49 protein-coding genes and 1 tRNA gene (1 of these 50 cut by a window edge) are annotated in these 57,177 nt (G+C 69.9%); 30 read left to right on the top strand and 20 right to left on the bottom strand.

Annotated features, from left to right (window positions below):
- Positions 1–950, top strand: partial view of a helix-turn-helix domain-containing protein gene (locus ACZ5CR_RS07890; protein ID WP_468854653.1) — the 3' portion only. 262 nt of this gene lie to the left of the window's left edge; the window shows 950 of its 1,212 coding nt (coding positions 263–1,212); its start codon lies off the left edge, out of view; its stop codon occupies positions 948–950.
- A gap of 122 nt (positions 951–1,072) precedes the next feature.
- Entirely contained in the window at positions 1,073–1,435 is a 363-nt protein-coding gene (locus tag ACZ5CR_RS07885; protein WP_468854651.1) for a hypothetical protein, read from the top strand.
- An 848-nt stretch (positions 1,436–2,283) separates the two neighbouring features.
- On the opposite strand, the gene ACZ5CR_RS07880 is transcribed toward ACZ5CR_RS07885, so the two are convergent.
- Positions 2,284–2,355: transfer RNA gene (locus tag ACZ5CR_RS07880), tRNA-Val, on the bottom strand.
- Positions 2,356–2,582: 227 nt separating this feature from the next.
- On the opposite strand from ACZ5CR_RS07880, the gene ACZ5CR_RS07875 reads away from it, so the two are divergent.
- The 4 genes from ACZ5CR_RS07875 to ACZ5CR_RS07860 all read left to right on the top strand — a co-directional run bounded on the left by ACZ5CR_RS07875 (position 2,583) and on the right by ACZ5CR_RS07860 (position 6,602).
- Positions 2,583–4,103, top strand: coding sequence for a hypothetical protein (locus ACZ5CR_RS07875; RefSeq protein WP_468854649.1), 1,521 nt, complete (start codon positions 2,583–2,585; stop codon positions 4,101–4,103).
- Positions 4,104–4,307: 204 nt separating this feature from the next.
- On the top strand, positions 4,308–4,874 hold the full coding sequence (locus tag ACZ5CR_RS07870) for a DUF4383 domain-containing protein (protein WP_468854647.1): 567 nt from the start codon (positions 4,308–4,310) through the stop codon (positions 4,872–4,874).
- A 97-nt stretch (positions 4,875–4,971) separates the two neighbouring features.
- Positions 4,972–5,616 carry a bifunctional 4-hydroxy-2-oxoglutarate aldolase/2-dehydro-3-deoxy-phosphogluconate aldolase gene (locus ACZ5CR_RS07865; protein WP_468854646.1) on the top strand — a complete coding sequence of 215 codons (645 nt, stop codon included), beginning with the start codon at positions 4,972–4,974 and terminating at the stop codon, positions 5,614–5,616.
- Positions 5,613–6,602 (top strand): sugar kinase, encoded by a 990-nt coding sequence (locus ACZ5CR_RS07860; protein WP_468854644.1) that lies wholly within the window; start codon positions 5,613–5,615, stop codon positions 6,600–6,602. Before ACZ5CR_RS07865 ends, ACZ5CR_RS07860 begins: the two co-directional genes overlap by 4 nt.
- Positions 6,603–6,809: 207 nt before the next feature.
- Here the strand turns inward: ACZ5CR_RS07860 and ACZ5CR_RS07855 are convergent, their stop codons facing one another.
- The 4 genes from ACZ5CR_RS07855 to ACZ5CR_RS07840 form a co-directional block, all read right to left on the bottom strand.
- Positions 6,810–7,034 (bottom strand): FmdB family zinc ribbon protein, encoded by a 225-nt coding sequence (locus ACZ5CR_RS07855; protein ID WP_468854641.1) that lies wholly within the window; start codon positions 7,032–7,034, stop codon positions 6,810–6,812.
- 160 nt (positions 7,035–7,194) lie between these two features.
- A complete protein-coding gene (locus ACZ5CR_RS07850) occupies positions 7,195–8,013 on the bottom strand; it encodes an HAD family hydrolase (protein WP_468854638.1) in 819 nt (272 codons plus the stop codon).
- A gap of 68 nt (positions 8,014–8,081) precedes the next feature.
- Complete coding sequence (locus ACZ5CR_RS07845) at positions 8,082–10,628, bottom strand: phosphoribosyltransferase (RefSeq protein WP_468854637.1); 2,547 nt, start codon at positions 10,626–10,628, stop codon at positions 8,082–8,084.
- 81 nt (positions 10,629–10,709) lie between these two features.
- Complete coding sequence (locus ACZ5CR_RS07840; RefSeq protein ID WP_468854636.1) at positions 10,710–11,936, bottom strand: HpcH/HpaI aldolase/citrate lyase family protein; 1,227 nt, start codon at positions 11,934–11,936, stop codon at positions 10,710–10,712.
- A 180-nt stretch (positions 11,937–12,116) separates the two neighbouring features.
- Between ACZ5CR_RS07840 and ACZ5CR_RS07835 the strand changes: the two genes are divergently transcribed.
- Positions 12,117–12,995, top strand: coding sequence for a TerD family protein (locus tag ACZ5CR_RS07835; protein ID WP_468854634.1), 879 nt, complete (start codon positions 12,117–12,119; stop codon positions 12,993–12,995).
- 86 nt (positions 12,996–13,081) lie between these two features.
- On the opposite strand, the gene ACZ5CR_RS07830 is transcribed toward ACZ5CR_RS07835, so the two are convergent.
- The 6 genes from ACZ5CR_RS07830 to ACZ5CR_RS07805 form a co-directional block, all read right to left on the bottom strand.
- Positions 13,082–13,825, bottom strand: a complete 744-nt coding sequence (locus ACZ5CR_RS07830) for a TerD family protein (RefSeq protein ID WP_468854631.1) — start codon at positions 13,823–13,825, stop codon at positions 13,082–13,084.
- 147 nt (positions 13,826–13,972) lie between these two features.
- Positions 13,973–15,121 carry a DUF475 domain-containing protein gene (locus ACZ5CR_RS07825; RefSeq protein ID WP_468854628.1) on the bottom strand — a complete coding sequence of 383 codons (1,149 nt, stop codon included), beginning with the start codon at positions 15,119–15,121 and terminating at the stop codon, positions 13,973–13,975.
- Between the two features lie 64 nt (positions 15,122–15,185).
- Positions 15,186–15,761, bottom strand: coding sequence for a TerD family protein (locus tag ACZ5CR_RS07820; RefSeq protein WP_453526372.1), 576 nt, complete (start codon positions 15,759–15,761; stop codon positions 15,186–15,188).
- Between the two features lie 133 nt (positions 15,762–15,894).
- Entirely contained in the window at positions 15,895–16,470 is a 576-nt protein-coding gene (locus ACZ5CR_RS07815) for a TerD family protein (RefSeq protein WP_361827689.1), read from the bottom strand.
- Between the two features lie 167 nt (positions 16,471–16,637).
- Positions 16,638–17,105: a peroxiredoxin gene (locus tag ACZ5CR_RS07810; protein ID WP_453526368.1), complete on the bottom strand. Its 468-nt coding sequence runs from the start codon at positions 17,103–17,105 to the stop codon at positions 16,638–16,640.
- 220 nt (positions 17,106–17,325) lie between these two features.
- The gene (locus ACZ5CR_RS07805) at positions 17,326–17,763 is read right to left on the bottom strand and encodes a DUF3052 domain-containing protein (protein WP_383271784.1); all 438 of its coding nucleotides are present in this window, start codon (positions 17,761–17,763) and stop codon (positions 17,326–17,328) included.
- Between the two features lie 413 nt (positions 17,764–18,176).
- Between ACZ5CR_RS07805 and aceE the strand changes: the two genes are divergently transcribed.
- Positions 18,177–20,909 (top strand): pyruvate dehydrogenase (acetyl-transferring), homodimeric type, encoded by a 2,733-nt coding sequence (gene aceE, locus ACZ5CR_RS07800; protein WP_468854625.1) that lies wholly within the window; start codon positions 18,177–18,179, stop codon positions 20,907–20,909.
- Between the two features lie 106 nt (positions 20,910–21,015).
- On the opposite strand, the gene ACZ5CR_RS07795 is transcribed toward aceE, so the two are convergent.
- Complete coding sequence (locus tag ACZ5CR_RS07795) at positions 21,016–21,444, bottom strand: peptidase inhibitor family I36 protein (protein WP_468854845.1); 429 nt, start codon at positions 21,442–21,444, stop codon at positions 21,016–21,018.
- A 231-nt stretch (positions 21,445–21,675) separates the two neighbouring features.
- The gene (locus ACZ5CR_RS07790) at positions 21,676–23,286 is read right to left on the bottom strand and encodes an MFS transporter (RefSeq protein WP_468854623.1); all 1,611 of its coding nucleotides are present in this window, start codon (positions 23,284–23,286) and stop codon (positions 21,676–21,678) included.
- A 203-nt stretch (positions 23,287–23,489) separates the two neighbouring features.
- Between ACZ5CR_RS07790 and ACZ5CR_RS07785 the strand changes: the two genes are divergently transcribed.
- The 7 genes from ACZ5CR_RS07785 to ACZ5CR_RS07755 all read left to right on the top strand — a co-directional run bounded on the left by ACZ5CR_RS07785 (position 23,490) and on the right by ACZ5CR_RS07755 (position 31,406).
- Complete coding sequence (locus ACZ5CR_RS07785; protein ID WP_468854843.1) at positions 23,490–24,107, top strand: TetR family transcriptional regulator; 618 nt, start codon at positions 23,490–23,492, stop codon at positions 24,105–24,107.
- A gap of 244 nt (positions 24,108–24,351) precedes the next feature.
- Positions 24,352–25,563: an alpha/beta hydrolase gene (locus tag ACZ5CR_RS07780; RefSeq protein ID WP_468854621.1), complete on the top strand. Its 1,212-nt coding sequence runs from the start codon at positions 24,352–24,354 to the stop codon at positions 25,561–25,563.
- Positions 25,564–25,638: 75 nt separating this feature from the next.
- Complete coding sequence (locus tag ACZ5CR_RS07775; RefSeq protein ID WP_468854619.1) at positions 25,639–26,511, top strand: DUF4429 domain-containing protein; 873 nt, start codon at positions 25,639–25,641, stop codon at positions 26,509–26,511.
- Positions 26,512–26,645: 134 nt separating this feature from the next.
- Positions 26,646–28,010 carry a sensor histidine kinase gene (locus tag ACZ5CR_RS07770; protein ID WP_468854616.1) on the top strand — a complete coding sequence of 455 codons (1,365 nt, stop codon included), beginning with the start codon at positions 26,646–26,648 and terminating at the stop codon, positions 28,008–28,010.
- On the top strand, positions 28,007–28,678 hold the full coding sequence (locus ACZ5CR_RS07765) for a response regulator (protein ID WP_389914204.1): 672 nt from the start codon (positions 28,007–28,009) through the stop codon (positions 28,676–28,678). Before ACZ5CR_RS07770 ends, ACZ5CR_RS07765 begins: the two co-directional genes overlap by 4 nt.
- A gap of 239 nt (positions 28,679–28,917) precedes the next feature.
- Entirely contained in the window at positions 28,918–30,168 is a 1,251-nt protein-coding gene (locus tag ACZ5CR_RS07760) for an alpha/beta hydrolase (protein ID WP_468854615.1), read from the top strand.
- Positions 30,165–31,406: an acyltransferase family protein gene (locus ACZ5CR_RS07755; protein ID WP_468854612.1), complete on the top strand. Its 1,242-nt coding sequence runs from the start codon at positions 30,165–30,167 to the stop codon at positions 31,404–31,406. Before ACZ5CR_RS07760 ends, ACZ5CR_RS07755 begins: the two co-directional genes overlap by 4 nt.
- A 209-nt stretch (positions 31,407–31,615) precedes the next feature.
- Here ACZ5CR_RS07755 and ACZ5CR_RS07750 read toward each other — a convergent pair whose 3' ends face one another.
- Entirely contained in the window at positions 31,616–32,557 is a 942-nt protein-coding gene (locus ACZ5CR_RS07750; RefSeq protein WP_468854840.1) for an aldo/keto reductase, read from the bottom strand.
- 191 nt (positions 32,558–32,748) lie between these two features.
- A complete protein-coding gene (locus ACZ5CR_RS07745) occupies positions 32,749–33,327 on the bottom strand; it encodes a MerR family transcriptional regulator (RefSeq protein WP_468854838.1) in 579 nt (192 codons plus the stop codon).
- A gap of 143 nt (positions 33,328–33,470) precedes the next feature.
- Here ACZ5CR_RS07745 and ACZ5CR_RS07740 point away from each other — a divergent pair, with 143 nt between their 5' ends.
- Both ACZ5CR_RS07740 and ACZ5CR_RS07735 read left to right on the top strand, forming a co-directional pair.
- On the top strand, positions 33,471–33,992 hold the full coding sequence (locus ACZ5CR_RS07740; protein ID WP_468854610.1) for a GNAT family N-acetyltransferase: 522 nt from the start codon (positions 33,471–33,473) through the stop codon (positions 33,990–33,992).
- Positions 33,993–34,011: 19 nt separating this feature from the next.
- Positions 34,012–34,827 (top strand): serine hydrolase domain-containing protein, encoded by an 816-nt coding sequence (locus ACZ5CR_RS07735; protein WP_468854608.1) that lies wholly within the window; start codon positions 34,012–34,014, stop codon positions 34,825–34,827.
- Between the two features lie 271 nt (positions 34,828–35,098).
- Here ACZ5CR_RS07735 and ACZ5CR_RS07730 read toward each other — a convergent pair whose 3' ends face one another.
- Positions 35,099–35,764: a pirin family protein gene (locus ACZ5CR_RS07730; protein WP_468854607.1), complete on the bottom strand. Its 666-nt coding sequence runs from the start codon at positions 35,762–35,764 to the stop codon at positions 35,099–35,101.
- Positions 35,765–35,949: 185 nt separating this feature from the next.
- Here ACZ5CR_RS07730 and fasR point away from each other — a divergent pair, with 185 nt between their 5' ends.
- The 5 genes from fasR (at position 35,950) to fabF (ending at position 40,886) form a co-directional block, all read left to right on the top strand.
- Positions 35,950–37,089 carry a fatty acid biosynthesis transcriptional regulator FasR gene (gene fasR / locus ACZ5CR_RS07725; protein ID WP_389914307.1) on the top strand — a complete coding sequence of 380 codons (1,140 nt, stop codon included), beginning with the start codon at positions 35,950–35,952 and terminating at the stop codon, positions 37,087–37,089.
- Between the two features lie 89 nt (positions 37,090–37,178).
- Entirely contained in the window at positions 37,179–38,126 is a 948-nt protein-coding gene (locus ACZ5CR_RS07720) for an ACP S-malonyltransferase (RefSeq protein ID WP_468854835.1), read from the top strand.
- Positions 38,127–38,143: 17 nt separating this feature from the next.
- Positions 38,144–39,175, top strand: a complete 1,032-nt coding sequence (locus ACZ5CR_RS07715) for a beta-ketoacyl-ACP synthase 3 (RefSeq protein WP_468854604.1) — start codon at positions 38,144–38,146, stop codon at positions 39,173–39,175.
- Between the two features lie 97 nt (positions 39,176–39,272).
- Complete coding sequence (locus ACZ5CR_RS07710; protein ID WP_160504853.1) at positions 39,273–39,521, top strand: acyl carrier protein; 249 nt, start codon at positions 39,273–39,275, stop codon at positions 39,519–39,521.
- A 102-nt stretch (positions 39,522–39,623) separates the two neighbouring features.
- Positions 39,624–40,886 (top strand): beta-ketoacyl-ACP synthase II, encoded by a 1,263-nt coding sequence (fabF, locus tag ACZ5CR_RS07705; protein WP_468854600.1) that lies wholly within the window; start codon positions 39,624–39,626, stop codon positions 40,884–40,886.
- 190 nt (positions 40,887–41,076) lie between these two features.
- Here the strand turns inward: fabF and ACZ5CR_RS07700 are convergent, their stop codons facing one another.
- On the bottom strand, positions 41,077–41,571 hold the full coding sequence (locus tag ACZ5CR_RS07700; protein WP_361189458.1) for a DUF3145 domain-containing protein: 495 nt from the start codon (positions 41,569–41,571) through the stop codon (positions 41,077–41,079).
- A gap of 311 nt (positions 41,572–41,882) precedes the next feature.
- Between ACZ5CR_RS07700 and ACZ5CR_RS07695 the strand changes: the two genes are divergently transcribed.
- A complete protein-coding gene (locus ACZ5CR_RS07695) occupies positions 41,883–42,791 on the top strand; it encodes an SGNH/GDSL hydrolase family protein (protein WP_468854598.1) in 909 nt (302 codons plus the stop codon).
- Positions 42,792–42,872: 81 nt separating this feature from the next.
- Entirely contained in the window at positions 42,873–43,865 is a 993-nt protein-coding gene (locus tag ACZ5CR_RS07690; protein WP_468854596.1) for an aldose epimerase family protein, read from the top strand.
- Between the two features lie 41 nt (positions 43,866–43,906).
- On the opposite strand, the gene ACZ5CR_RS07685 is transcribed toward ACZ5CR_RS07690, so the two are convergent.
- A complete protein-coding gene (locus ACZ5CR_RS07685) occupies positions 43,907–46,381 on the bottom strand; it encodes a beta-glucosidase H (RefSeq protein ID WP_468854594.1) in 2,475 nt (824 codons plus the stop codon).
- Positions 46,382–46,600: 219 nt separating this feature from the next.
- Here ACZ5CR_RS07685 and ACZ5CR_RS07680 point away from each other — a divergent pair, with 219 nt between their 5' ends.
- A complete protein-coding gene (locus ACZ5CR_RS07680) occupies positions 46,601–47,227 on the top strand; it encodes a TetR/AcrR family transcriptional regulator (protein ID WP_468854593.1) in 627 nt (208 codons plus the stop codon).
- Between the two features lie 169 nt (positions 47,228–47,396).
- Here ACZ5CR_RS07680 and ACZ5CR_RS07675 read toward each other — a convergent pair whose 3' ends face one another.
- Entirely contained in the window at positions 47,397–48,221 is an 825-nt protein-coding gene (locus ACZ5CR_RS07675; protein ID WP_468854590.1) for an NAD(P)-dependent oxidoreductase, read from the bottom strand.
- A gap of 218 nt (positions 48,222–48,439) precedes the next feature.
- Here ACZ5CR_RS07675 and ACZ5CR_RS07670 point away from each other — a divergent pair, with 218 nt between their 5' ends.
- The 3 genes from ACZ5CR_RS07670 (at position 48,440) to ACZ5CR_RS07660 (ending at position 52,024) form a co-directional block, all read left to right on the top strand.
- Positions 48,440–49,618, top strand: coding sequence for an abortive phage infection protein (locus ACZ5CR_RS07670; protein ID WP_468854588.1), 1,179 nt, complete (start codon positions 48,440–48,442; stop codon positions 49,616–49,618).
- A gap of 135 nt (positions 49,619–49,753) precedes the next feature.
- Positions 49,754–50,656 carry an aminoglycoside phosphotransferase family protein gene (locus ACZ5CR_RS07665; RefSeq protein WP_468854586.1) on the top strand — a complete coding sequence of 301 codons (903 nt, stop codon included), beginning with the start codon at positions 49,754–49,756 and terminating at the stop codon, positions 50,654–50,656.
- 114 nt (positions 50,657–50,770) lie between these two features.
- Complete coding sequence (locus ACZ5CR_RS07660) at positions 50,771–52,024, top strand: pyroglutamyl-peptidase I (protein WP_468854832.1); 1,254 nt, start codon at positions 50,771–50,773, stop codon at positions 52,022–52,024.
- 25 nt (positions 52,025–52,049) lie between these two features.
- Here ACZ5CR_RS07660 and ACZ5CR_RS07655 read toward each other — a convergent pair whose 3' ends face one another.
- Positions 52,050–52,895: an EI24 domain-containing protein gene (locus tag ACZ5CR_RS07655; RefSeq protein WP_468854583.1), complete on the bottom strand. Its 846-nt coding sequence runs from the start codon at positions 52,893–52,895 to the stop codon at positions 52,050–52,052.
- Between the two features lie 180 nt (positions 52,896–53,075).
- Here ACZ5CR_RS07655 and ACZ5CR_RS07650 point away from each other — a divergent pair, with 180 nt between their 5' ends.
- Together ACZ5CR_RS07650 and ACZ5CR_RS07645 are read left to right on the top strand one after the other, a co-directional pair.
- The gene (locus ACZ5CR_RS07650; RefSeq protein ID WP_468854581.1) at positions 53,076–55,685 is read left to right on the top strand and encodes a M14 family zinc carboxypeptidase; all 2,610 of its coding nucleotides are present in this window, start codon (positions 53,076–53,078) and stop codon (positions 55,683–55,685) included.
- Between the two features lie 199 nt (positions 55,686–55,884).
- Positions 55,885–57,042, top strand: coding sequence for a serine hydrolase domain-containing protein (locus ACZ5CR_RS07645; protein WP_468854579.1), 1,158 nt, complete (start codon positions 55,885–55,887; stop codon positions 57,040–57,042).
- The last annotated feature ends 135 nt before the right edge of the window (positions 57,043–57,177 follow it).

Genomic DNA, 57,177 nt, shown 5'->3' with positions numbered 1-57,177 from the left:
CCATCATGCCGGCGCTCTGGGTGGCCCCTCCAGAGCCGCCAGGGCCCAACTTCTCGCTGCCCGACCTGCGCGAGCAGATCGCGGACGGCTGGACGCAGTATCACTCCGCCGAGTTCGACACCGTGATGAAGGCGCTGCCCGACTTGATCTCGGATGCGCGCGCCGCCACGGTCGCGCCCGACAGCACGGACCAAGGCGCCGGATTCGCAGCGCTGGGCAAGTCCCTCCAATTGGCCGGGCACGTCGCGGTGCGCATGGGGAAAACGGACCTCGCCCTGATCAGCCTGGAGCGCGCTATAGACGCCGCGGGCCGTTCCTCCGACCCCCTGCTACGCGCCATGATCGTCAACTCTGTTGCGTGGACCTACCAACGGCAGGGCCGCCTCGGCGACGCCCTGAGTATCGCCCTGCACACGGCTGGTGACATCGAGGACAACGGGCACACGGGCACGGCTGATGGCCTGAAGGTCTGGGGTGCACTGACGATGTCGGCCGCCACGTCGGCCGCGCGCAGCAACGACTACGAGCGAGCAGCTGCGTTGATGGAGCGCGCCGAGAAGGAGTCGGCTCGTGTGGCCAAGCTGCCGCAGGGCAGTGACAGCCGCATGGTCAGCGTGTTCAGCCCGTCGTCGGTGCGCATCGAGCGCGTCCGCCTGGCCGTGCAGTACGGGCACCCCGAGGAGGCGCTGGCCCTCGCGAAGGGGATGCGGCTGAGCAAGGACACCCCGCCGTCCTGGCGGACGTGGCTACTGCTGGACGTGGCCCGAGCCCACACGGATCTGAGCGACGCGGCTGGTGCGGTGAAGGCCCTGGAGTCGCTGCGCCGTGTGGCGCCGACGTGGATGCAACACCACACGCTGGCCGTGGCCATCGTTCGTGATCTGTGGGCGCTCCCCAACCATCCCCCGGGGCTGCACTCGTTGGCCGAATTCCTGGGCGTCAGCGATTAGCGTCGCGAAAGTGGGACGCCACACCCCTGTCACCCTATGTGGCACGTCGATTACATGAGGTGGACAACACCCCGGCGACCGCGTGAACGGCCCCGGGGCATGGCCGACCAACGGGAGTCGACATGGCCGAGAGTACGGGCCCAGCATCCGGCGCGGTAAGCGGACCGAGAAGCACACTCCAGGCGCCGCCAGTCCAAGTACCGGACCCGGGCGGGCTGTCCGAGCAGCAAGTACGCGGCCGTGCCTGCGTGTGGTGCGCCGTCACCCTGAACAACACGACGGCCATCGACCTCGGCACACGGGAGGCAGCGGCCCACGGAACGCTCACCCACTGGTTCCCGCGCGCCTGCCGCCCCTGCGCCGTCCGGCACGCGTACCGGACGCTGCTCGACCACACGCAGAGCTGCATGCAGTGCGCCGACGACCCGGCCCTCTGCGACGAAGGCGTTGTGCTGCGGCTGGCCTTGAAGCTGGTGCGGCGATGACAGGGGAAGAGGTGCTGCCGTGTGGCCCGCGCCTGCTCCAGCTCCTCTCCGGGGACACCTCCCAGCCTCACACCTGCGATCTCTCGACCACGCGTGCCGTCAAGGGGGGCCAGGCAGTCACCGTGCCCGGGGTCTGGTGTCCCTGCAAGTGCCATCGCCCGAGGGCGCAGGAGAGCGAGCCTCTGCGGGCAGCGCGGGACGCTGCGCGAGAGGTGACGTGCCGCCCGGGGTCCGGGTAGACGGGGCCGCGGAGCGGCATGTCGAGAGCGTCGGCGATGAGGAGCCCGTTCGAATAAGACACTCGTTCGAGTGATCGAGTACATGCCCCTTGCGAGAGCGCTCCCTATCGGATCTGATGCATGCGGCTGGCATACACCTCCACCTCCAGACCCCGAGTGGGCTCACTCGCGACCGGCCCTCTCGGGGGCAGGTGTCGCGGGAGGGGGGCGGTAGGAGGTGTTCACCTGTCCGCCTCATCCAGCCACCCACCACTCTGACTCGGTCAGAGCAAGCCGCCCCACCCCCATTTGCGGGGCGGGGCGGTCCAGTTCGTTCGTACGGCCCCGCCGAGTTGTGCGACGGGGGCCGTAGCCTGCGGGCCCGGCCTCCCCGCCGGAGCACCCCAGGAGTGGACGAGCACGTGTCTGGCACGCGTGGGGAGACACATCAGCCCTCGTCATGAGCGACTCCATGCGTGGCCCTGGTCTGCCCCATACCCCCGTACGAGTGACGTCGATCTCATGATCGGCGAGGAGTGTGGCTTCGATGTGGCCTCGCGCATGAAAACGGCCCCCCAACTGATCAAGCTTGGGGGGCCGTTCGTACCGCTTACTAGCGGGTTACTTCTGTGGGCGCGGACGGTTTCGAACCGCCGACATCTGCCTTGTAAGGGCAGCGCTCTACCACTGAGCTACGCGCCCGGGATGTTTCGACAGCCTACCCTGCCTGTGGCCCCGCCCCGCAAACCCGTATGGACCGTTGATGTTTCCGTTCCCCGTGGCAGTGGTGGTCCGCACCTGGTGTCCGCCCGTAGCGAAGACGGCAAAGTCACCGTGCGCAGCGCGAACTAACCGGCCCGTGTATTCGTCATTAACCGGTGGGAGAATGTGACACCGGGCAAGGCGGATGACAGCACGGGAGAGGGATAGTGACGGCGACACCTTCGCAGCCGTACACACCGGTTACGTCCAGCGGTTCAGTGGTGCTGGTGCCGGATGAGGATGTACGTCGCTGCGGGAGCGTGCGGCCGCCTCACCCCACGGACGACCGGCAGAACCTCCAGGGCCCCCAGCACCACCAGGACCCCCAGAAAGACCAGAACCGTCGGCGCCGCCCGCGCCGCCCGTCCCCTCTCCGCGATGCCGTGGCGCTCGCCCTCCTGCCCCTCCCCCTCCTCGCCCTCGCCCTTCCCTCCGCCTTCGCCGGTGGCGGCACCCGGCGGTGGTTCGGCGGGCGCGGAGAGAGCATGCGGGCCGACGCGCAAGCCGCCAAGGACGCGGCGGCCGCTGCCTTTTACGAGTTGGACACCGCCCAGCGCGATCTGCGGATCTCCATCGAGACCATCGTCGCCGTCGACTCCACGCCCGCCGCGCAGCGGACGGTCTCCGACTTCGAGGCCATCGGGCGGCGCATCGACGAGGCCAGCAGTCAGTACATCAACGCGGTGGACGCGCACGACCTCGACCGCGATGACCTCGAGGCCTCCGTCGCCGCCCGCGCACGCACCGAGCTCACCCAGGCCAAGGGCGAGCTGGACAAGGCCAGGGGCGACCTGGAGCGGTTCCAGCAGGGACTCGGGCCCCTGCTCGACAAGGCGGAGACGCAGCTCGCCCGGCTCGCCCCCGCCGTCGAGCGCGCCCGCCAGACCCTCCTGGCCGCCAGCAACGCCCTCGATGCCGTACGAGAGGCCGGGCTCAAGGCCGACGACCTCGCCGCACGCCTCGCCGCGCTCGGCCCAGAGCTGACCAAGCTCAATCAAGGGGCCGGTCAGCACGGCGTGCCGGAAACGCTGCAGCGGGCCGACCGCGTCCTTCGGGACGCCGAAGCCGTGCGGGCCGAGGCCGAGCAGCTGCCGGAGCGGGCCGCCGAGATAGACCGCCGCCTCGTCTCGCTGCGTACGCGCGCGCAGGCGCTCACCACCCGCAGCGGCCAGGTCGACCCGGTCCTCAGCGAGCTGCGGCGGCGTTTCACGGCCGCCTGCTGGCAGGACCTGCAGCGCGTGCCGGACGAGGCCGCGGAGAACGTACGGCAGGCCGAGGCCAAGCTCAAGGAGGCCCGGCAGGCGCGCGAAGAGCAGCGCTGGCCGGACGCCACCGCCCGGCTCTCCACGGTCCGCGCTCTGCTGAACTCGACGGACGAGGCGGTATCGGCCGCCGGCGACCGGTTGCAGCGGCTCAACGCGGTCTCGAAGGACCCTCAGCAGGAGATCGAGCGCACCCGCTTCGCGATCCGCGACGCCCAGCGCCTGGCCATGGCGGGGCGCCAGACCCCGGAGCAGCGGCACGCCCGCCCGCTCGACGAGTCCGTCGCCCGCCTGGACCGCGCGGTGGCCTCCCTGGAGGGCCGCCACCCGGACTACTGGCACTTCCTGACCGAGACCGAAGCCGTGCGGCAGACGGTGGCGCGGGTGGTCGGCCAGATCCGGGAGGAGCGGGGGCAGGGGGCCTAGGGCCGAAAGGCTAGGGGGGAGGGCCAGAGGGGTCCAGAGGCCTAGGGGCGGCTGGTTCGAGTGCCTCTGCTGGCGGTCCGGGGCCCGCGGGCGGATCCTGGAGTTACGTACGCCGACGTCTCCGGACGCGGGCGTCAGCAGTAAGAACATACAGAAGTGACAACGTACAGAAGAGGCCACCGCGCATACCCAAGGGAGGCGGACATGGCCACGCATGTACTTCAGACAGGGCCGAAGCGGCCCAGGCGGCACGTCACGCTGAACGAGCACCTGCCCGTCGACCACCGCCTCAGCACGGTCTACCGCGTCGGCGCGGGTCTCATGGGGCTCGTCCTGCTCGCGTTCGGCATCCTCGGCCTGATCGACAAGATCGGCTTCTTCGACACCGGGGGCGACACCGTCGCCGGTCTGAACACCAACGGCGCGCTCAGCGTCCTGTCGATCTGCGTCGGGCTGCTCCTTTTCGTCGGCATGGTGATCGGCGGCAACTTCGCCTCGACGCTCAACATGGTGCTGGGCTGCGCCTTCATCCTCAGCGGCTTCGTCAACCTCGCCCTCCTCGACACCGGCCTCAACTTCCTCGCCTTCCGCATGCCGAACGTCCTGTTCAGCTTCGTGGTGGGCATCCTGCTGATGATCTTCGGGATGTACGGGAGGGTCGGCTCGGCCCTGCCGCACGACAACCCGTACTGGAAGGCACGCCACCCCGAGCAGCACGCTGAGCGCTCCGAGCACCGCAAGCACCTCGAAGCACCGCCGCAAGCACCCTGAGCAGGCACGACCGCAAGCACCGCAAGCACGCTGCGCACTCCGAGCACCGCAAGCACCCTGAGCAGGCACGCTGAACGCCCTGTGCGAGCCTTGGGGCATGTCGGACCTCACCACTGCCTTCAGCAAAGACCTGCGGACCCGGCGCCTGGTCGCCATCGTGCGCGGCACCGACGCGGAGGCCTCCTTCCGGACGGTCATGGCACTCGTCGAGTCGGGCGTGCCGCTCGTCGAGGTGTCCCTCAGCGGCGCCGACACCCTGGGCGTCCTGCGCCGGGCGCGCGCCGAGATCGGCGACGAGGCCTGGCTGGGCGCGGGCACGGTCCTCACGGCGGACGACGCGCGGCGCGCCTCGGAGGCGGGGGCCAATCTCATCGTGACGCCGGGCCTCGGGGCCGGAGTGGATGAGGCCGTACGGCGCGAACTGCCCGTCGCCGCCGGGGTCCTGACCCCCACCGACGTGATCGCGGCGAGCGCGGCAGGCGCGACCGCGCTGAAGATCTTCCCCGCTTCGGCGATGGGCGGCCCCGCCTATCTCAAGGCGCTGCGGGCCCCCTTCCCCGACCTGCCCTTCGTACCGGTGGGCGGCGTGGACGCGGCCGCCGCCGAGGAGTACCTGGCGCTCGGCGCGGTCGCCGTGGGTGTCGGTTCCCCGCTCATCGGGGACGCGGCGGACGGCGGGGACCTGGACGCGCTGCGCAAGCGCGCGGCGCGATTCGTGGCGGTCGCGGGGGCGGGTCGATGAGCGCCACCACGGCAAGTGTTCAGGAGGCCGCCACCGTCCTCACCCTGGGCGAGACCATGGTCGCCCTGCGCGGCAGCGGGCCGCTGAAGCTGGGCGGTTCGATGGACGTGTCCATCGCGGGCGCCGAGTCGAACGTGGCCATCGGCCTCGCCCGGCTCGGCCACGCGACGCGGTGGGCGGGTGCCGTCGGCGATGACGAGGCGGGTGAGCTCGTGCTGCGCACGCTGCGCGCCGAGGGGGTCGACGTCAGCGGCGCGACCCGCGATCCGGACGCGCCCACAGGCCTGATCCTCTTCGAACCCCGGCTGCCCGAAGTGACCCGCGTGCACTACTACCGCGCGGGCTCCGCCGGTTCACGCCTCACGGCGTCAGCGGTCGAGCGCGCCTTCGCCGTTCCCGGGGCGCCCCGCGTCCTGCACCTCACCGGCATCACCCCGGCCCTCGGTCCCTCCGCCCTTGCCGCCTGCCGCCGCGCCCTCGAACTGGCCAGGGAGCACGGCACGACGGTCTGCCTCGACGTCAATTTCCGGTCGCGTCTGTGGAGCAACGAGGAGTCCGCCGCGGTCATGCGTTCCTGGATTCCGTACGTCGATGTCCTCATCGCGTCGGACGACGAACTGCCGCTGTGCGTACCGGAGATGACGGGATCGGGCGAGGACCCCACTCTTCCCGAGGCGCTCCTCGCCCAAGGAGTCCGCGAAGTCGTGGTCAAGCTCGGCGCCGCCGGGGCCACCGCGTACACCGCCGACGGCGAACTGCACGCTCCGGCGCGCCCGGTGCGGGCGGTGGACGCCGTGGGCGCGGGGGACGCGTTCGTCGCCGGGTATCTGTCGGCGCTGCTCGACGGTGAGGATGTGGCGGGGCGCCTGGACCGGGCCGTGACGACGGGCGCCTTCGCCGTGGCATCGCACGGCGACTGGGAAGGGGCACCCACGCGTGCGGAACTCGGGCTGCTCGGGGCGGGGCCCGGGACTGTGGTGCGTTAGCGCTGAGCAGGGCACGCGGTGAGGCCTCTGCGAGGGGCCGCGCCGCGCGCGGTGACGAACCCCTCGGGCCAGTAGGGGCTGGTCGCGTCCACGCGCGCGGCGGAGCCGCGTATCTCGCTGCCCCCTCTTGCTGCCGCGCGCCCCTTGCTGCCCCGCGCCCCTTACTGCTCCTCGCCCCTTGCGAGGCGCTCTGGAACCGCCGGTCCGCTAGCCGCAGCAGCCCCCGCCACAGCAGCCGCCACCGCCGCCGCCATCGCCTCGCGGTGCAGGGGCGGACGCCGAGGCCGAGCCTCCGACGGCCACCGTCGACAGCAGCTTCACCGTGTCCTCGTGCCCGGCGGGGCAGGCCGCGGGGGCGGCGGACTCGGCCATCGGGCGGCTCAGTTCAAAGGTGTCGCCACAGGAACGGCAGCGGTACTCGTATCGAGGCATGGGCCAAGGCTAGCGGCAGCGGATCAACCGGGGTGCATGGCTTCGGCGCAAAGGCGCTCAACCGGGGTGCGCGGCTTCGGCACAAACGCGCCCACCCCGGCGGCACTGACAGCACTGACAGCACTGACAGCACCCGCAGCACCGACAGCACCGACAGTCCTCAACGAACCGCCGCCGCGAGGAACCCCCGCAGAATCTCCTCCCCCGCCGCGACACCCCGCTCCGGCAGCACCGTGAGCCCCGGCGCCGTCCAGCCCTTGTCGGCCAGCTCGCCGTGCCCCGGACGCCACGAGCGGTCGGCGGCGAGCAGCAGATCGGCGTCGAGCAGCGAGTCACCGGCGGCGAGGATCTCCTCCGCGTCGATACGGCGGGCCACCTCGCGCATCGCCGCGCTCTTCGTCAGCGGCTTCGGCACCGCGTAGATCTTGCGGCCCTGCAAGGAGACGGTCCAGCCGCGGCCGTCCGCCCACCCGGCGAGCTCCTTGACCCACCCCTCCGGCAGCAGGGCGCGGTCGACGACGAGATAGGCGAAGAGATCCTCGGCCACCCGCTCCTTCAGGAGCCACGCCGGGTCGGCGGTGCGCACCATGTGTGCGCGGACCTCGTCGAGCGAGGCGCACTCGGCGGCGAGCGTGCGGCCGACGCCCGCCCGCCACTCGGGGTCGGACACCCCGTCGACCAGCAGATGCCCGCCGTTGGCGCAGATCGCGAACTTCGGTGCGGGGCCCGGCAGATGAATGCGGCCGTACTGCTCGCGCGTACGCGTGGTCGTCGGCACGAAGACCGTTCCGCGGCCCACCTCGTCGAGGAGTCCGGCGGCGGTCTCGGTGACGTACGACAGCGGCTTGCTCTCGTACACCTCGACGCAGAGCAGGCGCGGCGCGTCGGCGTCGGGCATGGTCAGGCCGAGGGCGGCGGCGGAGTAGATGAGGGTGCGGTCGAGGTCGCTCGCGACCAGCACCGGCCGGGATGCGCTCACTCGGGCACTCGCTCGTGCACTCGCCTCTGCGCTCACTTCCGCACTCGCCTCTGCACTCACCTCTGCGCTCACTTGGAGGCCACCGCCTTGCCGTCCGTGCCGGTGGCTCCGCGCGTGTACTGCGGGTGGATCAACCCGACGCAGGTGTAAGGGAGTTCGTCCACTTCCTCGACCGGTACGCCACGCTGCTCCGCCAGGAGTCGTACGTGATCGAGGTCGGCCCCCGCCCCCGCACGCGCCAGGATCTTCCAGGGAACGCGGCGAAGGAGGACGCGCGTCGTCTCGCCGACGCCCGGCTTGACCAGGTTCACGTCGTGGATGCCGTAATCCTCACTGATCCGCTCGACGGCGGCCCAGCCCTCCCAGGTCGGCGCCCTGTCCGCCGAGAGCAGCTCCTTGACCTGGGCGTCGACGGCATCCGTCACCTCGCCGAAGCGGGCCGCGACGGCGTCGATGAAGTCGAGGGAGACATCACCGTCGGCGAGCTCGCGGTAGAACTTCGCGCCGTGGAAGTCATCGGGTCCGACCAGGTCCGCGCGCAGGACGGTGCGCGATATCAGCCCGGAGACCGTCGAGTTGAGGCAGGCGGAGGGGATGAGGAAGTCCTCGCGGGTGCCGTACGTCCGGACGCAGGAGCCGGGGTCGGCGAGCACGGCGATCTCCGGGTTGAAGCCGACGGCCCCGCCGGACTCCTCGAACTCCCTTACCGCGTCGGCGAGTTCGCGCGTGATCGCCCCCTTGCCCGTCCAGCCGTCGACGAAGACGACGTCCGCCGGGTCGTGGTGGGCGGCGAGCCACCGCAGCGCGTTGGCGTCGATGCCACGGCCGCGCACGATCGACACGGCGTAGTGCGGCAGGTCCAGGCCGTCCCGGTCCTTGGCCCAGCGGCGCATCAGTACGCCGACGGGTGTGCCCGCGCGGGCCAGCGAGACGAGGACGGGGCGGGGAGACCGCTCGGCGAGCACGGTCTCGGTGACGGTGCCGACGGCCTGCGCGATTCGCGCAGCGGAGGTGCCGAGCGCCGCTCGGAACAGCTCCTGGTACTGCGGGCTCGGCTGGTACTCGACCGGCAGCGACTCGGCGTAGTGCGCGCCACCGCTCTGTATCGCCTCCTCGCGCTCCTCGGTGGGCGCCTCAAGGCGTACGTCCGAGAGGTCCTGGAGCAGCCAGCCGACGTCTTCGGGGGCGTACGAGGAGAAGGCGGGGCCGCGAAGGGGCTCGGGCAGCATGGAGGGCCTTTCGGGGACGTACTCGGATACGCGCTCAGGGACACACTCGGGGACGTACGAGGGCACGACGGCGAGCAGCACCTGAGGGGTGTGCGCGGCGAGCTGCGCCAACAGGCCGTCGGGAGCGTGGAGTTCGGGGCGGTCGCCCACGGAGTCGACCACGATGACGATCGCGTCGAAGCCGCCGCCCGCGACGTTGTACGCGTACCGCTCGCCGGGTCCGTCGGCGGGCGCGTCGTGCGCGGGGAAGACGAGGCGGCTGCGGATGGCGTAGCCGGGGTCATCGACGGCGAGGACGGGTGAGCGCGTGGTGGTGGAGTACCGCACGTCCGTCGCGTCGGCGCCGAGGCGTGCCTCCAGTGCCGACCCGAGGGCCAGCGGCGCGTACATCAGCTCTTCGAACCCGAGGACGAGAACGCGGCGCGGGAGCGCGCCGGAAGCCTCCGGGTCGGAGTCCGGGTTCGGGTCCGGGTCCGGTGCCGGGCCCAGTGCCGGTGTCGGCGTCGCCGCCAGCGCTTCGGCGACGCGCCCCGCCATCCCCGGCAGCGCGGCATCCAGGACTGCCCGGTGCTCCGGGGTGAACCCGTGGCGCCCGCCGTCCGGCACTCCGGCGGGCCAGCCGAGGTCGACCCGGGTGACCGAGCCGCCCTCCCGGCGCGGGGCGGGCAGGGCGGCGGCCTCGTACTCCTCCACCAGTGCCTGCCCCTTCTCCAAGACCCCGTCGGGCAGGCTCACCGTGCCGGACGCCATCGTGATCAGGTCGACCCGTGCGCCGATCTCCCGGGCGAAGTCGGCCAGGCGGCCCTGGTCCTGCGGGGAGCGCATGTCGACGAGCGCCACGATGACGTACCGCTCGCGCGGGAAGAGCTCGTGCAGCGCGCGGATGGTGTTGAGGACCGTGTTCCCGGTGGAGAACTCGTCGTCGACGAGGACCAACGGGCCGTCCCTCGTGAGCAGCCGGGGGTCCTCGGGGAGCAGCAGATGCGAGGTCGCGTGCGAGTGGGACTCCTCGAAGCCGCCCGCCCTGCGCACCCCGTCGACCGGGCGGCGCGTGGAGTGGAGGTAGGGCGCGAGCGCGAGGCCGTCCGCGACGCAGTGGCCGAGGCCGGTCGCCGTCTCGGCGTACCCGAGGACGACCGCGCGCCGGGCCTCCGTGTCGCCCAGGAGCGCGCGCACCCGGACACCGAGGTCGCGCCCGGCCGCGTACACGACCGAAGGATGCTGCGGTACGTGCTTGCCGAGGACGTTCGACACCAGGAGGTGCGCCCGCTTGGGGTTGCGGCGCAGGGCGAGGCCGAGCAGGCCGCTCAGCCCGGCGTCCCCGGCCAACTCCACACCGAGCCGCTCGGCGACCCACGTCCCTGACCACACCACGTCGTCGTTCACAGTCCTCGCACAGTCCTTACGTTCCTTCGCAGTCAGCCAGAGTCGCCAGAGTCTTGGAGGCGCAGTCCGCCCCAGACGCGTTCAGCCGGAGAGCCCGGCGGTGAGCAGCTCCACGAAGCCGATGTCCTCGCGCGCGACGCCGAAGACCTCGGCGCGCCTGAGAGTCCGCTCGGCCCACGCGCGGTGCGGCTTCACTTCGTTCATCTTGTTCGTGTAGGTCGAGCGCATGACCCCGCCGCCGCCCCGCTCCGGGCGCAGGATGTCCTCGGCGTCGCTGAACTCCTCGTGACTGACGACCGACAGCGCGTGCACGGGCAGCACGTGCGAGGGGTGGATGCAGGTCTTGCCGAGCAGGCCGTTGGCCCGGTCGAGCTCGATCTCGCGAAGCAGCCCGTCGATGTCGTGCTCGATGAGCGCCTGCCGCAACTCCTCCGCCCGGCCCTCCAGGAAGGGGCTCCGGCGCAGCTGCGGCTTGAACATTCTCTCCTGTACGCGGAAGTACTCCCACACCGGCCCGGTCACGGTGAACCCCGTGCCGTCGGCCCTGCCGAGGTGGTTGACCACGTCGGCGATGACCGAGGCCACGATGTGGACGTCGTACGCGGTCATGTGCGGCGGCCTGCGCAGTCCGTACGCCGAGCAGAAGTCGGTGACGCCAAGGCGCAGCGCGAGCACCCGCTCGCGGTACTTGTCGACGGTGCGGGCGATTCCGGCGAGGGTCTCGGAGCGGCTCTCCAGGTGCAGCAGCTCAGGCGATTCAAGGACGGGCATCGCGAAGAGCCGTCGGCCGCTGGTGGCCTCCGCCACGGCGAGCGACTCCAGGAAGGCGACGCCACGCTCCTCGGTGAACTTGGGCAGCACGAATCCGGACAGCAGCCGGATGCTGGGTCCCAGGCGGTTCGCCAGGTCGGCTATCTGCTCGGGCTCCCGGACCCGGATGAACAGCAGCGGCGGCTCCGCGCCACCCCGCTCACCCCCGCCCCGCTCACTCCCGTCCAGCTCAGCCCCGTCCCGGTCGGCCAGGTCCCGCTCAGCCAGGTCGGCGAACTGCCTGACCAGGTTCTCCTCGGCGCCGATGACCTCGGTGTCGTCGATCGAGTCCTCGAGGCAGAGCACCATCGAGATCACGCCACGACCGGCCTGCTTCAGGATGTCGTCGGCGAGGCGGGGGCGCGTGGCAGGGCTGTAGAGCGTGGCCCCGAGGGCGACAGCCAGCAGACTCGGGGCGGAGTCCGCGGTGAAGGAGCACGGCTCCCGATGGAAGAGACGCTGTCGCACCTCTGGGGCTATATGCCCGAAATGACGCATGATTTCCCCTGTACTCGTCGGCGCGACCGACGTGATGTGGCCGGTAATAGTACGTAGGGACGGGTGTCAAGGGTTCCCCATGGGCATGAAATTCAGGTAACCCGGCCATGTCAGACACACAGGCCACACACCGTCACCCCCGCGTTGTCCCGTACAGGACCGGGAAGGCAGGATGACCGCATGACGCACGCGATGTTGAAGGGGTCGAACGTCCCGCTCGAAGCCACGGCCGTCCGCGCCGTGCTGCGCTGGACCCCCGGGCAGGGCGTCCCGGACGTCGACGCGTCGGCGCTGCTGCTCGGCGCCGACGGCCGCGTGCGCTCCGACGAGGACTTCGTCTTCTACAACCAGCCGCGCCACCCGTCGGGCAAGGTCTGGCGGCTCGGCAAGAAGCGGGTCGCCCAGGGCCTCTCGGAGGGCCTGACCGACACGGTCCAGACGGATCTGGCGGGCCTGGATCCCGCGGTGGGCCGAGTCCTGCTCGTCGCCTCCGCCGAGAACGTCGCCTTCGAGCACGTACGCGCGCTGCGCATCCTGCTGTACGACGCCGGAGCGGGCGAGACCGAACCGCTCGCGTACTTCGACATCACCCCGCAGACGGGGGCCGAGACCGCCCTCATCTGCGGCGAGCTCTACCGCCGCGGTGACGTGTGGAAGTTCCGCGCCCTGGGCGAGGGCTATCTGAACGGCCTGGAGGGCCTCGCGGGCGACTTCGGCATCTCCGTGGACGAATCGGAGGCGGTGACCGAGCCGACGCCCGAGGCCTCGCTTCCGCAGCCGTATCCGCAGCAGCATCCGCCGCTGTCCGAGTCGGCCACCACACAGGTGCCGGCTCCGCAGCCCTTCCCCGCTCCGGCCCCGCAGCCCGCCTATGGCTACCCTCCCGAGCCCCCGCGCCACCAGCCCGCCCCGCAGCCTTCCTACGGCTATCCGCAGCACGCGCCCGCCCACGCGGCTCCGGTCCCCCAGCCCTCGTACGGCTATCCGCAGCCGGTGGCCCCCATGCCCGACCCGAACTTCCGGCTGCCGCCGCAGGGCCCGCAGTTCCTGGCACGCTGAGCGTCTCGAACGGGAGAGCGGCGGCCGGGCGCGGACCCCGGCCCGGCGGACGCTGAAACCTGTGCCGAGGCCCGCACGAGGGGCCGCTAGGCCCCTCCCACCTGCGACTTGTAGCCACGGCCCCACTGCAGCCCCCAGCCGTACAGCCGGTCGAGCTCTGCCTGGAAGCCGTACACGAACTTCACCTCGCGGCGCACGACCAGCTCGCCCTTGACGTTCTCGAGCGTGAATATCGCGCAGGAGCGGGCCTGCGGATGGCGCTCGTCCAGATCGATCTCGACCCGTGGGCCGTTGCTGGGGTAGAGCGTCACCTTGGCGTGCGTGCGGTCGAATGCGGGTGTCTGGTCGTAGATGTAGGCGAAGAACAGCAGCCGCTTGATCGACTCGCGGTGGTCGAGGTTCACATAGATCGTCTCGCCGGACGGCGAACCGAACCGGTCGTCGCCGCTGAGCTTCACGAACGGCGGGGCGTTCAGGTCCCCGAAGAAGCTGCCGAGCGGCTGTACGACGCCCTTGGCGCCGTCCATCGTCTCGTACAGGCAGCCGAGGTCGAGGTCGACGTTGACCACGCCCTGGGTGTGCGCCTGGACCACGTCGGGCTGGAACATCCTGAAAGGGTGTCGCAGCAGGCCACCGCCCTCACGCTTGCCGATGATGTCGGACGTCCGCATCTGCCAGTGCAGGTTGACCCGGAGGTTGCCGGTGGCCGCGCCCTGTTTGTTGAGCGAGACCGTCGGGTGCCGCTTGGTGAGTTCGATGGAGTTCGTCGCGGCGCTGCCCGACTCGAAGTCCATAGAGCGCCCACGGAATAAACCGTCCCAGAAGGACATCGCCGCCCCCAATGATTGCCAGAGCCCCATGGACCCGTCACGAATGCCACGGGGCGGCCAGGAGGACTCGTCCTCGATGGCCGCCCCGTTCAGAAGCGTTCCTCACTCGGCCCCGGGTCACACGCCGGGAACGAGTCAGACCCGAAGTCACACGCCCGAGGAGACCTCAGTCTTCTCGTCCGAGCCCGAGCCTTTTCCCTCTGCCGCCGCCAGCGCCTTGTTGCGGCGCACGGACGAGAAGAAGGACCAGGCGATCAGGAGGACACCGACGGAGCCGGTGATCACCTCGTGGATCTCGTACTGGATGGTGACCAGGAGGATCACGGCGAGGGCGCCGATCGCGTAGTGCGCGCCGTGCTCCAGGTAGACGTAGTCGTCGAGGGTGCCCTGGCGGACCAGGTAGACGGTGAGCGAACGGACGTACATGGCGCCGATACCCAGGCCGAGCGCCATCAGGACGATGTCGTTCGTGATCGCGAAGGCGCCGATCACGCCGTCGAAGGAGAACGACGCGTCCAGGACCTCGAGGTAGAGGAACATGAAGAACGCGGCCTTGCCGGCCATGACGACCGCAGGAACCTTCTTGCCGCTCTTCTTGGCCTCTTCCTCCTCCTCGTGCTCGCGCTCCTCGTCTTCCTCGATCTTGTTCTCGAAGTATCCGGAAAGACCGCCCACCACTAGATAGGTGATGAGTCCGGCGATGCCGGAGATGAGCACCGTCTGCGCCTTGTCCACATGCATGCCACCGTGCTGGTGGGCGTTGGTGGCGAAGGTCATCGCGGAGACCATGAGCACGACGAGCGCGATGCAGACCGACAGCATGTCGATCTTGCCGAGCTTGGCCAGCGGGCGCTCCAGCCAGCCGAGCCACTTGATGTCACGGTCCTCGAAGATGAAGTCGAGGAAGATCATCAACAGGAACATGCCACCGAACGCGGCGATCGACGGGTGAGCGTCGGTCACCAGCTGCTGGTACTTGTCCTTGTCGTTGAGAGCCAGCCGCACGGCCTCGATCGGGCCGATCTTTGCGCTGATGGCCACAATCGCGACGGGGAACACGAGCCGCATGCCGAAGACGGCGATCAGCACACCGACGGTGAGGAAGATCTTCTGCCAGAAGGCATTCATCTTCTTCAGGATCCCGGCGTTGACCACCGCGTTGTCGAAGGACAGCGAGATCTCGAGGATGGTCAGGATCGCCACGATCCCGAAACCTGTCCACCCCCCGTAGAACACCGCCGCGACCAGGCCGAGCGCGGTAACCGCGAACGACCAGCCGAAGGTTTTCAGAAGCACTGGCTACCCAATCGTGTGTGTACGGGCTCCCGTGTAGCGGTCTCCCCCGCGCCGGTCCCCGGCTTTACGAAACATTGACCCCGAAGTCTAGAGCGATGCCTCGCAGACCTGACGCGTACCCCTGCCCAACGGCACGGAACTTCCACTCTCCGCCATAACGGTAGAGCTCGCCGAAGATCATCGCAGTCTCCGTGGAGGCGTCCTCGGAGAGGTCGTAGCGCGCGAGCTCCTGCTGATCGGCTTGGTTGACCACGCGAATGAAGGCGTTGCTGACCTGACCGAACGTCTGGCCACGATTGTCCGCGTCATGGATCGAGACAGGGAAGACGATCTTGTCGCAGTTGGCGGGCACCTTGGAGAGGTCGATCAGGAGCGACTCGTCGTCCCCGTCACCCTCACCCGTGAGGTTGTCGCCAGTGTGTTCGACAGAGCCGTCCGGGCTCTTGAGGTTGTTGTAGAAGATGAACCACTCATCACCGATGACCCGGCCCGAGTTGCACATCAGCGCACTGGCGTCGAGGTCGAAGGGGGCTCCGGTCGTGGAGCGCGCGTCCCAGCCGAGGCCGATCAGGACCTGCGTGAGGTTCGGTGCGGCCTTGGAGAGGGAGACATTGCCTCCCTTGGCGAGCGTGACGCCCATGATGTGGTCCTCCCCGTGATTCGAGAGCAAGAGTTCCCCGGACTCCCCTGTCGGGAGCGAGAGTTTTGAGCACGTCCGGCGCCGCACTCGTGGTGTGCGGCGCCGGACGACAAGGCGGAGGGTGTTACTCGGCTCAGACGTTGACGCCGAAGTCCTGCGCGATGCCGCGCAGGCCCGAGGCGTACCCCTGGCCGACGGCGCGGAACTTCCACTCCGCTCCGTTGCGGTACAGCTCGCCGAAGACCATCGCCGTCTCCGTCGAGGCGTCCTCGGAGAGGTCGTAGCGCGCGATCTCCGCACCGCCCGCCTGGTTCACGACGCGGATGAACGCGTTGCGGACCTGGCCGAACGACTGCTGGCGGGTCTCGGCGTCGTAGATCGAGACCGGGAAGACGATCTTGTCCACGTCGGCCGGAACGGCCGCGAGGTCGACCTTGATCGCCTCGTCGTCGCCCTCGCCCTCACCGGTGGTGTTGTCACCGGTGTGCTCGACGGATCCGTCCGGGCTCTTCAGGTTGTTGAAGAACACGAAGTTGCCGTCGCTGCTGACCTTGCCCTCGGCATTCGTCAGGATGGCGCTGGCATCGAGGTCGAAGTCCGTACCGGTGGTGGTACGGACGTCCCAGCCCAGGCCGACCAGAACCGCGGTCAGGCCGGGGGCCTCCTTGCTCAGCGATACGTTGCCGCCCTTGCTGAGGCTGACTCCCACAAATCCTCCCAAATTGATGTCCAGGGGCGGGGAGCCCCAGTCATGCTTCGCCGGTCGTACTTGGCCGGTCGTGCTTGCCATCGGATCAACGAGTGGATCCTAGTGACCGGTTCCCGGCCGCCACAGGCTCTGCACCTGAAGAATCACAGGGTGTCACCCCTGAGGAATCACAGGGTGTCGAGCGCCTTGACGTACTCGTTGAGGTCGCGGGCGTCCGGCAGGCCGTTGACGACAGTCCAGCGCACCACGCCCTCCTTGTCGATGATGAACGTGCCGCGCACGGCGCAGCCCTTCTCCTCATCGAAGACCCCATAGGCGCGCGACGCCTCGCCGTGCGGCCAGAAATCGGCGAGCAGAGGGTACTCAAGACCCTCCTGTTCGGCGAAGACGCGCAGGGTGTGGATGGAGTCGTTCGAGACCGCGAGCAGCTGGGTCTCGTCGTTGACGAACTTCGGCAGTTCGTCCCGCAGGGCGCACAGCTCCCCCGTGCACACACCGGTGAAAGCGAACGGGTAGAAGAGCAGCACCACGTTCTTCTCACCGCGGAAGTCCGACAGCTTCACGGTCCTGCCGTGGTTGTCCTTCAGCTCGAAGTCCGGGGCCAAAGTGCCGGTCTCGAGTCCAGCGAGCGCCATGAGCCAAGCATCCCTTCGATGGAGCTGTTCGGGTGATGACCACCCTACGCAACGGGCGTTTCGTCCGATCACTCCCCATGACGGGCGCTTTCCATGACAGGACCTTCACTCGGCGCACCGGCGCACCGGCCCACGCGCATGCGTGAGCCCCCACCGGCATGTACCGGTGGGGGCTCACGGCGCTTGGCTCAGTCGACTTCCTGCTGCCTGAGCGGCAGCTTCACCGCTTCTTGGCTGCCGCCTTCGGCGTGACCAGACGGCTGCCCGTCCAGTCCTTGCCCGCGTTGATGGTCCGGGTCTGCGCAAGGCCTGCGGTCTGGGCTGCCTCGTTGATGTCGCTCGGCTCGACGTACCCGTCACGGCCGGTCTTGGGCGTCATCAGCCAGAGGTCGCCGCCCTCTTCGATCAGCTGGGTGGCGTCCACCAGCGCATCCGTCAGGTCGCCGTCGTCCTCGCGGAACCACAGCACCACGGCGTCAGCAGTGTCGTCGTAGTCCTCATCGACGAGCTCGCTGCCGATCACCCCTTCAATGGCCTCGCGGAGCTCCTGATCGACATCGTCGTCGTAGCCGATCTCCTGGACCACCTGCTCGGGCTGGAATCCCAGCCTCGCGGCAGGGTTGGTCCGCTCCTCCGCGTGGTCCGCGGTCGCGCTCACGGCTTGCCTCCTGATCATGTTTTCGGGAATGCCTTCATCCACGCGCGTGCGCGGGACATTGGCGGTAGTCCACACGGGCGGACCGGATCGCGCAAGTACCCGGCCGTCAAGACCGCCGAAACGGTGACGTTCCCGGCCGTGTCGACGCAACTCAAGGCCCACCTGCCAGATGCTTCTCCGCTCGCACTTCGCTCGCACGACGCCGGTCGGAACTGGGGTCCGAACGGCCTTACGAACCGGCTAGGCGGGATGGGCGTATCGTTGCGATTTGGTCGAGCCTACCCCAGCGCCGCCGGACGGACGCCTCGGTTACCTCTCGGTAGAGATGACGATTCCGACTACGCGGTACACGATGGGGAACGTCTCACAGCCAGGCAGAACCCAGGCGAAAGCCCCAACAGCGAAGGAACAGCGTGGCTTCCGGATCCGATCGCAACCCGATCATCATTGGCGGCCTGCCGAGTCAGGTCCCGGACTTCGATCCCGAAGAGACCCAGGAGTGGCTCGACTCCCTTGATGCCGCGGTGGACGAACGCGGCCGTGAGCGCGCCCGCTATCTGATGCTCCGACTTATCGAACGCGCGCGCGAAAAGCGCGTGGCAGTGCCCGAGATGCGCAGCACGGACTACATCAACACGATCGCCACCAAGGACGAGCCGTTCTTCCCCGGCAACGAGGAGATCGAGCGCAAGGTCCTGAACGCGACCCGCTGGAACGCCGCCGTGATGGTGTCGCGCGCCCAGCGCCCCGGCATCGGGGTCGGCGGCCACATCGCCACCTTCGCCTCGTCCGCCTCGCTCTACGACGTGGGCTTCAACCACTTCTTCCGCGGCAAGGACGAGGGCGACGGCGGCGACCAGATCTTCTTTCAGGGGCACGCGTCCCCCGGTATCTACGCCCGCGCCTTCCTGCTCGACCGGCTCTCCGAGCAGCAGCTCGACGCGTTCCGCCAGGAGAAGTCGAAGGCTCCGAACGGACTTTCGTCCTACCCGCACCCGCGTCTGATGCCGGACTTCTGGGAGTTCCCGACCGTCTCCATGGGCCTCGGCCCGCTCGGCGCGATCTTCCAGGCGCGGATGAACCGCTACATGGAGGCGCGCGGCATCGCCGACACCTCCAAGTCCCACGTCTGGGCCTACCTCGGCGACGGCGAGATGGACGAGCCCGAGTCCCTCGGCCAGCTCTCCATCGCCGCCCGCGAGGGCCTGGACAACCTGACCTTCGTCGTCAACTGCAACCTCCAGCGCCTCGACGGCCCGGTGCGCGGCAACGGCAAGATCATCCAGGAGCTCGAGTCGCAGTTCCGCGGCGCCGGCTGGAACGTCATCAAGCTGGTCTGGGACCGCAGCTGGGACCCGCTGCTCGCGCAGGACCGCGACGGCGTCCTGGTCAACCGGCTCAACACCACACCGGACGGCCAGTTCCAGACGTACGCGACCGAGACCGGTTCGTACATCCGTGAGCACTTCTTCGGCGACGACCACCGCCTGCGCGCCATGGTCGACGGCATGACCGACGAGCAGATCCTGCACCTGGGCCGCGGCGGACACGACCACAAGAAGGTCTACGCGGCGTACGCGGCCGCCAAGGCCCACAAGGGCCAGCCGACCGTGATCCTGGCGCAGACGGTCAAGGGCTGGACGCTCGGCCCGAACTTCGAGGGCCGCAACGCCACGCACCAGATGAAGAAGCTGACGGTCGACGACCTCAAGGGCTTCCGCGACCGCCTGCACATCCCGATCCCGGACAAGCAGCTGGAGGACGGCGCCCCGCCGTACTACCACCCCGGCCGCGACTCCGAAGAGATCCAGTACATGCACGACCGCCGCCAGGGCCTCGGCGGTTACGTCCCGACCCGCGTGGTCCGCTCGAAGCCCCTCCAGCTTCCCGAGGACAAGACGTACGCGACCGCGAAGAAGGGTTCGGGTCAGCAGTCGATCGCCACCACCATGGCGTTCGTCCGCATCCTGAAGGACCTCATGCGGGACAAGGAGATCGGCAAGCGCTTCGTGCTGATCGCCCCCGATGAGTACCGCACCTTCGGCATGGACGCCTTCTTCCCGAGCGCGAAGATCTACAACCCGCTCGGCCAGCAGTACGAGGCCGTCGACCGTGAGCTGCTGCTCGCCTACAAGGAGTCCCCGACCGGCCAGATGCTGCACGACGGCATCTCGGAGGCCGGCTGCACGGCCTCGCTGATCGCCGCGGGATCGGCCTACGCCACCCACGGCGAACCGCTGATCCCCGTGTACGTCTTCTACTCGATGTTCGGTTTCCAGCGCACCGGCGACCAGTTCTGGCAGATGGCCGACCAGCTGGCCCGCGGCTTCGTGCTCGGCGCCACCGCAGGCCGCACCACGCTGACCGGTGAGGGCCTCCAGCACGCGGACGGCCACTCGCAGCTGCTCGCCTCGACCAACCCGGGCTGCGTCGCCTACGACCCCGCCTTCGGCTACGAGATCGCGCACATCGTCAAGGACGGCCTGCGCCGGATGTACGGCCCCGACAGCGAGGACGTCTTCTACTACCTCACCGTCTACAACGAGCCGATCCAGCACCCGGCCGAGCCCGCCGATGTGGACGTCGACGGCATCCTCAAGGGCATCTACCGCTTCAAGGAGGGCGAGCAGGGCGCCATCCCGGCGCAGATCCTCGCCTCCGGTGTCGCGGTCCCGTGGGCGGTCGAGGCACAGCAGATCCTCGCTTCGGAGTGGAACGTCAAGGCGGACGTCTGGTCGGCGACCTCCTGGAACGAACTGCGCCGCGAGGCGGTCGACGTGGAGCGCCACAACCTCCTGCACCCCGAGGAGGAGCAGCGCACCCCGTACGTGACGCGGAAGCTGTCCGGCGCCGAGGGCCCGTTCGTGGCCGTCTCCGACTGGATGCGGAGCGTCCCGGACCAGATCTCCCGCTGGGTCCCCGGCACGTACCAGTCCCTGGGCGCCGATGGCTTCGGCTTCGCGGACACCCGCGGTGCGGCGCGCCGCTTCTTCCACATCGACGCGCAGTCGATCGTGGTCGGCGTGCTGACCGAACTGGCCCGCGAGGGCAAGGTCGACCGCTCCGTGCTGAAGCAGGCCATCGACCGCTATCAGCTGCTCGACGTCATGGCGGCTGACCCGGGCGCTGCGGGCGGCGACGCCTAGGACGTGGCCACGTAGGCCGTTCGGAGGGCGGTGGGGCGATGGTTCCCGCCGCCCTCCGGCGTTTCCCGCGACGCGTGCGGGGAGTCAGTCCTTCCGGAACAAGGAGTCAGTTCTCCCAGACCTTGAACGCCCGTACGCGGTAGGGCGATTCGGGGAGCCAGGTGCCACCCCCTGGGTAGGTGTCGAACTCGCCGGTCTCCGCGCATTCCGCGGATTGATACGTGGTGACCGGCCGGCCCGTGCGGTTGGCGAGTGCTTGAGCGCTGCCCCCCTCCGGCAGCGCTACACAGCTCTCGATGTCGATCTCGGACAGCTCGTACGTCCGCCGGGCGCCTTTGAACTCCGTCTTCTCCCATAGACAGAGCTCCCCCGGCCCGCACCTGGCGAGCCGGGGTGGCTCGGCCACCCCCGCGTGCCTGGCCGGTGTCGCGAAATCGGCCCGAGTGGACGGTGTCGCGGCTCCGGCCTGTACGGGCGTAAGGATCACTGTGGCGAGTGCGGCCGCGGCGAAGGTCGTGGGCATGGTCGTGCGCATCTGCTTCAACTCCCGTGTCGTGTCGATCACTTGCCAGAACTGTGACCCACTCGCTTGCTCCGTCGGAAGGGGTACGGATGTGCGTCACCCAGATAGGCGAAAGCCCCCCAGTTGAACCCTGAGGGGCTTTCCCTGATGCGTGATCGCCGGGCAGATGCTTGCGCCGACAAACGCCTTCGGTCCGACACGTCTGGCCGGACGTGTCGGACCGAAGGCGTCGAACCAGTCGGACTAGATGTGTCCCACTCCGGCGCCTGCTTCGGCGTTGGCGCCTCGCTTGGTCAACATGGCGACCAGGGCCGCGACGACCGCGACACCACCGGCGACGGTGAAGGCCAGGCCCATGCCGGACACGAACGTGTCGTGCGCGACCTTGGTGATCGCCTCGGCGATCGGCTCCGGCACCTTCGGCGGAACCGGGGCTCCGCCCATCTCGATGACGGAGGACGCCTGGTCCTGCTGGTCCGGCGTCATAGGCGGAAGCTTGGCGTCCGCCCAATTCACGGGAAGGTCGCTGTCGACCCGGGCGGCCATCAGCGCGCCGAGCACCGCCGTACCGAGAGCGCCGCCGACCTGCATGCCCGCCTGCTGGAGACCGCCTGCCACGCCGGACAGCTCCAACGGGGCGTTGCCGACGATGACCTCGGTGGCGCCCACCATCACGGGCGCGAGGCCGAGGCCGAGCATGCCGAGCCAGAGCGACATCGGCAGCGTCGCGGTGTCCGTGGTCATCGTGGACATGCCGAACATCGCGATGGCGGTGGCGACCATGCCGCCGACCAGCGGGACGCGCGGGCCGAACTTGGTGATGAGGGCACCAGCGATCGGCGACGACACGATCATCATGGCCGTCAGCGGCAGGAGGTGCAGGCCGCTGTCGACCGGGCTCATGCCGTGCACGTTCTGCAGATAGAACGTGACGAAGAACAGCCCTCCCATGAAGGCGAAGGCCATGAGCACCATCAGGACCACACCGGCGGACAGCGGGACGGACTTGAACATGCCCAGCGGGATGAGCGGTTCCTTGACCTTCGTCTCCCAGAAGGCGAAGAGCGCGAAGAGAACCACGGCGCCCGCGAGGAAGAGCAGCGTCCTGGTCCCGCCCCAGCCCCACTCCGAGCCCTTGATGAGGGCGAGGATCAGCGCGAACATGCCGCCCGACAGGAAGACGATGCCGGGGATGTCGAAGGACTTCGGCGCGTTCTTAGCCCGGTGGTCCTTGAGGATCACCAGGCCGAGGGCGAGAGCGATGACGCCGACGGGCACGTTGATGAAGAACACCGACTGCCAGCTGACGTGCTCGACGAGCAGACCGCCGACGATGGGGCCACCCGCGGTCGATGCGCCGATGACCATGCCCCAGATACCGATCGCCATGTTCAGCTTCTCGGCGGGGAAGGTGGCGCGCAGCAGACCGAGCGCGGCCGGCATCAGCAGGGCCCCGAAGAGGCCCTGGAGCACGCGGAAGGCGACGACCAGACCGACGCTGCTGGAGAACCCGATCGCGCCGGAGGCCACGGCGAAGCCCGCCACGCCTATCAGGAAGGTCTGCCGGTGGCCGAACCGGTCACCGAGCTTGCCGGCGGTGATCAGTGCGACGGCGAGCGCGAGGAGGTAGCCGTTGGTGATCCACTGGACGCCGGCCATCGTGGTGCCGAGGTCGGCCGCGATGGCCGGGTTGGCGATCGCCACGATGGTGCCGTCCAGGGCGACCATCATCACGCCGATCGCGACGGAGAAGAGCGTCAGCCAGGGGTGGCCGCGGAGCCCCTTGGCCGGGGCCGGAGCGGGCGCCGGATCCGGCTCCTTTTCCGCCTTGTCGACGGTGATCTGACTAGTCATACGTTCGAGGCTAGTGTCAGTCGCTGACAGTTGACAAACCATTTCACAAGTCGGTAGCTGTCACGTAGCTCACAGGTAGGGTGAGCTGGTCAAAGCGGCGGAAAGAGGGTCATGACGTGACGACCGGGCAGCGAGCGGCGGACCCCGCGAAACCACAGGCCGAGGGCTCCGGAGACACCCCCGGTGAGCCCTCGCGGCCCGGACTGCGCGAGCGGAAGAAGCAGCGCACCCGTGATGAGCTCCTGCGCGCGGCGCTCGAGCTCTTCACGACCAAAGGGTTCGAGGAGACGACGGTCGACGAGATCGCCGAAGCCGTCGACGTCTCTCAGCGCACGTTCTTCCGGTACTTCGCCAACAAGCAGGAGACCGCCTTCGCCGTACAGGAGATGGTGGAGCAGCGATTCGTGGAGGCACTGCGCGAACGCCCTGCCGACGAAGCGCCGTTCGTGGCTCTGCGCGGAGCGGTCATCGGCGCCTGGGACGCGATGGGCCGGTCCATCGAGGAGGTCGTCCCGGTCGAACTCCACATGCGGACCTACCAGATGATCGAGTCCACCCCTTCCCTGCTCGCCGCCCACCTGCGCCGCTCCATAGAGATGGAAGAAGAGGTCGCGCGCGTGATCGCCGAGCGCGAGGGGCTCGACCTGGAGACGGACCCGCGACCGCGCGTGGTGGTGGCCGCCTTCAATGGAGTCATGCGCGTGACCGGACGCCTGTGGGGAGCAGGCGAGGACTCCAGCGTGGAGTCGATCCGCGCGATCACCGAGACGTATCTCGACCAGTTGGGGCCCGCGTTGGCGGAGAACTGGCGCAGAGAGTGACGACGCGAAAGCCGCGCGTCAGGTCACGACGCGGGTCAACACGTCGAACAGATCAATACATTGAGTGACTGATTGACGCGCCACCAGTAAGAGTGCGCTCGTGTGCGATACGCGCACGTGCGACCTACGGAGCGTGACGAATGCATCCAAAGTGCGCCCGCTATGCCTCAATTACCCCATGCGAAACGTGATCTGCCTCACCCAGTGCACGGAGGGCATCACGACTCTCTTAGGGTGTTCCGTAGTGACTTCCTTCGACTCCTCCCCTCAACTCAGCGCCTGGCGAGCACTGCTCGCCCTCGCTGTCGTGTTCGTCATGCTCGCGACCACGGGCTGGACTGCGGTACGCCACCACAAGGACGCCGCATCACCGCTCGCGGCCTCCGTCTCCGCCTGGGAAAACGGGCGCATCAACGGACGGGCCCTGCCCGACCCCGGCGCCCCGGCCGGTCGGCTCGCCCACTTCTTCGCCTCGCTCGACGCGAAACAGCGCACCCTTCTCGCCACCCGCTACCCCCTTGCGGTCGGCAACATGAACGGTGCCCCCGTAGAGCTGCGATATCGGGCGAACCACTACGCCCTGGACGAAGCGCGCAAGACCGAGCGCCGACGTATGCACGACAACCGGCTCTCCCCTCTCGGGCAACAAGAGGCGGAGCGCAGGATGAAGCGCTTCGGCGTGATGATGCACCCGGGCCGGCAGGTCCTGTCCTTCGATCCCATGGGGTCGGGGCGTATCGCCGAGGTCTTCGGAGACCTCGACCAGGCCTCCCGGGTGTCGGTCGTGGTGCCCGGTGTGGACACGAACCTGCTGACCTTCGAGCGGACGAACCGCAAGTACTCGGCGCCTGTCGGCATGGCGAAGTCTCTGTACCGCGCGGAGCACTCGGCGAGCCCACGCGCGCGTACCGCCGTGATCGCCTGGGCCGACTACACCGCGCCCATCGGCCTCGGTGTGGACGCCGCGACGTCCATGCGCGCGGACGAAGGTGCGATCCGGCTCAACTCTTTGGTGCGCGCGCTGCCGGGGCACTCACCCGTCGCGCTGTACTGCCACAGCTACGGCTCGGTGGTGTGTGGGGTGGCCGCACGACAGCTGCCCTCCCGCGTTTCCGACATCGCGGTCGCGGGCAGTCCCGGCATGCGGGCGGACACGGCGGCACAGCTGGGCACAGGTGCCCGGATCTGGGCCACCAGGGACGGCGACGACTGGATCCAGGATGTGCCAAACATGGAGGTCGGCGGGCTCGGCCACGGTGCCGATCCCATCTCTCGGGACTTCGGCGCGCGCGTGCTCTCCGCGCGGGGCGCGATCGGCCACACCGGCTATTTCGAGCCGGGTACGGAGAGCCTCAGCAACTTCGCCGACATCGGCACTGGTGCGTACCGTTCGGTGCGGTGCGCTAGCGGGGATGACGCCTGTCGGAAGGAATTTTCCGGCACGACAGTGGCCTGACGCGCGTAGAAATCGACGAAACAGCGGCACGCCGCAGGAGGGACGGGGGCGCGCGTGCCGCCTACGATGAGCCGCATGGGTGATGTACTGGCCGGATTTCACGCCGCCTGGGAGTTCGAGTCCGACGCCGTGCTCATCCGCTTCGAACGGGGGATCCGCACGCCGAAGCTCCTTCAGGCGCTCGGTGAACGCCGCATCCCCCACGAGGCGATCGCAGCGGTGACCCTTACTCCCGGCAAGCGCGGAACGGTCGTCCTGCACGCCGTGCCGAGACCGGGCGCGGATCCGCTGATGGAGGCGGCCGGGGGCCAGCTCAAGGACGGCTGCGACCCGTATCGACTCGTTCTGCCCGCCGAGCGGGAGACGCTCGCCGAGTATTACGCGGACGAGCTGCGGGCACAGCTCACCCAGGACGACGGCGTGCCTCCTGACCGCTACCTGGTGGCCCCGCCGGAGACTCCGCTGCAGTTCAAGGCGTACGACGGGAAGGCGTCCTTCGACGGCAAGTCGGTGGCCTTCCGGTGGTTCTGGACGGGGGCTTCGTCCGCGAAGTGGAAAGCCGGCGACCAGAGTTTCCCGGTCACGGACCTGAGCGGCGTCGAGTGGCGCTCTCCCGAGGTCTTCGAGGGCCATCTGCGGCTGCTGCGCCGTGAGACCCCGGTCGCCCAGCCCGCACAGGCGGATCAGGACCCGGCGGCGGTCGTCTTCGGTCTCGGGTACGGCCCGGTGCACGAGTCGCTGCCCTTCGCGGCGTCGGTCCTCGCCGCGGTACGGGCGGTGGGCCCGGCACTGACGCCCGGTACGGTCCCCAGTGCCGCCCCGGTGACGCGTCGCGACCCCGCGGACATCGCGGAACGCATCCGGCACCTCGGCGAGCTGCACCAAGGCGGTCTGCTCACGGACGAGGAATTCACCACGAAGAAGGCTGAGCTCCTGGCGGAGCTGTGACCCGGCGGGGCGCAAGCTGCTTCCGGTGGGGTGGGAGCTGCGTCCCCGCGGGGCGGGAGCCACGTCCCAGCGGGGCGGGAGCTGTGCCTCGGCGGGTGGGAGAGCTGTGACTTCATGCCTACTCTGATCAGGCCATGAGCAGCACGCCGAGACCACCTGACCAAGATCCCCGCCCACCGGCCTCCGAGCCGGACGGTCGAGGGGTCACCCTGCAGCGTGCGTCCACGGGCGTCCGTGAAGGGCTCGGCAGGGCAGCAGCCTTCTTCGCTAAGCCCGCCGGGCGGACCGAGCCGCTTCTCGCCCGGGCTCCCAGGCGCTGGATGCGGCTGATGCCCTTGATCATCGCGCTGGGCTTCGTCGCGGCACTCATCCCGGTCACCACCCAGGTACTGACGAACGACTACGGGGTGAGCGGCGGTCTGGCGGGCGCCTTGGGCGTGGCGCAGGCCGCACCGCTGCTGCTGGCGATCAGCCGCCCGTTGGCGGCCTGGTGCATCATGATCGTCGCGAATGTTCTCGGGGCGATCGTGACGCTGTCCACGGGCGACGGCCGTCCGGCCCCTTGGACGGTCATGATCATCGTGAGTTACGTGGTCGTGTGCCTGCTGCTGTCCCTGCGCGAGAGCCGCCGCACCCTTCTGGGCATCTGGCTGGTCACCGTTGTCGTGAGCCTCGTCCTCGGCGCGTTCCGCGACGAAGGCAGCCAGGACACCGGCGTGCTGCTGATCGTGCTGAGCGGTGTCGCGCTGCTGCTCGGCGCGCTGCTGCGCGAGCGTGGCGACGCGCAGCGCAGACTCGTCGAGCAGGAGACCATCAGCGAGGCCGAGCGCTCCCAGCGCACCCTCCTCGAGGAACGGGCTCGCATCGCCCGGGAGTTGCACGACGTCGTCGCCCACCACATGTCGGTGATCACGGTGCAGGCCGACTCCGCGCCCTACCGTCTCGACGGTCTTCCTGACGCCGCGCGTGAGGAGTTCGGCAGCATCGCGGCCAGCGCCCGTGAATCCCTCACCGAGATGCGACGGCTGCTCGCGGTGCTGCGCAGCGAGGACACACCGGGCGAGCGTGCTCCACAGCCCGGGCTCAGCAGGCTGCCGCATCTGGTGGAGGCGACGGTGCGCGCCGGCCTGCCCATCGATCTGTCACGTCCCGAACTGTCGGTGCTCACACACCTGGCCGACGTCACACCGGCCGTCGACCTGTCCGCGTACCGCATCGTCCAGGAAGCCCTGTCGAACGTCATGCGGCACGCGCCGGGCGCGCGCACCACCATCACCGTGACCCTGGACGAGGAACATCTGCTGATCCTCGTCGTCAACGGCCCGCCCACCGAAACACCCGACTCGTTGGAGCACAGCGGCACAGGTCACGGACTCGTCGGCATGCGCGAACGCGTACGGTTGGTCGGCGGCACGGTCGACACCGGGCCGCTGCCCGACGGCGGCTTCCGTGTGGCGGCCCAACTCCCCCTCCTCACGAAGGACTCCGGCACCGCATGACCATCCGCGTGATCATCGTCGATGACCAGAACATGGTGCGGGCCGGCTTCGCCGCACTCCTCGCGGCCCAGAGCGACATCGACGTCGTGGGCGAGGCGCCGAACGGCAAGGAGGGCGTGGACGTCAGCCGCAAGAACCACCCCGATGTCGTTCTGATGGACGTCCGGATGCCGGAGATGGACGGACTCGCCGCCGCCCGCGCCCTGTTGGACCCGCCGCCCGGCGTGGTGCACGTGCCGAAGGTCCTTATGCTCACCACCTTCGACGTGGACGATTATGTGTACGAGGCGCTGCGTGCCGGAGCCTCGGGCTTTCTCCTCAAGGACGCCCCGCCCGCCGATCTGATCTCGGCGGTACGCGTGGTGGCCGGGGGCGAGGCGCTGCTCGCTCCGTCGGTGACCCGTCGTCTGATCACGGACTTCGTCAAGCAGCGGCCGCGCAATGACCAGTCGCTGCGGCTGAACGGCCTGACACCACGTGAGACCGAGGTATTGGCGCTGATCGCGCGCGGCCTGTCCAACCAGGAGATCGCCGAACACCTGGTACTCGCCGAGCAGACGGTGAAGACCCATATCGGCAAGGTCCTCTCCAAGCTGGACCTGCGGGACCGCGCACAAGCCGTGATCTTCGCCTACGAGTCGGGCCTGATCACGCCCGGGGAGCAATGAGTCGGGCCTGATCACGCCCGGGGAACAGCGAATCGGTCCCGATCCGCCCGGGGAGCAGCGACTGAGGCCTGATCCGCCCGGGAGCAATAAAGCCCCCACTCTCATACCGCGGTATGAGTTCCACTACCCCGGTATCACCCGCGAGTTGGCTCCCCAGTGTGAGGTGCTGCCGGGCACCGTCTCCCTACTTTCCTCTCGTCACGCCAGAGCGTGCCACGAGACGGGGAGGGAGACGGGCCATGCGCCTTCGTTCTTGGAAAGCCCGCGGGAGCTGGAAGACCCGCGGCAGGCGGACGCTGATCGCCGCCGCACTCACGACGACGATCGCGGCCGGCACGACCGGCTGGGCCGTCGGCAATGAGCAGCGGCCGGTCACAGGCCCCCCGCCGGGTACACAAGCATGGCGCGCGGACCATACGTGGGGAGTTCGGCTGCCGGATCCGGCGACCACGACCCCCGCCCGAGTCGCCGCGTTCTTCGACTCGTTGAGCGAGGAGCAGCAGCACAGGCTGGCGACGCGGCACCCCTCGGTCGTCGGCAATCTCGACGGCGCCCCGACCTCTCTGCGGTACGAGGCCAACTCCCTCTCCCTGAAAGCCCAACGCGCCCGCGAGCAGGCCCGAGAGAGCGACCCGGGCCTCACCTCGCAGGACCACGATCAAGCCCGATCCCTGGTCGCGCGTTACGAAGAACTCCTCAGCCCTGGGCGCCAGATACTCGCTTTCGACCCGCGTGGCAGAGGCCAAGTCGCACAGGTCTATGGAGACTTGTCGAGCGCCAAGCATGTATCGGTTGTCGTGCCGGGCTCCGACATCGATCTGAGCACCTTCGACCGCTCGAAGGACGAGTACGGCACACCGGCCGAGATGGCACGCTCTCTGCACACCGCGGCGGGCAGCGACACGGCCGTGGTGGCCTGGGTCGGGTACACCACTCCGGTCGGCCTCGGCCCCGACGCCGCGACAGGACGTCTCGCGGAGGCAGGCGCTCCCCGGCTCGCGCGGTTCGTGCAGGGTCTGTCGGCGTCCGGTATCCCACGCCCCGCCGTGTTCTGCCACAGCTATGGCTCGGTGGTGTGCGGCCTGGCGGCTCCACAGCTGACGGCATCCGACCTGGTGGTGCTCGGCTCCCCCGGTATGCGTGCGGACAGCGTGGCCGATCTGCACACCTCCGCCCGTGTCTGGGCTGCCAAGGACGACAGCGACTGGATCGGTGACGTGCCGAACGTCCAGCTGTTCGGCCTCGGTCACGGCGAGGACCCGGCCGACCCGGGATTCGGCGCCCGGCGTGTTCCCGCGGAGCGAGCCGAGGGCCACACCGGCTACTTCGCGCCGGGGACGGATTCCCTCCGTGCCTTCGCCGACATCGCTGAACAGACCACCGTCCCCAGCACACCGGACATCGCCACCAGTGTCGCCACCGGCACCGGCACCGCCACCGCCAGAAGCGCATCTGACGTCGGCGCCCGCCCCATCGGAGAGCGGCCATGATCCTCACCCCAGCGACCACCTTGCACGAGAAGCTGCGCAAGACCGCGTCGGCGATCGACGCCAAGACGCCCGCACATCGTGACCGGGCCATAGACGGGCTGCGCGCGCTCGCCCTGCTCGCCGTGCCGACCGGGCACTGGCTGCTCGGCGGATTCACGCTCGATGCGGGCGGCGCGCTGCACAATGCCAGCCCCTTGGCTTCGTTCGGGTTCTTCGCGCCGCTCAGCTGGGTGCTGCAGATGCTCGGGATCTTCTTCCTGGTCGGCGGCTATGCCTCCGTCCTGTCGTATCGCCGGGCGGCGACGCGAGGAGAGTCGACGGGACGCTGGCTTCGCGGTCGGGTGGCGCGCCTGGGCCGCCCGGTCCTGGGGGTGACGGCTGTCTGGGCCGCTCTGCTCCCGGTGCTGTATGTGACGGGAGTGCCGGGCACGACTCTGCGCACGGGGGCCACGCTGGTGATACAGCCGCTGTGGTTCGTCGGGATCTATGCGGTCATCACGGCGCTCACCCCATGGTGCATAAGAGCAGCCGAGGGCTTCGGTGCCTGGGCCGCGGCGCCGCTGCTCGGCTCGGTCGCCGTCGTCGACTTCCTGCGCTACGGCCCTTTCGGGGACGCCATGCCGTCCTGGCTGAGCCTGCTGAATCTGCTGCCCGGCTGGATGTTCGCCTACCAACTGGGCGTCAGCTGGGGCGAGAAGAAGCTGGACAGGCGCGGTGCGTGGCTGCTGCTCGTCGGAGGGACAGCCCTCTTCGCCGCGCTGCTGCTCGTCTTCCACTATCCGGCGTCGATGGTCGGCGTCCCGGGCGAGGCCCGGACGAATTCACATCCCCCGTCACTGCTGGTCCTGGCGCTGGCCGCCGCGCAGAGCGGTGCGGCGATCCTGTTGCGGGAGCGCATCGGCAAGCTGCTGCGCAGGCCCGCCCTGTGGGCGCCGGTCGTCGTGATCAACCTGTCGGCGATGACGATCCTGTGCTGGCACCAGACGGCGATGCTCACGGCGGCCGTGCCCGGCTCGTTCCTCGGCGGCACGGTGCCCGGGTTGACGGCGGGTCCGGACACCTGGGGCTGGATAGCGGCCCGGGTCGCCTGGCTTCCGGTCTTCGGAGCGCTCCTGCTCCTCATAGGCCGCTATGCCCGCGGCTTCGAGGCGCCTTGGGAACGGTCCACGCATGCGCGACGAGCACTCGCCGGGCTCCTGGCGGCCGGGTTCGCGGTCTTCGCGCTGGGGTTGGCGTGAGCAGCGGGGTTGACGTGAAGAGCAGGGCCCGCGTGCACAGCAGGGCTCGCGTGCACAACAGGGCCATGCACGGGACCTGCACGGAACCTGCAGGGCAGGAGCCCCGCCGGGTGGGAGCCCCGCCGGGTGGGAGCCCCGCCGGGTGGGAGCCCCGCCGGGTGGGAGCCGTTGCGGCACGGGTCCCACCCGGTGGAGCAGCCGGCTGTTCGCTACTCGCGGCCCGCCGAGGTCGAGGTCATGTCGGCGTAGCGGTCGCCTGCGACCTGGGCGGCGATGGGGTTCAGCAGGGCGAGTTCGGAGGAGGTGAGTTCGAGGCGGGTGGCCCCGGTGTTCTCCTCGACGCGGGTGCGCTTGCGGGTGCCGGGGATCGGGACGACGGCAAGGCCGTGGGCCTGGGCCTGCTGCTGGACCCAGGCGAGGGCGACCTGGCCGAGGCTCGCGCCGTGGGTGGCGGCGACGGTGCGGACGGGTTCGAGGAGGGCCGCGTTGGTGGCGGCGTTGTCGCCCGTGAAGCGGGGCTGCTGACGGCGGAAGTCGCCCTCGCCGAGTTCCTTCTCGGCGCTGACGAAGGAGCCGGTGAGGAAGCCGCGGCCGAGCGGGGAGTAGGGGACGAGGGCGACGCCGAGTTCGGCGGCGACGGGGACCACGCCCTGCTCGATGTCACGGCTGAAGAGCGACCACTCCGACTGGAGGGCGGCGATGGGATGGACGGCGTGGGCAGCGCGGAGTTCGGAGCCTGTGACCTCGCTGAGTCCCAGGTGCTTGACCTTGCCCGCGGCGACCAGCTCGGCCATCGCACCGACCGTCTCCTCGATCGGCACCCGCGGGTCGCGGCGGTGCATGTAGTACAGGTCGATGGCGTCCACGCCGAGGCGCTGGAGGCTGGCGTCGACGCAGGCGCGGATGTACGCGGGGTCGTTGTTGATGATCCGCTTGGTCGAGTCGTTCGGGTCGATGGCCAGGGCGAACTTGGTTGCGATGGCCACCTCGTCGCGGTGTGCCTTGAAGAAGGGAGAGAGGAACTTCTCGTTCTCACCGGAGGCGTAGGCGTCGGCGGTGTCGTAGAGGGTGACGCCCAGTTCGAGGGCGCGTTCCAGGGTGGCTCGGGCCTCCTGTGCGTCGGTGGGGCCGTAGGCGAAGCTCATGCCCATGCAGCCGAGTCCCTGGACGCCGACTTCGGGGCCACTTGTCCCGAGCCGTACCTTCGCGATCGGGTCGGGAGTCTTGCCCGCGCCGCCGGTCGTCCCGGCCGCCCCGGCCGTCCCCGTCGTCGCAGCCGTATCGGAGTTCGCTGGCGTATCGGAGTTCGCTGGCGTATCGGGCGTCTCTGCGGTCATCAGTGTCAGAGCCTCTCCGACGCCGGGCGGGCGTCAGCGTAAAAGTTGATCTTGTAGTCGAGTACGGCGAGCGTGTCCTGGAGCTCCGTGATGCGGGTGCGGACGTCGCGGCGGGTCTGCTCGAGGAGTTCGTGGCGCTCGGTGAAGGTGTGGTCGCCCTCGCGCACCAGCTCGGCGTAGCGGACCATGTCCGCGACCGGCATGCCGGTCAGGCGGAGCTTGCCGACGAAGGTGAGCCAGTCCAGATCGCGGTTGCGGTAGCGGCGCTGGCCCGTGTGGGAGCGGTCGATGTGCGGCATCAGGCCTATGCGCTCGTACCAGCGCAGGGTGTGCGCGGTCAGGCCGATGAAGGCGACGACTTCACTGATCGTGTAGTGGTCGCTGCCGTTCGGGCGGGGGTGCGTGGTGGGTGCCGAGGCGCAGGTGTCCGCCTTGGTCGCGACGCCGTCGGCGCCGACACCGTCGGTGCTCTCGGCGGTACCGGGGGTGCTCTCGGCGGTACCGGGGGTGCTCTCGGCGGTACCGGGGGTCGCTTCGGTCACGCTCTGCGTGGGGCGCAGTGTGCGGGTGGTCTCGGTCTCCATCACCGTCATGCCCCCACGCTAAAACCTTGGAGTGCGCTCTAGGCAAGCAGAACCGCGAGGAAAGCGGGGAGGAATTATGTGACGGGAACAGACTCTCGGGAAATCGGAGGACACCGCGTCGGGTGGTGACTACGGTGTCGATCATGAGTGTTGTGCGTCGCGCTACGCCGGATGATGCCGAGGAACTGATCAGGCTGCGCCAGGTGATGATCGACTCGGTGTTCGGCACCGGTTCGACCACCGCTGCCGCCCATCGGTCCGACACCGGATGGCAGGTCGAGTCCCTTGCCGTCGTGCGGGGCAAACTGGCTGACCCGAAGGGCGACTTCGCCGCCTTCGTCATCGACTGGCCCGATGAGCCCAATGAGCCCAATGAGCCCGATCAGCCCGGGAAGCTGGCGGCGCTGGTGGCGGGGACGCTGGAGTACCGCATCGGGCGGGCGGGCAATCCGCGGGGCGTCATCGGCCAGGTGTTCAGCGTGGCCACCGATCCGGATCAGCGGCGGCGTGGGTATGCGCGGGCCTGCATGGAGGTGCTCCTCGACTGGTTCCGGGAGTGTGGTGCGGGAAGTGTCGATCTCAATGCGTCGGCGGACGCGGAGCCGTTGTACGCCTCGCTCGGCTTTGTGCGCAAGCCCGACCCCTCGATGCGGTTGACGCTGTAGGGCGCATAGGCTCGTACGCATGCAGAGCCTGGCGTTGATCGAGAACTGGCCGGTCCCCACCGCTGCCGCCGCCGTCGTTCGCGCGGACGGCACGGTCGTCGGGGCGCACGGGCCCACAGGGCACCGTTTCGCGCTCGCTTCGGTCACCAAACCGCTGGCGGCGTACGCGGCCCTCGTGGCGTACGAGGAGGGGGCCATCGAGCTCGATGAGCCCGCGGGACCCGAGGGGTCGACCGTGCGGCATCTGCTGGCGCACACCAGTGGCCTCGCGTTCGACGAGCATCGGGTGACGGCGCCTGCCGGGACGCGGCGGCTGTACTCGAACGCGGGGTTCGAGGTGCTCGGGGATCATGTCGCCAAGGCGACGGACATTCCCTTCGGCGAGTATCTGCGGCAGGCCGTGCTGGAGCCGTTGGGGATGGCGGCCACCTCGCTCGACGGGGGTGCGTCGCCCGCCAAGGACGGGGTGTCCACCGTTGACGACCTGGTGAAGTTCGCCGCCGAGGTGCAGGCGCCTCGGTTGCTTGATCCGCGGACGGTGGCCGAGGCGATGTCCGTGGCGTATCCGGGGCTGAAGGGTGTCCTTCCCGGGTACGGGCACCAGAGCCCCAACGACTGGGGGCTCGGGTTCGAGATTCGGGACTCCAAGTCGCCGCACTGGACGGGGAGTTCGTCCTCGCCGCGGACGTTCGGGCACTTCGGTCAGGCCGGGACGTTCCTCTGGGTCGATCCCGATGCGGGGGCGGCGTGTGTCGCTCTGGCGGATCGGGCGTTCGGCCCGTGGGCCGCCGAGGCGTGGCCTCCGTTCACCGACGCGGTGCTCGCCGAACTCTGACGTGGTGCTCGCCGAGTTCTGACGCGGTACTCGCCGAGCTCGGAGGGTCGCTTGCGCTGTGCGCGGGCCCGGGCTTACGGGGTCCGCTCTTGAGCTGTTGCCCCGCAGCGCGGCTGCCACGCAGCGCGGTTGCCACGCAGCGCGGTTGTCCCGCAGCGCCGTTGCCGCGAGGAGCGTTTTCGCGGCCCGGCGGTTGCGGGGTGCCGCCGCTGTGCCCACCCGTGCCGTCCCAGCGGCACGACTGCCCACAGCCGCAGCGACGTCAGCGGCGTCAGCCCCCCGCCATCTCCCACACCAGCAGCTCCGCCCCGCCCGAAGCCGCGGCCACTGCCTCCAAGTTCTTCGCCTCCGTGATCCGTGCCGCGTCCCCGGGCCGCAGTTCCTCGCCGCCCAGGTGCACTTCGCCCCGCACCACATGGACGTACGCGAAGGGCGCGTCCGGGATCGCGGTGCGTTCGTTCGTGCCGAGTCGGCGGACGTGGAGGAGCGCGCCTGCCGCGGGGACCGCGTACGGGGTCGAGTCCGCGATGCCGTGGACCACCTCGTAGGACGGGTCGCCGCCGGGCGCCAGGGGCGAGAGCCACATCTGGACGAAGACCAGAGGGGTCCCGGCGTCATTGCGTTCCACGTGGCGGACGCCGCCCGCCGCGCTCAGGTGCTGGACGTCCCCGGCGCGCACGACCGACGCGTGCCCGGTCGAGTCGCGGTGGGTCAGCTCGCCCTCCGCCACCCAGGTCACGATCTCGGTGTGGCTGTGCGGGTGTTCGTCGAAGCCCGCCCCGGGTGCCAGACGCTCTTCGTTGCAGGCCAGGATCGCGCCGAAGCGCAGGTTGTCCGGGTCGTAGTGCGGCCCGAAGGAGAAGGCGTGGAAAGTCTCGATACCGGTGCCGGGCTCCCCGCCGCGGTACCGATCGCCGGAGCGCCGTACATCAATCACACACCCCACGTTAGACCCGGCACCGCACACCCCCGTCCCGATAAGGCAGTCTTGTCCCCGTGCCCGAACCCTCTGCGAACGAAGCCCGCCCGGACGCCCATCAGGCAGCCCACGAGGAAGCCGCGCGCCATGAGGAAGCCGCCCGCCAGGACGCGCACCGGAAAGCTCACGCGCACTCAGCCACGCTGAAGCGCCTCGAACAGTCATCCGGCAGCCTCGCGGCCCAGGCCATCGCGCGCATGGACGAGACGCTGTCCTGGTACCGGGCGATGCCGCCGGAGAACCGCTCCTGGATCGGCCTGGTGGCGCAGGCCGGCATCGCCGCCTTCACCGAGTGGTTCCGTCACCCCGACGCTCCCCAGGCCATCTCCACCGACGTCTTCGGCACCGCCCCGCGCGAGCTGACCAGGGCGATCACCCTGCGCCAGACCGTCGAGATGGTGCGTACGACGATCGAGGTGATGGAGTCCGCGATCGACGAGGTCGCGGCCCCGGGGGACGAGTCCATCCTCCGCGAGGCGCTCCTCGTGTACGCCCGCGAGATCGCCTTCGCCACCGCGCAGGTCTATGCGCAGGCGGCCGAGGCACGCGGTGCCTGGGATGCCCGCCTGGAGTCGCTCGTCGTGAACGCCGTGCTCTCCGGGGAAGCCGACGAGGGGGCGGTGAGCAGGGCCGCCGCGCTCGGCTGGAACTCCCCCGAGCACGTCTGCGTCGTCCTTGGCACCGCGCCCGACGGCGACAGCGAGCTCACCGTCGAGGCCATCCGCCGCGCCGCACGGCACGCCAAGCTCCAGGTCCTGACCGGTGTGCTCGGCGACCGTCTTGTCGTCATCGCGGGCGGCAGCGACAATCCTCTGCAGGTCGCCAAGAGCCTGATCGGCCCGTACGCGGCCGGGCCCGTCGTCGCCGGGCCCGTCGTCCCCGACCTGCTCGCCGCCACCCGGTCCGCGCAGGCCGCCGCCGCGGGACTCAAGGCCTGCGCCGCCTGGCAGGACGCCCCGCGCCCCGTCCTCGCGGACGATCTCCTTCCGGAGCGCGCGATCGCGAGCGATCCCGCCGCGCGCGAGCAGTTGGTGGAGGAGATCTACAGACCACTGGAGGAAGCGGGCTCGGCTCTCCTGGAGACGCTCAGTGTCTATCTGGAACAGGCCAGCAGTCTCGAAGGTGCCGCCCGGATGCTCTTCGTGCACCCGAACACCGTGCGCTACCGGCTGCGACGTGTGACAGACGTCACCGGCTGGTCGCCGTCGGACGTGCGCTCCGCATTCACGCTGCGGATCGCGTTGATCCTGGGGCGTCTGGCCGACGGAGATCTCCAACCGTAGGATTTTGTCGGGCCCCTACAATTCCCCCAGCCGTTCTTCGTCCCTGTCCCCACGGGCGGCTCCTACCGTCCACAAGAGAGAGTGTGAGTGTGCTCGTACTCGTCGCTCCCGGCCAAGGCGCCCAGACGCCCGGCTTCCTGACCCCCTGGCTCGATCTCCCCGGCGCGGCCGACCGCCTCGGGGCCTGGTCGGACGCCATCGGGCTCGACCTTGCCCACTACGGCACGCAGGCCGACGCGGACGCGATCCGCGACACCGCGGTGGCCCAGCCCCTGCTCGTGGCCGCCGGTCTGCTCGCCGCCGAGGCACTCGGTGACGCACTCGGCGCGAACAAGCCCGGCGCGGTCGCGGGACACAGCGTCGGCGAGATCACCGCCGCCGCGTACGCCGGTGTGCTCGACGACGATGTCGCGCTCCGTCTCGTCCGTACGCGGGGTCTGGCCATGGCCGACGCCGCGGCGGTCACGGAGACCGGCATGGCGGCGCTGCTCGGCGGCGACCCCGAGGTCACCATCCCGCACCTGGAGAAGCTCGGCCTGACGCCGGCGAACGTGAACGGCGCCGGACAGATCGTCGCCGCGGGCACCGCGGAGCAGATCGCCGCGCTCGTGGCGGACAAGCCCGAAGGGGTGCGCCGCGTCGTGCCGCTGAAGGTCGCGGGCGCCTTCCACACGCACCACATGGCTCCCGCGGTCGCCACGCTCGAAGAGGCCGCCAAGGCCCTCGCCTCGGCCGACCCGAAGCTGACGTACGTCTCGAACCGTGACGGCCAGGCCGTCACGACCGGCTCGGACGTCGTGTCCCGGCTGGTCGGCCAGGTGGCCAACCCGGTGCGCTGGGACCTGTGCATGGAGACGTTCAAGGACCTTGGCGCCACGGCGATGATCGAGCTGTGCCCCGGTGGCACGCTGACCGGTCTCGCCAAGCGCGCCATGCCCGGCGTGCGGACGGTGGCTCTGAAGACACCCGACGACCTCGACGCCGCATCTGCGCTCATCGCCGACACCGCATCCGCCGCCGACGCGGCGGATGCCTGAGAAGGAGCCAGGAGAGCATGTCGAAGATCAAGCCCAGTAAGGGCGCCCCGTTCGCGCGCATCATGGGTGTCGGCGGCTACCGTCCGACCCGTGTAGTGCCCAACGAGGTGATCCTCGAGACGATCGACTCGTCCGACGAGTGGATCCGCTCCCGCTCCGGCATCGCGACCCGCCACTGGGCCTCCGACGAGGAGACCGTGGCCGCGATGTCCGTCGAGGCCTCCGGCAAGGCGATCGCCGACGCGGGCATCACTCCGGAGCAGATCGGCGCGGTCGTCGTCTCGACCGTCTCGCACTTCAAGCAGACCCCGGCCATCGCGACCGAGATCGCGGACAAGATCGGCGCGGGCAAGCCCGCCGCGTTCGACATCTCCGCGGGCTGCGCGGGCTTCGGGTACGGCCTGACGCTCGCCAAGGGCATGGTCGTCGAGGGCAGCGCGGAGTACGTCCTGGTCATCGGCGTCGAGCGGCTGAGCGACCTGACCGACCTGGAGGACCGCGCGACGGCCTTCCTGTTCGGTGACGGCGCGGGCGCCGTGATCGTCGGTCCGTCCCAGGAACCGGAGATCGGCCCGACCATCTGGGGCAGCGAGGGCGACAAGTCCGAGACCATCAAGCAGACGGTGGCGTGGAACGATTTCCACGTCGGCGATGTCTCGAAGCTGCCGCTCGACAGCGAGGGCAAAATCAAGTTCCCTGCGATCACGCAGGAGGGCCAGGCGGTTTTCCGCTGGGCCGTGTTCGAGATGGCGAAGGTCGCACAGCAGGCGCTGGACGCGGCCGGAATCACCGCGGACGACCTGGATGTCTTCATTCCGCACCAGGCCAACGAGCGGATCATCGACTCGATGGTGAAGACTCTGAAACTGCCGGAACACGTCACGGTCGCCCGTGACGTGCGCACCACCGGCAACACGTCGGCAGCCTCGATTCCGCTCGCGATGGAGCGGCTTCTGGCGACCGGCGAGGCGAAGAGCGGCGACACCGCGCTCGTCATCGGCTTCGGGGCGGGTCTCGTGTACGCCGCCACGGTCGTTACCCTCCCCTAGGCATCACGTCCGGATCATCCGGTCCGTACGGCTGTAACCAACCTGCCGCTGCCGCGGCGGGCGCCACACCCTCTGGATACATAGAAGGAGCGCCAACATGGCCGCCACTCAGGAAGAGATCGTCGCCGGTCTCGCCGAGATCGTGAACGAGATCGCCGGCATCCCGGTCGAGGACGTCCAGCTGGACAAGTCCTTCACCGACGACCTGGACGTCGACTCGCTGTCCATGGTCGAGGTCGTCGTCGCCGCCGAAGAGCGCTTCGACGTCAAGATCCCGGACGACGACGTCAAGAACCTCAAGACGGTCGGCGACGCGACCAGCTACATCCTCAAGCACCAGGCCTGATCAGGCCTCTCTGCTGAAGCATCAGGCCTGATCAAGGCTGCTCTGCTGTCGCCACCCGGCGGTGGCGCCGCTGATCCCCTCAACACCGTGGAGAATTTTCCTGTGAACCCGACCAATCGCACCGTGGTCGTCACCGGTATCGGCGCAACCACACCGCTGGGTGGCGACGCAGCCTCGACCTGGGAGGGCCTGCTCGCGGGCCGTTCCGGCGTCCGCCTCCTCGAGCAGGACTGGGCTGCCGAGCTTCCGGTCCGCATCGCGGGCCAGATCGCGGTCGAGCCGGGCGAGATCATTCCGCGCCCGCAGGCCCGCAAGATGGACCGTTCGGCGCAGTTCGCGCTGATCGCTGCCAGGGAGGCCTGGGCCGACGCGGGTTACACCGCGAAGGCGGGCGAGGACACGTCCGTGGACCCCGACCGCCTCGGCGCGGTCATCGCCTCCGGCATCGGCGGCGTGACCACGCTGCTCGACCAGTACGACGTGCTCAAGGAGAAGGGCGTACGCCGCGTCTCCCCGCACACCGTGCCGATGCTGATGCCCAACTCCCCGGCGGCCAACGTCGGCATCGAGCTGGGCGCCCACGCGGGCGTACACACCCCTGTGTCGGCGTGCGCATCGGGCGCCGAGGCCATCGGCTACGCGATCGAGATGATCCGCACCGGCCGCGCCGACGTCGTCGTCGCGGGTGGCACGGAGGCGGCGATCCACCCGCTGCCGATCGTCGCGTTCGGCAACATGATGGCGATGTCCAAGAACAACGACGACCCGCAGGGCGCCTCGCGCCCCTACGACGCCGACCGCAACGGCTTCGTGCTCGGCGAGGGCTCGGGCGTGATCGTCCTGGAGTCCGAGGAGCACGCCAAGGCCCGCGGCGCGAAGATCTACGCGGAGGCCGTCGGCCAGGGCATCTCGGCCGACGCCCACCACATCACGCAGCCCGAGCCGTCCGGCAACGGCATCGCGGCAGCGCTGCAGAACCTCATCGACACCACGGACCTCAAGCCCGCCGAGATCGTGCACGTGAACGCGCACGCGACCTCGACGCCGCAGGGTGACGTCGCGGAGATCAAGGCGCTGCGCAAGGCGTTCGGCCACGACGTCGACCACATGGCGATCGCCAGCACGAAGTCGATGACGGGTCACCTGCTCGGTGGCGCGGGCGGCGTGGAGACCGTGGCCACGGTCCTCGCGCTGAAGAACCGCATCGCCCCGCCGACGATCAACATCGAGAACCTCGACCCCGAGGTCGACGCGGACATCATCCGCGACGAGGCCCGCGCGCTGCCCGAGGGCAGGATCGCGGCCCTGAACGACTCGTTCGGCTTCGGCGGCCACAACGTGGTGCTCGCGTTCAGGAGCGTCTGAGTCCGAGACCTATCAACGCGAGACCTACTGGCTTCTGACTGCTGGCTTCTGACTGCTGGCTTCTGGCTTCTGGCTTCTGAAGTAGTCAGCTGTACGTGGCGAAGGGCCCCCACCGAATGGTGGGGGCCCTTCGCGCGTGCGCAGAAAGCTGTCGAAGGCCGACGACGACCGGCGACGTCCGGCGAAGGCTTCAGACGACCTGGTGCAGCCACCGCACCGGCGCGCCCTCGCCCGCGTACCGGAAGGGCTCCAGCTCGTCGTCCCAGGGCTTGCCGAGCAGCTTGGCGAGTTCGGCCTCCAGGTCGCTCTCGCCGCCCTTGGAGCGGGCCAGGGCGGCCCGCAGACGGTCCTCCGGGATCAGGATGTCACCGTGGATTCCGGTGACCGCGTGGAAGATCCCGAGTTCGGGGGTGGCGCTGTACCGCTCGCCCTCGGCCGTGGGACACGGCTCGGAGGTGACTTCGAAGCGCAGCAGTTGCCAGCCGCGCAGGGCTGACGCGAGTTTGGACGCGGTGCCCACCGGGCCGCGCCAGGAGAACTCCGATCTCCAGCTGCCGGGCGCCGCGGGCTGCCTGATCCAGTCGAGGTTGACGCGCGCGCCGAGTACGCCCGCGACTGCCCATTCGACGTGCGGACACAGCGCGCGCGGCGCGGAGTGCACGTACAGAACTCCACGTGTCGTCACCGGGACCTCCAGTGTGGGTCGAGGTTCGCCTTCCCCAGCGGCCTCGCGCCCGTGCCGAGCGTTGTGGCCCCGAATCAGGGAAACTCCCAAAATCGGGACAGATGTGACGTGATGTAATTTAGCGGAACCGAGAGAGCGGGGTGCCACTGGGTGGCGAGGCTACCGTGCGTCGGCGCAAGGAGTGTGACGTACCGTCGGTCCCAAGGCCAGGAATCACCCACCATTCACTCGCAGGTGCGTCGAAACGGCGCGGTCGGCCTACGACAACTGATCGTGACGACGGATCGGCCCACGACAGAGGGGACCCGGGGATGCGGAACCGAAGGCACCGCCCACGTGCCGCCGTCGCGATGGCGACGGCGGTTCTTCTCGGCGCCACGGCAGTCACCGCGTGTGACGCATCCGGCGGCGACTCCCCGGCGCCCAACGGACCATCGGCCGGCAAGCCCTCCCCGAAACCCACCCCTACGTGGGACGCGAGTCCGAGCTCCCTGGCTGCCGTCGGCGACTCCATCACCCGTGGCTTCGACGCCTGCTCGGTGCTCGCCGACTGCCCCGAGGCGTCCTGGGCGACCGGTACCGACTCCGAGGTGCGCAGCCTCGCGACCCGCCTGCTCGGGAAGGAGCGGGCCGCGGGGAACAGCTGGAACTACGCGAAGACCGGCGCCCGTATGGAAGATCTCACCGGGCAGGTCGAGCAGGCCGCGCTCAAGCGCCCCGAGCTGATCACGGTGATGGCGGGCGCGAACGACGCCTGCCGCCCCTCGGCGAATTCCATGACCCCGGTCGCCGAGTTCCGCGCCGACTTCGAGAAGGCGATGCGCACACTGCGGCGCGAGCTTCCCAAGACCCAGGTGTACGTGACCTCCGTGCCGGATCTGAAGCGGCTCTGGTCCCAGGGGCGTACGAACCCGCTGGGCAAGCAGATCTGGAAGCTCGGCATCTGCTCCTCGATGCTGGCGGACCCGGACGCCAGGGACGCGGCGGCGACGGAGCGGCGGGCCACGGTGCACAGCCGCGTGATCGCGTACAACGAGGTGCTCAAGGAGGTGTGCGCGAAGGATCTGCGCTGCCGGTACGACGGCGGTGCGGTCTTCGACTACCGCTTCGACGGCGACCAGTTGAGCCACTGGGACTGGTTCCACCCCAGCAAGGACGGCCAGTCGCGCCTCGCCGAGCTGGCCTACCGACAGGTGAAGGCCAAGGATCCCAAGGGCTAGCGGACCCCAACGGCTGGGGACCCCAAGGGCTAGAGGACCTCAAGGGCTGAGGATGTGGCGACCCGGCGTAGGGTCGCGATCATGCGCAGTGAACTCTTCGGGACTCTCCCCGACGGCACGCCCGTCCATCGCTGGATCCTGGAAAGGGGTGGGGTACGGGTACGCGTCCTGACGTACGGCGGGATCATCCAGTCGGCGGAAGTTCCCGGCCGCTCGGGGCGACGCGACCCTGTGTCCCTCGGCTTCGACGATCTCCAGGGCTATCTCGACCACCCCGAGCCGTACTTCGGTGCGCTGGTGGGCCGGTACGCGAACCGGATCGCGGGCGGTGAGTTCCCCCTCGACGGCAGGACCTACAGCCTGGCGCGGAACAACGAGCCCAACGCGCTGCACGGCGGTGCGGCCGGATTCGACAAGCGGGTGTGGAATGCCACGGAGGTCGAGCACGGGGTGCGGCTCTCCCGGGTGAGCCCGGACGGCGAGGAGGGGTATCCGGGGCGGCTCGCGCTGTCGGTGACGTACACGCTGGGCGAAGCGGGCGAGCTGCGGATCGCGTACGAGGCGACGACCGACGCCCCGACGGTCGTGAACCTCACCAACCACACGTACTGGAACCTCGCCGGGGCCGTGCCAGGGAGCGGCGGCGCGGGCGGGCACGAGCTGCGGATCGACGCGGCGCGCATGACGCCGACGGACGAGACGCAGATCCCCACGGGGGTGTACGCGGACGTCGACGGGACACGGTTCGACTTCCGGACGGCGCGGAAGGTCGGGGACGGGATCGACCACAACTACGTTCTGGACAAGGGGATCACCGAGCGGCCGGTCGAGGTGGCGGAGCTGAGCGACCCGGCGTCCGGGCGCGTCCTGACCGTCGCGACGACGGAGCCCGGCATCCAGCTGTACACGGGGGACCACTTCGCGCGGCCGCTGCCGTTCGCGCCCGGTGACGGGGTCGCCCTGGAGACGCAGCACTTCCCCGACTCCCCCAACCGGCCGGAGTTTCCGAGCACGGTACTGCGGCCGGGTGGGGTGTACAGGTCGGAGACGGTCTACGGGTTCTCGGTGCGCTAGAGCCTTTCGTTTGGGTGAGGCCCTAGGGCAGCCGGTTCACGTCAGACGGCGATCGTCTCGCTCAAGCGGCGGTCGGCGATCGAGCGGCCCACCTGGATCTCGTACGAACCGGCGCGGTACGTCCAGGAGTTGGTGGTCTCGTCCCACGTCTCGAAGGCACGGCGCGGGAGTTCGATCCGCACCTCCGCGCTCTCGCCGGGAGCTGCCTCGACGCCCGCGAATCCGGCGAGCCAGCGGATCGGGCGGTCGCCGTCGTTCGCGTCCGGGGCGAGGTAGACCTGGACGACCTCACGGCCCGCGCGCAGACCGGAGTTGCGGACGCGGACCGTGGCCGTCGTGCCCTCCACGGTGAGGGACTCGTAGGCCCAGTCGGTGTAGCCGAGGCCATGGCCGAAGGCGTACGCGGGAGTGGCGCCCGCGTGCTCCTCGATGGCACGGTCCCAGGCGCGGTAGCCGATGAACACGCCTTCGGTGTAGGCCAGTTGTCCCTCGTTCGGGGTGACCTGGGTGACCGGCGCGTCCGCGAGGGCGCCCCACGTCGTCGGCAGCCGCCCGCCCGGCTCCTCGGCGCCGAGCAGCACATCGGCGAGGGCCGCGCCGCCCTCCTGCCCGGGGAACCAGCTGAGCAGCACGGCCGCGACGTCCTCGCGCCACGGAAGCTCCACCGGGGAGCCGGAGTTGACGATCACGACCGTACGGGGATTGGCCGCGGCCACCGCGCGCACCAACTCGTCCTGGCGGCCGGGGAGTCGCAGGTCCTTCCGGTCGAACCCCTCGGACTCGACGCGCTCGGTGGTGGCGACGACCACGACGGCGGTGTCGGCGCCACGTGCCGCTTCGACGGCCTCGGCGATCAGCTCGTCCGCGTCCCGCCGCGGCTCCAGGTGCACGAAGGAGAACACGACGCCGGGCAGCGGAGCCTCGTACTCCTTGTCGAGCGGGTGGAGCAGGGAGACCTCGACCGTCTCGCCCTCCGTCAGACGCACCTTGGCGCGCTCGACCGGTGAGCCGAAGAACGCCTCGAAGGGGTCGGACTCGGGGCCCATCACCTCGGACCCGTCGAAGACGACCTCGCCGCCGACGGTCAGCGTGAAGGCGCCGAGACCGCGTGTGCCGAAGGAGTGCTCGCCGCTCACGCGCGGCGTGAACGTGCCGACGACCTCGATGGAGGCCATCGTCTCGTGGGTGACGCCCTCGGGCAGGTCGTCGCCGATCCACTGGACCTGGCCGGAGGGGAGGTTGCCCTCGCCGAGGACATCGCCGTCCGCGTCGCGGCAGACGGCGCGCAGCTCGAACCCCTTGTCGGCGGGGGCGAGTTCATCGCTCGGGTCGGCACCGACGGCGTACGTCAGGGCGTCGTCGGCGAGCGCGGCCGTAAGTCCGTCGAGCGGGGAGACCACGTGTGCGGGGAAGACGGTGGCGGAGCCGCCGCCCAGGACGCGGGCGTCGCGCGCCGCCGCGCCGATGAGGGCGACGGAGGCGGCGGGCTTCAGCGGCAGCGTCTCGTTCTCGTTGCGCACCAGGACGAAGGCGCGGCGGGCGATCTCGCGGGTGAGCGCCTCGCCGTCGACCTCGGCGGGCACGTCGGTGACCACGGGCTCGGCGCCTTCGAGGATGCCGACGCGGGCGGCGAGACGCAGGACGCCCCGCACGGCGTCGTCGACCGTCGACTCCTTGACCTGGCCGCCGCGCACCGCTTCGGCGAGCGCACCGCCGTAGACGGTCCGCGGTCCCGGCATGGCGACGTCGAGGCCGCCCTCGATGGCGCCGGTCGTCGAGCGGGCGGCCATCCAGTCGGAGACGTTGTAGCCGTCGAAGCCCCACTCCCCGCGCAGGACCTCGTTGACCAGGTAGCGGTGCTCGGTCATCGTCGAGCCGTTGACCTGGTTGTACGCGGTCATGATGCCCCAGGGGTGGGCGTTGGCGACGATCGCCTCGAAGGGCGCGAGGTAGAGCTCGCGCAGGGCGCGCGCGCCCACGATGTTGTCGACGGTGAAGCGATCGGTCTCGGCGTCGTTCGCCACGAAGTGCTTGACGGTCGTGCCGACACCGCCGGACTGCACGCCCTGGACATAGCCGGTGCCGATGACACCGGTCAGATACGGGTCTTCGCTGTACGCCTCGAAGTGCCGGCCGCCCAGCGGCGAACGGTGCAGATTGACGGTGGGCGCGAGGAGGACGTGAACGCCCTTGCGGCGGGCCTCCTGGGCGAGGAGGGTGCCCGCGCGGCGGGCGAGGTCCTGGTCCCAGGTGGCGGCGAGCGCGGTCGGGGACGGCAGGGCGATGGACGGGTCGTCGGCGGTCCAGCGGGTGCCGCGCACACCGATCGGGCCGTCCGACATCACGAGGGAGGCCAGGCCGATCTCGGGCAGCGCGTGCAGCGACCACATGTCGCGCCCGCCGAGCAGCCGGGTCTTGGCGTCCAGATCCAGCGTGCCGAGCGCGGCCTCCACGACCGCCTCGCGCGCCTGGTCGGCCTGCGTGGCTCCGGGGCCCGGGCCCTGGGTTCCCGCCATGGCGTACCTCCTCGTTGAAGTCCGTTCCGTACGTTCCCGTCCTGGTTCCGTACGTTCCCGTTCTGTACGGTCCCTCCATCCTGCCCCGATTACCTGTAGGCCGGTAGTTTTCGTAATCTGGACGTTATATTTTGATCGGTATGACGTACGGTCGTCCCGCGAGCAGGATCGAGAGCGGGATCGGGAACGTGCAGATCGGGAACGTGAAGGGCAGACGCGATGGCGCCCAAGGCCAGGACCACGGCCAAGGCCACGACCAGGGCCAGAAGCGAGGAGCGGCGTGCGGAGATCCTGCGGGCCGCCTTCGAGGTGATCGCCGAGCGCGGCTACCGGGGCGCGAGCCTGGGTGCCGTGGCCGAGCGGGTCGGCCTGACCCAGCAGGGCCTCCTGCACTACTTCCCCACGAAGGACGCCCTCCTCGTCGCCGTCCTTGAGGCCCGCGACCAGTGGGACGCGGTCCCGTCGCACGAGATCCGTCTCGACCTGCTCGGCTCGCTCGTGGAGTACAACGCGATGCGCCCCGGCATCATCCAGACCTTCTCCGCGCTGCTCGGCGAGAGCGTCACGGACGGGCATCCGGCACGGGAGTACTTCACCGAGCGGTACGGGTCGGTGCGGGAGAAGTTCGCGGCGGTCCTGCGCGTGGAGTACGGGGACCGCCTGCCCGGCGGCCTCACTCCGGAGGCGGCGGCGCCGCTGCTCGTCGCGGTGATGGACGGGCTTCAGTACCAGTGGCTCCTGGACCCCGAATCGGTGGACATGGCGGGGGCGTTCAGGGATTTCCTGGGCCTGATCGGCGGCGACAGCAGCGACGGTAGCGACAGCGGCAACGGCAACGGCGGCTAGTGATCAGGCGGCGGCCCGGACCGCCGCCACGACCTCGATCTCGATCTCGATGAGCGCGTCGGGCCTGAAGAGCCGGGCGCGTACGGCGGTGCATTCGGGAAGGCCGTCGAGGCCCGTCGGAGCGGCTGCTCCTACGAGGGCGCGGCTACAGCTATGGCTACAGCTACAGCTATGACGGTTTGACGTTCCGGGAACGGATGTGGGCGACCGCACGCGCGATGTCCTCGTGGACGACATCAGGGTCTGCGGCGGCAGCCTGGAAGTGGCCCAATACCGCCTCCATAGCCGGGAGTTGCGTCGTCTCTGTCGCGAGCGCCACGTCCTTCACGGCGAGGTCACTGCCGAAGTGCACGTCCGTGGCGAAGGCGCGGCCCACCGCTCCCCCGAGCGGTCCCTTCGCGAGCGCCCCCTTGGCCGTCTCCTCGTCGAGACCCAGCGCGTCCGCCAGCTTCATCGCCTCCGCCACGAGAGCGACGCCACCGATGACGGCGGTGTTGACGACGACCTTCAGCGCGGCCCCAGAGCCGAGCGGGCCGGTGCGGGTCACCGGGCCGAAGCAGGCGAGGACCTGCGCGACCCCGTCCGCGTCGCCGCCCGCCAGAATGCCGAGCTGCCCCGCGGCGGCCTTGTCCGTGCTCCCCATGACGGGCGCGTCGACGAGGGTCACGCCGTCCGGCACCCTCGCCCCCAACTCCCGTACGACATCGGGCCCGACGGTGGACATCTCCACCCAGTGGACCCCCGCCCGCAGCTCGGGCACGATGGCGTCGGCGACGGCGCGCACCGCGTCGGGGCCCGCCAGCATGGTGATGACGACATCGGCGTCACGCACGGCGTCCGCGGGGTCGGCGGCGAGCCGGGCCCCCGCCCCCACCAGCGGCTCAGCCTTCTCGGCGGTACGGTTCCACACCGTCAACGGGTGCCCTGCCGCGAGGAGGTGGCGTGCCATCGGCGCGCCCATATGCCCCAGCCCTAGAAACGCGATCTTCTCCATGGGTCCGACGCTAGGCCCGGACACGTGATGCGACAAGCGAGCCCCGCGCCGACTCGCCGCCCTGGAAGCCCTGCGGGCTACTCAAGTCGCCTCGCGGGACGGCGTCTCCCTACCAAGGTCGCCCACGGCGTAGACCGACGGCGGTCTCGGCTCGGCCGCCTCGCTGGCCAGACTTGGGCCCACCGTACGCACCGTACGGGCGGACACAGGGAGGCACCGTGCGGAGTGACGGGACCGGGATCAGCCGGGCGCGGTTTCTGGCCGGGGCCGGTGCGGGGGCCGTGGGCGTCGCGGCGGCAGCGGGGGGTCTGCTGACCGCGGCGGCACCGGCCGACGCGACAGACGCGACAGACGCGACAGACGCGACAGACGCAACAGGCCCCGGAGCGGGCGGACTCACGTACCGAGGCGTCTGCTACGAGGTCGCCACCGGGGAGACACTCACGACCGGCTGGAACGCGGGCCGCATGCGCGAGGACATGGCCGCCGTCCAGGACCGGCTGCACGCCACCACCGTCTCCGTCTTCGGCGACGGCGTACGGCGCCTTGCCGCCACCGCGACGGAGGCCGCCGAACGCGGGCTGCACGTCTGGCTCCAGCCGCGCCTGGCCGACCGTCCCGAGCGGGAGATCCTCGACCACCTCGCGGAGACGGGCAGGCACGCCGAGCGGCTGCGGCGGCAGGGTGCGGCGGTCCACCTCAGTGTGGGCTGCGAGTTCGTGCTGTTCGTGCCGGGGATCGTGCCCGGCGACAACGCGGTGGAGCGGATCGAGAACATCATCAAGGGGAACTACGACCCCGTTCTGATGCAGCGGCGCCTGAAGCGGTTCATCGGGCGTGCGGCGGCGGTCGGCAGGTCCGTCTTCGGCGGCGGGCTGACGTACGGGGCGGCGGAGGGCGACGAGGTCGACTGGGGCCTGTTCGACATCGTGAGCGTCAACTACTACGGATACCACCGCGACCGGTCCGGTTACGTCCGCGACCTGGCGCCCTACAAGCGCTGGGGAAAGCCGGTGGCCGTCACCGAGTTCGGCACCTGTACGTTCCGGGGCGCGCCGGAGCAGGGCGGCATGGGGTGGGACGTCGTCGACTACACGAAGGAGCCGCCCGAGATCAAGGACGGGCTCGTGCGCAGCGAGCGGACCCAGGCGGCGTACATCACCGACGTACTGAACGTCTTCGAGTCGATGAACCTCTACTCGGCGACGCTCTACAACTTCGTCACCCCGGACGCCCCGCACCGCTCCGAGACGCGGTACGACCTCGACATGGCGAGCTACAGCCTCGTGAAGCCGATCCAGGACGGTGACGGTCCTTCCGGCCGCTGGCACTGGGAGCCGAAGGAGTCGTTCCACGCGGTGGCCCAGCACTATGGGCGCGCGGCGCGGCGTTCATGACTCATGACGGTCCCGGCCGCCCCCCGTTGTCAGTGGCGTGGTGCACCATCGAAGTGTCCGTCGGATCTTGACGAAGCTTGACGGATCTTGACGGAGCCAGACGGAGCTGACGGATCTTCGAGAAAGGGCGCCCCCATGCCGCCTGCCAAGATGCACGCCCACGAAGCCGACATCGACACGCCCCTCGTACGACGGCTGCTCGCCGCGCAGTTCCCCGACTGGGCGCACCTCGCCGTCGAGCCCGTCGAGTCGAACGGCACCGTCAACGCCATCTACCGCCTCGGCCACGACATGGCCGTCCGGCTCCCGCGTATCGAGGGAGGCGTCGAGGACGTACAGCGCGAGGTGCTTCATCTGCCGCGGCTCGCGCCCTCGCTTCCCGTCGCCATTCCCGCGCCGCTGGGGCAGGGCGAGCCGGGCGAGGGCTTTCCGTGGCCCTGGTACGTCTACCGCTGGCTGGAGGGGGAGAACCCGGTCGTCGGGGAAGTGGTCGAACCCGGCCTGTTCGCCGCCGATCTGGCGGAGTTCGTCATGGCCCTGCACCGCGTCGATCCGGCCGGAGCGCCTGCCGCGTACCGCAGCGGGCCGCTCGCGCCCCGTGACGCCGACACCCGCGAGGCCATCGCACGGCTCCAGGGCGTCATCGACACCGACGCCGCCACCGCCGCCTGGGACGCGGCCCTGCGCGCACCCCGGTGGGACGGGCCGTCCGTCTGGGTCCACGCCGATCTGCAACCGGGGAATCTCCTCACCGCCGACGGACGGCTCAGCGCCGTCATCGACTTCGGGTGCCTGGGGCACGGCGAACCCGCCGTCGATCTGATCACCGCGTGGAGCCTGCTCACGGCCGACGCCCGGGAGACCTTCCGTGCCGCCCTGGGTGTCGACGACGCGACCTGGGCACGGGGGCGCGGCTGGGCCCTTTCGATCGCGCTCATAGAGCTGCCGTACTACCGGACGAGGAATGCCACCATCGCGAAGATCGCACGCCATGTGATCGAGGAGGTTCTCGCAGATCACGCAGGGGTGAACCGCTAGCGGGCGCCGCCTTCCTGCCGGAATACTGCGATCACTCCCACCGGCCACGGAAGGACTCCCGTGTCACTCTCGTCCAACGTCCCCCCGCGGCTCGCCGCGATCGGCGTCACCCTCCTGCTCTCCCTCGCCGCCGTACCCGCGTCGGCGGACACCGCACCGGATGCCACGGCATCGGACGCCACCACATCGGACGCCACCGCATCGGAGGCCACCACGGAGGAGCAGCGCCTCGACCAGGCCGCTCCGCAGGAGATCCTGCGGCGCAGCGGATTCGACGCCGTGGCTCCGAAGTTCGCGCGGGCCCTGGAGCACGCCCACTCGTACGCCGAGGCGAAGCGCGTCGTCGAACGGCAGGGGGAGGCGCTGTGGCGGCGCGCCGTAGACCGGGCGCAGGGGCGGGGTCCCGCCGGTGAGCTGAGCAGGGACGACGACCGGCCGCTGTACTGGGCACGGCTCGCGATGACCCGGGAGCTGCGCCAGTGGGAGCCGACCCGCTTCGGGGTGAGCGAGGCACGGCAGCGGCTTCTCATACGGGCCCTTGAGGACGCGTCCCGCGGGCACGACTCCCTCAGCTACCCGAAGAGGGACTCCGCCGGTCACCGCCTCAAGCGCGTCCTCGTCACCGGCTTCGACCCCTTCACGCTCGACCGGGACGTCCGCATCAGCAACCCGTCCGGCGCCACCGCCCTCGCGCTCGACGGCACCGTCATCGAGACCGCCGACGGGCCCGCCCGCGTGGAGACCGCCGTCTTCCCCGTCCGCTGGGAGGACTTCAAGGAGGGGACGGTCGAGCGCACCCTGCGCGCCCACCTCCCCCGCGTCGACCTCTTCACCACCATCAGCCAGGGCCGCGCGGGACGCTTCGACATCGAGCGGACCAACGGGGCCTGGCGGGGCGGCTTCCCCGACAACGAGAACCTCTCGCGCACGGAGACGGTCCCGGTGGCCGATCCGGCCTCACAGCCGCAGTGGACGTCCACGACTCTCCCGTACAAGGACATCGTGAGCGCCGAGACGGGCCGCTTCCCCGTGTACGACAACACATCGGTGACCGAGGTCCCGGCGGGCCAGAGCGCTCCCGTGGTCCGCCCCGACGGGCCCACCGCCGGTTCCACGGCCCGCGAGGGCGGCGGCGGCAACTACCTGTCGAACGAGATCGCCTACCGTGCGACGCTCCTTCGCGACCGTCTCGGGCTGCACGACCGCCTGCCCGGCGGCCATGTGCACACGCCGATCCTGCAGTTCGGGACGGGCAACACGGACCCGGCCACGGGCGAGATCACCGATCCGGAGTTCGTGCGCAACCGTCTCGACATCATCGCGCAGGTGCGGCAGATCCTGACGACCGCCGTGAACGCCCGCCGATAGCCCGCCGATAGCCCGCGGACAGCCGCTATGGACGCCCGCCGGTAGCGGACGACATCTCACCCTCGGGACCGGCCGAACCGGCCGAACCAGCCGAACCGGCCGGTCCCCGCGGGTCCTCGGGATCGTCGGGGTCGTTCTCGCCCGCCAGTTCCCGCGCCATCAGCGTCGCGCCCGCGACCGCCCCCGGCATCAGGAACACCGCGACGAACGGGACGAGGAAGGCCACGGCGAGCGGGGTGCCGAAGCCCCACGCCAGCTGCTTCCGGCCGCGCAGCAGCGCGAGCCGTTCGCGGAGTTCGACGCCCCGGCGCTGCAACGCCACCGCGGTCAGCTCCTCGACCAGGAAGAAGCCCGTCACGCAGAAGCCGATCACCGGGACCACGGTCTGACCGACGACCGGGATGAAGCCGAGGGCGAAGAGCAGGATGCCCCAGACCAGGGCCCGTACGAGGATGCGGAGGCTGTCGCGTGCGGAGATCCACAGTTCGCGCCAGAGCGGCAGGCCCGACTCGGGGGCGTGTCCGGCGACGGAGATGTCGACCTTCTCCGACAGCGACTCGTAGAAGGGCTGGCCGATCAGGAGTGTCACGGCCGTGAAGGTGATCACCGAGAGGAGGAGGGCGAGCGCGAAGAGCAGCGCCGTGAGGAAGCCGCGGAACAGGCCGAGCCACGGCGACGACCAGTCGTCGGAGAAGGGCGTCGCCCAGCCGACGAAGTCCGTGCCCCAGAGGGCGAGCGCGACGAGCGCGGCCGCGTAGAGAACCAGGGTGATCAAGCCCGGCAACAGACCGACCCCGTACTGCTTGCCGTGCTGGGCGACCCAGCGCTGGCCCTTCATCAAGTAGCCGAAGCCTCGTCCCAGATCGCGCATACGGCACAGCCTATCCGCCGGTGGAGAGCCCTGCGGCCCATGGGACGCATGGGGACTCAGGAGGACTCGTGGGGACTCGTGAAGGGGCTCGTGGGGGACTCGTGGGGGCCGAAGACCCTCTTGTTGCGCGGGGGTTGAAACGGTAGACCACGCGTACTGGCTTCTCTTCAGGAGGTACGTATGGGGATATCCCCGCCGTCCAGACCCGTTCTGCTCACCACCCTCGCCTCGGCGGGCGCCCTTCTGCTCACCACCCTCGCCCCCGGCAGCGCAACCGCCGACCCCCGTCCGGGCGGTCGCGACATCCTCCGCGAGGGCTCGCCCCTCAGCAGCACGGAACGGGCCGCCACGGCCCCGGAGAGCGCCGCCGACCGCGCGCTGGGGGCCTCGGGAAACTCCGGCCTCGGCTCCGACGACGGCAAGAACCGCGGTTATCCCCGCGAACAGAAGCTCACTCCACCCCCCGCCAATCCGGCCGACAAGTCGATAAAGCTGGGCCTGTCCCCCTATCACTCCATCGCCCCGAAGCTGAATGACATCCAGGGCATCGGCGACCGCGTCAGCGTGGAGATCGCGGGCCGTTCGGCGGGCGGACACCAGCTCTACCTGGTGACCGTCACCTCGCCCGAGTCCGCCAAGGAGACCGCCCGCCAGGAGCGGATGCGCGACCTCATCGAGAACGCGCCCGGCGCCGCCGCCAAGGATCCGGCGGTCAAGTCCTCGTACAAGACGCCCGTCTTCATCAACAACAACATCCACGGCAACGAGTGGGAGGGCACGGACGCCGCCCTGAAGCTCATCGAGAAGCTGGCGAAGGCCAAGGACGGCAAGACGCGCGACCTGCTCGCGCACAACCGGCTCTACTTCAACGTCACGGCCAACCCCGACGGCCGCATCGCGGGCACCCGCGAGAACGCCAACGGCTTCGACCTCAACCGTGACTTCATCACCGCGTCACAGCCCGAGGTCCGCGCGATGCGGCAGGTCGCCATCGACAAGCAGCCCGCGGTCATGATCGACCTGCACGGGTACGTCAACGGCACGCTGATCGAGCCGACGACTCCCCCGCACGGCGAGAACTACGAGTACGACCTCTTCCTCAAGAACTCCTACGCCAACGCCCTCGGCATGGAGGCCGCGGTCAACGGCCTCGGCTACACCCCCGAGAAGGACGGCGTCGAGCCGGCGATCATCCCCTTCCGTGACCAGGAGGAGGGCTGGGACGACTGGCCGCCGATCTTCACCCCGCAGTACATGCCGTTCCACGGCGCGGTCGCCGCGCACACCATCGAGTTCCCGATGACCGTCAACAACGACGAGTACGACGATCTGTCGGTGCCGGAGCTGCGGCGGCGGTCCGCGATCAACGTGGAGATCGCGGGCGCGGCGATGTCGGCGACGCTCAAGTACACGCAGGATCACCGGACTTCGGTGATCGCCGACCAGATCGAGACGTTCCGGCGCGGCGCGACGGGTGCGGCGCAGGTGCCGGTCTCGTCCGAGACCGTGCCCGGGGTGCCGGGCATCGGCCCTGAGGACGTGTACACGACCGACTTCCCCCGTGCGTACGTGATTCCGCGGGGCAAGGAGAAGGGCGAGCGGGGGCAGCGCTCGGCGGCGGCCGCCTCGCGTCTTGTGGCGCATCTGCTGGACAATGACGTCGAAGTCCGCAGGGCCACGCGGGACTTCCGGCTCGGCGGCACGTCGTACGCCGAGGGTTCGTACGTCATCGACATGCGTCAGCCCAAGCGCGGGCTCGCCAATGTGATGCTCGCCGACGGGCGCGACATCAGCGACAAGGTGTCCACGATGTACGACATCTCGGGGTGGAGCCTCGGGCGGCTGTGGGGCGCGACGGTGGACCCGGTGAAGGGCGGCTCGCTGTCCGGTGTGCGGTCGGTCGTCGTGGACTCCGCGTCGCGGGTCGGGCATGTCGCTTCGCGCGGACCTCTTCGGCTGCGGCTCGACGACGCGCGGGAGGTCTCCGCTCTCAACTGGCTCCTCGCGCGCGGGACTTCCGTGCGGCGGGCCGACGACGGAAGCGTGATCCTGCCGTCGTCGGCGCGGGGTGCGGCGGTCGCAGCGGCGAAGAAGTACGACGTCGCCTTCGACGCCACCAAGGTGAAGGGCGGCGCTGTCGTGCACCCCACGCGGGTCGCGGCGGCCGTCACTCCCGGTGAGCTGTTCGCTCTTCGGGAGATGAACTTCGACGTGGTGCCGGTGTCGACGGATGCCCTCAACGCCGGGTTCGACTGGAAGAAGTCGGGTGCGGACGCCCTGTTCGTCTCGGCCGGGCTCTCCTACGGCGAGCTGAACGCCGGGGCCAAGGCCGGGCTCGACGCGTTTCTCGCCGGTGGGGGTGGTCTCGTCGGGCGGGGTTCGGAGGGGGCCGCGTTGAACTCCGACGCGAAGCTGCTCTCCGTGAAGGCGGTCGCCGGGAACGGGGATGCCAATGGTGTGGTGCGGGTCGTCAACTCCGGTGGTGCTGTCACCGGGGGCGCCCCGGAGCATTCGTTCGTGTATGCGCCCATGTGGTTCACCGGGCTCGGGAGTGGTGTGCGGGTCGAGCAGTCGTACGGGGGCGGGAATCCGCTGGTCTCCGGGCACTGGCGGGCGGTCGAGGGTGGTGCGGGGGGTCCTGCGGACGCCTCGGGTCAGGCCTCCGTCGTCAGCGGGTCCGCCGCGGGGTCACGCGTGGTCCTCTTCGGCACCGAGCCGCTCTTCCGGGACCACCCCAAGGGGGTGTTTCCGCAGGTGGGGCGGGCGTTGCTGAACGTGGGCCGAGGCTAGGTCGGACCCTGCGGGGCTCTCCCCGATCCCGCCCCTTCCCGAAACCGGGGCTCCGCTCGAGGCCCCGCTCCTCGAACGCCGGAAGGGCTGATACTGCCGGAGGGGCTGATATTTCAGCCCCTCCGGCATCGAGGACCGGGGTCGGGGAATTGTCCCGGCTCTGACCGCAGTCGCAGTGAGCAGGGAGGCACGAGACCGCATGACCCGTGAGATCAAGGTGCAAGGCACCACCGCGGCCGGATACGAAGCCGTTCGGGACGAGTTCACGTCCGTGCTCGCCGGGGAGAAGCCCGATCATTCCGCGCAGCTCGCCGCGTACGTGAAGGGGAAGCAGGTCGTCGATCTGTGGGTGGGGCCGGACACCGGGCCCGAGACGCTGTTCGGCGTCTACTCGTCCACCAAGGGCGCGGCCCACCTCGTCGTGGCCCTGCTCGTCCAGGACGGCACCTTGGAGCTGGACCGCCAAGTGGCGCACTACTGGCCGGAGTTCGCCGCCGAGGGCAAGGGGGACGTCACCCTCCGGGAGCTCCTCGCCCACCGCGTGGGCATCGTCGGCGCCGACACCGGGTTCACTCCGGAGGAGGTCGCCGACGACCGCGTGATCGCCGCGCGCCTCGCGGGGCAGCGCCCCTTCTGGCGCCCCGGCACCGCCTTCGGCTACCACGCGTTCTCCATCGGCGCTCTGACCGGCGAGGTCGTCTTCCGGGCCACCGGGCAGACGCTGCAAGAGGTGTACGAGGAGCGTGTCCGCGCCCCGCACGGGCTCGACTTCCACCTCGGGCTCCCGGAAGCACTGGAGCCCCGGTTCCGGTCCGTCCTTCCGATGGCCCCCTCCCCCACCGAGCAGGCAGTCCTCGACGCGCAGCCGCCGCAGCCGGGCAGCCTGCCGTCCATCGCCTTCAACCGGAACGGCGCACACCCCACCGACCTGGAGGCGTTCCCCAACTCCCGCCTGGTGCGCGCCAAGGGGAACGCGTCGGCAAGCGGTGTCGCCTCCGCGCGCGGTCTCGCCGGGATGTACGCGGCGGCGGTCACCGGGCTCGACGGCCGGGAGCCCCTCCTGAAGGCGGACACCGTGGCCGCGTTCGGGCAGATCCACTCCACCGGACACGACCTGGTGTCGCGGGCCCACAGGTCGTTCGGGCTCGGGTTCCAGTGCACCTCCGACTACAAGTACCCGTTCCTCGGCGCGGGGACCATCGGGCACAGCGGCGCCGGCGGCTCGCAGGCGTTCGCCGATCCGTACAGCGGGCTCACCTACGGCTACACGCGGCGCCGGTTCGCCTTCCCGGGCGGCCCGGCCGCGGAGAACGAGCGTCTCGTGCTGGCGATCCACACGGCCGTCATGGCCGGTTGAGCGGCCGACCGACCGACATGGCGGAGGGGGGGGGGGGGGGGGGGGGGGGGGAGGGGAGGGGGGGGGGGGGGGAGGGGGGCGGGGGGGGGGGGGAGAAGGGGAAAAAGTCAAGGCCACGCATCGCCGAGGGGATCG

The sequence above is a fragment of the Streptomyces sp. NPDC031274 genome (genome assembly GCF_055570235.1).
The sequence above is the reverse complement of the archived record's forward strand: the minus strand, read 5'-3'. Positions and strand labels throughout refer to the sequence as shown.

What these genes read in the sequence shown, in the direction of transcription:
- ACZ5CR_RS07690 (WP_468854596.1), top strand. Translation starts at nt 42,873, where the DNA reads ATGCGCAGTGAACTCTTCGGGACTCTCCCCGACGGCACGCCCGTCCAT.
- ACZ5CR_RS07740 (WP_468854610.1), top strand. Translation starts at nt 33,471, where the DNA reads ATGAGTGTTGTGCGTCGCGCTACGCCGGATGATGCCGAGGAACTGATC.
- ACZ5CR_RS07745 (WP_468854838.1), bottom strand. Translation starts at nt 33,327, where the DNA reads ATGGAGACCGAGACCACCCGCACACTGCGCCCCACGCAGAGCGTGACC.
- ACZ5CR_RS07675 (WP_468854590.1), bottom strand. Translation starts at nt 48,221, where the DNA reads ATGGAGAAGATCGCGTTTCTAGGGCTGGGGCATATGGGCGCGCCGATG.
- ACZ5CR_RS07645 (WP_468854579.1), top strand. Translation starts at nt 55,885, where the DNA reads ATGACCCGTGAGATCAAGGTGCAAGGCACCACCGCGGCCGGATACGAA.
- ACZ5CR_RS07790 (WP_468854623.1), bottom strand. Translation starts at nt 23,286, where the DNA reads ATGACTAGTCAGATCACCGTCGACAAGGCGGAAAAGGAGCCGGATCCG.
- ACZ5CR_RS07870 (WP_468854647.1), top strand. Translation starts at nt 4,308, where the DNA reads ATGGCCACGCATGTACTTCAGACAGGGCCGAAGCGGCCCAGGCGGCAC.
- ACZ5CR_RS07855 (WP_468854641.1), bottom strand. Translation starts at nt 7,034, where the DNA reads ATGCCTCGATACGAGTACCGCTGCCGTTCCTGTGGCGACACCTTTGAA.
- ACZ5CR_RS07750 (WP_468854840.1), bottom strand. Translation starts at nt 32,557, where the DNA reads ATGGGCATGAGCTTCGCCTACGGCCCCACCGACGCACAGGAGGCCCGA.
- ACZ5CR_RS07735 (WP_468854608.1), top strand. Translation starts at nt 34,012, where the DNA reads ATGCAGAGCCTGGCGTTGATCGAGAACTGGCCGGTCCCCACCGCTGCC.
- ACZ5CR_RS07865 (WP_468854646.1), top strand. Translation starts at nt 4,972, where the DNA reads ATGTCGGACCTCACCACTGCCTTCAGCAAAGACCTGCGGACCCGGCGC.
- ACZ5CR_RS07715 (WP_468854604.1), top strand. Translation starts at nt 38,144, where the DNA reads ATGTCGAAGATCAAGCCCAGTAAGGGCGCCCCGTTCGCGCGCATCATG.
- ACZ5CR_RS07860 (WP_468854644.1), top strand. Translation starts at nt 5,613, where the DNA reads ATGAGCGCCACCACGGCAAGTGTTCAGGAGGCCGCCACCGTCCTCACC.
- ACZ5CR_RS07770 (WP_468854616.1), top strand. Translation starts at nt 26,646, where the DNA reads ATGAGCAGCACGCCGAGACCACCTGACCAAGATCCCCGCCCACCGGCC.
- ACZ5CR_RS07820 (WP_453526372.1), bottom strand. Translation starts at nt 15,761, where the DNA reads ATGGGCGTCACGCTCGCCAAGGGAGGCAATGTCTCCCTCTCCAAGGCC.
- ACZ5CR_RS07885 (WP_468854651.1), top strand. Translation starts at nt 1,073, where the DNA reads ATGGCCGAGAGTACGGGCCCAGCATCCGGCGCGGTAAGCGGACCGAGA.
- ACZ5CR_RS07680 (WP_468854593.1), top strand. Translation starts at nt 46,601, where the DNA reads ATGGCGCCCAAGGCCAGGACCACGGCCAAGGCCACGACCAGGGCCAGA.
- ACZ5CR_RS07650 (WP_468854581.1), top strand. Translation starts at nt 53,076, where the DNA reads ATGGGGATATCCCCGCCGTCCAGACCCGTTCTGCTCACCACCCTCGCC.
- ACZ5CR_RS07765 (WP_389914204.1), top strand. Translation starts at nt 28,007, where the DNA reads ATGACCATCCGCGTGATCATCGTCGATGACCAGAACATGGTGCGGGCC.
- ACZ5CR_RS07810 (WP_453526368.1), bottom strand. Translation starts at nt 17,105, where the DNA reads ATGGCGCTCGCTGGACTCGAGACCGGCACTTTGGCCCCGGACTTCGAG.
- ACZ5CR_RS07760 (WP_468854615.1), top strand. Translation starts at nt 28,918, where the DNA reads ATGCGCCTTCGTTCTTGGAAAGCCCGCGGGAGCTGGAAGACCCGCGGC.
- ACZ5CR_RS07685 (WP_468854594.1), bottom strand. Translation starts at nt 46,381, where the DNA reads ATGGCGGGAACCCAGGGCCCGGGCCCCGGAGCCACGCAGGCCGACCAG.
- ACZ5CR_RS07830 (WP_468854631.1), bottom strand. Translation starts at nt 13,825, where the DNA reads ATGTCCTTCTGGGACGGTTTATTCCGTGGGCGCTCTATGGACTTCGAG.
- ACZ5CR_RS07655 (WP_468854583.1), bottom strand. Translation starts at nt 52,895, where the DNA reads ATGCGCGATCTGGGACGAGGCTTCGGCTACTTGATGAAGGGCCAGCGC.
- ACZ5CR_RS07775 (WP_468854619.1), top strand. Translation starts at nt 25,639, where the DNA reads ATGGGTGATGTACTGGCCGGATTTCACGCCGCCTGGGAGTTCGAGTCC.
- ACZ5CR_RS07695 (WP_468854598.1), top strand. Translation starts at nt 41,883, where the DNA reads ATGCGGAACCGAAGGCACCGCCCACGTGCCGCCGTCGCGATGGCGACG.
- ACZ5CR_RS07665 (WP_468854586.1), top strand. Translation starts at nt 49,754, where the DNA reads ATGCCGCCTGCCAAGATGCACGCCCACGAAGCCGACATCGACACGCCC.
- ACZ5CR_RS07755 (WP_468854612.1), top strand. Translation starts at nt 30,165, where the DNA reads ATGATCCTCACCCCAGCGACCACCTTGCACGAGAAGCTGCGCAAGACC.
- ACZ5CR_RS07710 (WP_160504853.1), top strand. Translation starts at nt 39,273, where the DNA reads ATGGCCGCCACTCAGGAAGAGATCGTCGCCGGTCTCGCCGAGATCGTG.
- ACZ5CR_RS07795 (WP_468854845.1), bottom strand. Translation starts at nt 21,444, where the DNA reads ATGCGCACGACCATGCCCACGACCTTCGCCGCGGCCGCACTCGCCACA.
- ACZ5CR_RS07840 (WP_468854636.1), bottom strand. Translation starts at nt 11,936, where the DNA reads ATGCGTCATTTCGGGCATATAGCCCCAGAGGTGCGACAGCGTCTCTTC.
- ACZ5CR_RS07835 (WP_468854634.1), top strand. Translation starts at nt 12,117, where the DNA reads ATGACGCACGCGATGTTGAAGGGGTCGAACGTCCCGCTCGAAGCCACG.